Below are 55,473 nucleotides of genomic sequence, written 5' to 3'. Positions count from 1 at the left end.
CCGATACCAATCCCATGTCGTGTTCGACCATCAGTACGGTAATTCCCATTTGCCGCCGGATATCGTCGATCCACCAGCGCATATCGGTCGTCTCTTCCACCGACAGTCCCGAGGCTGGTTCATCCATCAACAGCAGCTTGGGATCGGTCGCCAGGGCACGTGCCACTTCGACCACTTTGCGTACGCCATAAGGCAGCCCTGAAATCATCTTGTCGCGATAGGCCTGCAGGTCGAGGAAATCGATGATCTGTTCGACTTTTTCCCGGCTCTCCAACTCTTGCCGTCGGACCGCAGGGGTGAACAAAAGTTCTGAAATCAAGTTCGTTGTCCGATGCCTGTGTCTTCCGACCAGTAGATTTTGCAGGACAGTTGCGTGTTCGAACAGCTCGATATTCTGGAAGGTTCGCGCCACCCCAAAGGCAGCCACGCCAGACGGTTTAACCTGAAGCAGATCGTGACCATCAAACCGGATCGACCCTGAAAACGGTTCGTAAAAGCGCGAGATCAGATTGAAGACCGTCGATTTGCCCGCGCCATTCGGCCCGACTATGGCAAAGACTTCGCCCTGCTGAACCTCGAAGGACAAGTTGTCCACGGCTGTCAGACCACCAAATTTCAGGGTAACGTTTTCAAATTCCAGCAAGCTCATCTCAGACGCTCCGTCTTGAGATAGGATTTCTGCCGTTTGAACATGTCCTTGCGATAGAAAGGAAACAGTTCGAACCAGGTGCGGATTTTCAGCCAACGGCCATAGATGCCCATGGGTTCGAAAAGGATGAATGCAATCAGGATCATGCCAAAGATGCCGAACTCCAGCCCCGGAATGGCAACGGTGTTTCCGCCGATGATCGCGCCGACATATTCCTTTGAAATCGATAGAAACTGCGGCAAAAATCCGATAACAATCGCGCCCAGAAACGCGCCATGAATCGAGCCCAGCCCGCCTATAACGATCATCATCAGCAATTGGATCGAGATCAGGACGCTGAAGGTTTCGTTGTTAAACGCACCAGCAAACAGCCCCATCAACGCGCCGGCCCAACCTGTAACCGCACAGGACAGGGCAAACGAAATCATCTTTGTTCGCGCGATATCGATACCCATTGCCTGTGCCGAAACCTCGGAGTCGCGCACGGCGATGAAGCTGCGACCCAATGGGGCCCGCAGCAGGTTTATATATCCCAACGTGACCAGAACGGTGACGAACAGAACCAGCCAGTAAAAAAGATCAGGCGTCCCCCAGCGGTCAACCGTAAGGCCAAAGATCTCGACCCCGCCGATATATTTACCAGCGACACCACCAGTGATCGGCTCGGACAGAACGATGATGTCATCCATCAGGATGGACAGCGCCATGGTAAAGATCGCCAGGTAGATACCGTGAAGCCGCAGCGCAGGGACTGCGACGGTCACACCCGCGATCCCGGTCAGAATTCCGGCCAGCGGAAACGCAACCAGAAAAGGAACGCCTGCCTCAATCAGGGCCACGTTGGCGTAACAGCCAAAGGCCAGAAAGGCCGCATGGCCCAGGCTGACTTGCCCTGTATGTCCGGTCAGGATCATCAGACCCAGACCGGCGATGGCCCAGATCAGAACGTTTGTCAGTTCACCCAGATAGAAATCGTCCAGTGCGAAAGGCGCGGCCGCGACGACAAACAGTAGAAGCAGATAAAGGCGCAGCTGGAACCCGTCTTTCCAGGGGCGGATATCCTGCATGTAGTCGGTTTTGAAAACGATCCGCATGGCTCAGACCTTCTTGACCCGGACCTGACTGAACAGCCCGTTTGGTCGGAAGATCAGGACGGCAAGCAGCAAAGCGTATGGCGCGACCTGGCTGTAACCTGCCGCAATGTACCGGCTGGCGAAGGGTTCGATAATGCCGACAATCAGCCCTCCGGCCAATGCACCCGGCAAACTGCCGAATCCGCCGATAACGGCGGCGGCAAACGCCTTGATGCCCAGCAGTCCGGTTGTCGGATCCACAGCGCCTTTTGCAGCAAAGAGAATTCCGGCAATTCCTGCAACGCCTCCGGCCAAAGCCCAGACCCATCCCTGAACACGCCTGACGGGAATGCCCATGTAATAAGCTGCCAGCTGGTTTTGCGAGGCACCCTGCATCGCCAGACCCAGCTTGGTGCGGCTGAAGAAAACATAGAGTGCCCATGTCAGCAGCACCGTAACAACGATTATCGCGACATCCTCCATCCCCAGTACAAGACCGCCCATTCGCACTTCTTTGCCCGCAAGCGGGTTTTGCAGCGTTTGCGGCTCGTGCCCCCAGATCAGACCGGCAACGAAACGGATCACAAAGCCCAAAGCAATGGTCAGTATGACAACGGCGGTCTGGCTTTCACCGAACAAGCGGCGAATGATCAGGCGATCCAGAAGAAAACCGAGCGCGCCCATTATTCCCAATGAAACAGGCAGAGCGAGCCAGAACGGCAACCCCATGTATTCGGTATTTGTCAGGCCGATGGTCACAAATGCGCCCAGCATCATGAAATCGCCCTGCGCAAAGTTCACCGCTTCGGTAGCCTTGTAGATCAGTACAAAGCCAAGCGCGATCAGGCCGTAGACACACCCGTTCGCCAGCCCGCTAATCAGCAGCTGCGCGTTATCCACACTGTCCTCCCTCCACCGGTTTTCCAGCGTCTTCGTCCGCCCGCGTGTATCCTCCGGTAACGCAGGTGAGTTCTACTATGGGGTGATAATCACCTTTCCGTCACTCTTTTTCAGCGCATCGGCAAGATTCGACACAAGATTTTCGAGAGTAAGGTGTTCGGAAACATCCGTTTTCCAGCGACCATCGGCAAAGCGGGCCTGAACTTCGGCCACAACCCGCATCTGGTCAGCGGGCGGTGTCGACATCATCCATTGCGTCAGCCAGAAACCTTCGATCCGTTTGCCCATGAAAATCAGCTGGCCGGTCTGGGAAAGCGTTGGCGCTTCGGTCGAAAGTTTGCCGTAGCTGACCCAGCGCGCCCGGTTGGGCATGGCGCAGAACAGTTTCTCGGACAGTTGATCCGTCACCGCATCAAGGAAGACCCGAGGCTTCAGCGTGGCGCTTATCGCGGCAAACTTCTCGCCGATTTCAGGATCGGACGTCACAAGCACTTCGGCTGCTCCAAGACTTTTCAGCATTTCGACTGTCTCGGCCCGGCGCACCAGCGCGATGGGTTTCAACCCCAGATCACGCCCGAGGCTGCACATCAGTTTTCCCAACTGGCTGGACGCAGCGGATATCACAAATGCATCGCCGTCTTCCCTTGCCATGTCCACCATCGCCATCGCGGTAAGCGGGTTGACGATTTGCGCGGCCCCGTCATCATCTGAAATATCCGGACGCAAGGGGATGCACATTTGCATCTGCGTCACGACGTATTCCGCCCAAGCACCGGATCCAGCGGCCACGAAAGCGACACGCAGCCCCTTCAGCGCCTCGGCACCTTTTCCGGTTGCAACGATGTCGCCACAGCCTTCGAATCCGGCCGCGGCACCTTTGACGCGCGGCTGGCCATATTCACCCTTGATAAAGTGGAGGTCGGACGGATTGACCGACGACGCGCGCAGGCGGATCAAAACCTGACCGGGGCCGGGATTGGGAGCGGGCAGTTCCGCTGCTTCAAGCCAATCAGCCGCATCCTCGATGACTGGTCCGGTCGAAGTGTCCGAGTACCCGCCGTGTTTCAGGATAGCAGCTTTCATTATTTTGGGCAGGTCAGTCATGGGATCATCCTCTAGATGGCGTGTTCAAAGCGCACACCTGTCTAAACAGGAAACTGCCGACTGGTGACATTGAGCGCGGATATCGTGTCGGAGCAGCCAATCAAATGCCGCACACTGGGTCAATTCAGAGAAACGATAACGTAAGGGCACGCCCGAAAAATAGGCGTGAGGGGTAGGGGCCGGGAACGGGCTACCGACCCCTTCTTTGTTATTGCTGCGTCAACAGCGCGGTCAGTTCCTGAATCTTCAAGGCGATGGTTTCAGGCGACTTTTTAATGTCATTTACGATCTTGATCGCCTGTTCTTTCAGATCCGTGGCCAATGTGCTGTCCTGAATCGAGGTCATGATGCCTTGATAGTCGAAATTGGTGGGATCCAGCTTGCCTTCCTGAATCCAGGAGTTCAGCAATTCCTGTCCCTGACCCGCCAGCGCCGCCACCTGATCACCGGCTTGCTGTGCTGCCTCGGATGCTTGTTCCGCGACAGAAGAAGCCGCCTCGCTGGCTTGATCGGCAACCGACGACGCGGCTTCCTGAGCCTGTTCGGTCAAGGATGAAGCTGCCTCGCTGGCCTGTTCTGTTGCGTCTTCAAGCGCGTCAGTCGCAGCTTCCTGAGGCGTTGCCGCGGCATCAGCCACTGCATCGCCCGCCTCCTGCGTTGCGGATTGCACTTGTTCAGCCGGGGTTTGTTCGGACTGGTTGAGATAGTAGTAACCACCAACACCGACAGCGGCGATGATGAGGAGGATGAGAATACGCGACATGTGTGTCTCCTTTGGAAAATGTGTCGCCGGGATGCGTTAAATGTAGCGGATATACAAAGGGGAATTCCTGTGAATTCTCAGCAGAATAGAGGTTTGAGCCGGGCTACGCTGATTGCACTCGAATTCACGGCAAGAACACGCCGGGTGACCTAAGCCACTACAGTTTCTGACAACGGACCACTTGCAATTTGTTGAGAACCCAAATCACACCGGAAGACGTTTTCTAACGGCTTTCGATATTGGAATTGTGGCGGAGAGACAGGGATTCGAACCCTGGGTGGGCTTGCACCCACAACGGTTTTCGAGACCGCCCCGTTCGACCACTCCGGCACCTCTCCGCGGGGGTCTGTGAGGGGGGGATTTAGTCAGGAACGAACGGGGGTGCAAGCAGAAAATTCCGGAAATCGTGAATGCCGGGATTTTCCGTTGCCTGCCAGCGTAAAACACCTACTCTGATTGCTATGACACAGTTTGCACACCGCATCGCCATTTGGTTTCTCGCCCCGTTTCTGGCACTTGTTCTGGTTCCTCTGGAGCTTTCCGCAGCGAACCGAGATCGGATCGAGGCCTTTCTGACCACAACCGGGTTTGACGTGGCTCTTGAAAGCATCGCCCTGAGCTCACGATCCGCGCCGCAGATGTTGGGTGTTGACCCAGAGGGGTTCGGCTCGGACTGGACCCGTTTGACGGACGAGGTTTTTGAAGTCGATGCAATGCACGACACCGCTGTTTCCATTCTGGAGCAGACCCTAAGCGACGAGGCCCTGGCACACGCTGTCGAGTTTTACGCGTCTGATCTGGGGCAACGTCTCGTCGAGGCCGAGAATGCCTCACACATGCAAGAAGACGATGACGTCAAGCAATTGGCAGGTCAAAGGATTATCTCTGACCTGATCAAGAGCGGATCGAAACGGGTCGAAAGTTTTAAACGCATGAACAACGCGATTGATTCCACAGGCACGGCACTGCGTGCCTTGCAGGAAATTCAGGTGCGTTTCCTTCTGGCGGCCAGCGCATCGGGGGTCATCGAGCTGCAGTTGGGCGGGGATGAACTGCGCGAATTGATGAAGCAAAATGAACCGGCAATGCGCCAGTCGCTGCAACTGTCTAATCTGGCCGGTGCGGCTTACACCTATCAAGGTTTTTCCGACGCTGATGTGGATACATATGTTGACGCGCTGGAACAGCCGCTGATGCAGGAAGTCTACGAGCTGTTGAACGCCATCCAATATGAGATCATGGCCATGAGGTTCGAGGTTCTTGCCGCACGGATGGCCGAATTGCACCCGGCACAGGACATTTGATGCAGCGCGTAGTTCTGGCATTTGTGGTCGCTCTGAGTTGGGCACTGCCGCTGTATGCCGATGGAAAAGTCGACCGACTGGCAAAAGCCATGCGTCTGACGCAGGTGATGGAAATCCTTGTTCAAGAGGGGCAGGGCCATCGCGAGACTCTTGATGATACCTTTTTGGACAACAAGGGCGGCGCTTATTTCGAGGCGCAGGTCAATCGTATCTACGATCCCCTTTGGATGCGGAAACATTTGACGGACGCCTTCGTGGCGGGCATGTCCGATGTTCAGCTTGATCAGGCCATCTTGTTTTTTGAAAGCGATCTTGGCCAGACCATCGTAACGCTGGAGAATTCGGCCCGGCGCGCCATGTCGGATCAGGCAATCGAAGACATGGCCCGAGAAGCCTATAAATCCGCAGAACGCAGCACCGCTCAGTTCGCTTTGGTCAAGGAATATATCGAGGCAAATAACCTGATTGAAAAGAATGTTCAGGGGGCATTGACGTCAGACTACAGCTTCTTTCGGGGTCTTGATGTTGATGCGCGGACCGACGATCAGGAACTGCTGGCCGAGCTTTTGTTGCAGAAGGACAGTCGGAGCGAGGACACCGAAGAGTGGCTTTTCTCGTTTCTTCTTATGGCCTACCGCCCGTTGGACGAGGCTCAGATGCGCGAAAATATCGCGTTTTCAAGAACCGAAACGGGACGGGCCCTGAATGACGCCGTGTTTGACGGCTTTGACCGCATGTTCAATGATATTTCCTATCGCCTGGGGCAGGCGGTTGCACAGGCGCTGAGGGCGTCCGATCTTTAACGCCGCTTTGGTGTTGACTTTTACCTGCATTCTATGGATAAGCGCGCATCCCGGCCGGTTTTCCGCGCCGGGTATCGTTATTATATGGCCTGCATGACATTGTCAGGGGTCATTCACACAGCCCGAAAAGGGCGCGCTGTTCGAGGTGGCTTTCAAGTTTCTTGGGGCCAAAACACCCGCAAAGGGGACCACAGAACGCGGGTTAGAAAAGGAAAGACGCATGTTTGCGGTCCTCAAGACTGGCGGCAAGCAGTACAAGGTTCAGGCGGGCGATATCCTCCGCGTTGAAAAGCTGGCTGCCGACGCAGGTGAAAAAGTTCAATTCAACGATGTTCTGATGCTGGGCGGTGACGCTCCGGTTGTTGGCGCACCTTTCGTTGCAGGCGCAGGCGTTCAGGCCGAAGTGATCGAACAGATCAAAGGTGACAAGGTCATCAAGTTCGTCAAGCGCCGTCGTAAGCACAGCTCGAAGCGTACCGTTGGCCACCGTCAGAAACTGACACTGGTCAAAATCACCGACATTCTGGCGTCGGGCGCTGACAAATCGGGCATCAAAGCTGCAACCGGTTCAGCTCCGGCTGGCGAAGCGGTAACTGCTGCAAAGCCTGCCAAGAAAGCAGTAGCCAAGGCTGAAGCACCCGCTGCTGCCGCTGCTGACGATCTGACCCAACTGAACGGTGTCGGCCCTGCCGCCGCCAAGAAGCTGGTTGAGGCCGGTATCGCGAGCTTTGCCGCTCTGGCCGTCTTGTCGGATGAGCAGATTGCTGCTATCGAAACGGTCAAAGTGAAACCCGAATGGGTTGAGCAAGCCAAAGAATTGGCTAAAGGCTAAGGAGAGAGAGAATGGCACATAAAAAAGCTGGCGGTTCCTCCCGTAACGGTCGCGACTCAGCTGGTCGTCGCCTTGGCGTAAAACTGTATGGTGGCCAGGCCGCTATCGCAGGCAACATCATCGTGCGTCAGCGCGGCACCAAGTTCTGGCCGGGCGAAGGCGTAGGCATTGGCAAAGATCACACCATCTTTGCAACTGTCGATGGCGCCGTGAAGTTCCACAAGGGACTTAAAAACCGCACCTTTATTTCGGTCCTGCCAGTGGCGGAGGCCGCAGAGTAAGCCGAGACCCAGAAGGTTTAAGAAAATTCATGGGGGACCGGCACAAAGTGCCGGTCCCCTTTCTCGTTTTAACGCAGTCGTGATCGAAAGAACCAATGACAGTCGCAACCACCAGTTTCCTGATATTTGCCGCCTCTCAGGTCGGCACGCCAGGGCCGGCCAACATGGTCCTGCTGGGAACTGGTGCGCGCTATGGGTTTCGCGCCGCATTGCCTTTTGTGGCCGGTGTCGTGCTTGGCAAGCAGCTGATTATCTGGCCCGTAGGCTTTGGCCTGCTGCAACTGGCGGAACAGGTTCCGACAGTCTTCGCGGCGCTGAAGTATGCTTCGGCTGCATATATTTGCTGGCTGGCGTGGAAGATCGCGAATTTGCGATTGTCGCGCGAAAATGCGGTCGGTGATGTTCCGGGATTCTGGGCGGGGTTGATCGTGCATCCGCTGAACCCAAAAGCCTGGGCCATGATTGTTGCGGGTTTTACCGGCTTTGTCGCGGCGGGGACGTCCAGCTTTGATGCAACGCTCACGATCGCTCTTAGTTTGTTGATCTGCCAGATCGTTTTGCACCCGATTTGGACTTTTGCCGGGGATAGAATCGCGCATGCGGTTGAAGGTCGCCCGGCGGAAAAATATCTGATGTGGACGTTGGCGGGTCTTACGGTCGCGTCCGTACTATTCGTGTTGTTCGGAGGAGGAACACACCAATGAAGCTTGAGACAATAATTAATCAGCCGGTCATTGAAACCGAGCGGTTCGATCTGCGCCCCCTGCGCCGGTCGGACATGGGCCTTATCGAGCATTATGCAGGTGATGAGCGCGTGGCGCGGATGACCACCAGTATTGCACATCCACTGGCCCCCGGATCGATCGAAGCCTTTGTAACCCGTTCGATGGCCGACAACCGGGATGAAGACGTCTGGGTCATGGATGCCACCAAGGACGGAGGTCCGGAACTGATCGGTGTGATTTCGCTGAAACGACTTGACCGGAATCAGTCCGAAGTCGGCTATTGGGTCGCGCCGATCTATTGGAACACGGGCATTGCCTCGATGGCTGTCGAAGCACTTGTTAACGCCAACCCGCTGGAGAACGCGACGATGTTCGCCAGTGTGTTTCAGGATAATCCGGCCTCGGCCCGGGTCCTGACCCATTGTGGGTTCCAGTATCTGGGCGATGCGGAAAGCTATTCGGTGGCACGCGATGCGAATGTGCCCACCTGGACATACAGTAAAAAACTCTGACTTGTGGCCGATGGGGCCTTTGCAGTAGGGGACACACATGAAATTTCTCGATCTCGCAAAGGTCTACATCCGGTCCGGGGCCGGCGGTAGCGGCTGCGTCAGCTTCAGACGCGAAAAGTTTATAGAATACGGCGGCCCCGATGGCGGGGACGGCGGCAAAGGCGGGTCTGTCTGGGCCGAAGTTGTGGATGGGCTAAACACCCTAATCGACTTCCGCTATCAGCAGCACTTCTTCGCCAAAAACGGGCAACCGGGCCGGGGGCAGCAACGCACCGGCAAGGATGGGGACGATATCGTTCTGCGTGTGCCGGTTGGCACTGAAATCCTGGACGAAGACGAAGAAACCGTCATCTGCGACCTGACCGAAGTCGGGCGACGTGTTCTGCTGGCCAAGGGCGGCAATGGCGGGTTTGGCAACCTGCATTTCAAATCTGCCACAAATCAGGCCCCGCGCCGCGCCAATTCGGGGCAGACGGGGATTGACCGCACAATCTGGCTGCGGCTCAAGCTGATCGCCGATGTGGGTCTTTTGGGTATGCCGAATGCGGGCAAGTCGACCTTTCTGGCGGCCACGTCGAATGCGCGGCCCAAGATTGCCGATTATCCGTTTACCACGCTGCATCCCAATTTGGGCGTTGTGGGCGTGGACAACGTCGAATTTGTTGTGGCCGATATCCCCGGCCTGATCGAAGGAGCTCATGAAGGCCGTGGCATTGGTGACCGTTTTCTGGGCCACGTGGAACGCTGTGCCGTGTTGTTGCATCTGGTCGATGGCACCTCAGAGACGGTCGCCGATGATTACCGCACGATCATTCACGAGCTGGAAGCCTATGGCGGCGAGCTGGCTGAAAAGCCCCGGATCACTGTTCTGAACAAGATCGACGCGCTGGATGACGAAGAACGTGCCCATGCTGTCGCAGAGCTTGAGGAGGCCGTGGGCGGCCCCGTCATGACGATGTCCGGTGTGGCGCATCTGGGTGTAACCGAAGTTCTGCGGGCGCTGCGCAGCCAGATCGACGACAACCGTGTGCGTCAGAAACCCGCTGAGGAGGTACAACCTTGGCAACCCTGACCTCGGCACGCCGTCTGGTGGTAAAAATCGGGTCGGCTTTGCTGGTTGATCGCGACACTGGCCTGCTGCGGTCTGACTGGCTGCTGTCGTTGGCGCAGGATGTTTCCTGGCTCAAGGGGCAGGGGAAAGATGTAATCCTTGTTTCGTCCGGTTCGATTGCACTGGGTCGCGGCGTTCTGGGCCTGCCGATGGCGGCACTGCCCTTGGAACAGTCACAGGCTGCTGCTGCGGTTGGGCAAATCCGGCTTGCACGCGCTTATGAAGAAGCGTTGGCACCCCATGGGATCACCACGGCGCAGGTTCTGGTGACGCTTGAAGACAGCGAAGATCGCCGCAGGTATCTGAACTCACGCGCAACCTTGGAAACTCTGCTTGGGTTGGGCGTCGTTCCGATCGTCAATGAAAACGACACGGTCGCAACGGACGAAATCCGGTATGGCGACAATGACCGCCTTGCCGCGCAAATCGCCGTAACAGTAGGCGCCGACCAACTGATTCTGCTGTCGGATGTGGATGGTTTCTATTCCGGTAATCCAAAAGAAGATTCTTCGGCGACGCGCTTTGAAACAATCGACAGGATCACACCCGAGATTGAAGCCATGGCTGGTGATGCGGGATCGGGCTTGTCCAAAGGCGGGATGAAGACAAAGCTGTTGGCGGCCAAGATGGCAACCGCTGGTGGTTGCGCCATGGCAATTACTGAAGGGTCGGTTCTGAACCCTCTGAAAACGCTCGAAAACGGTGCCAATTCCACATGGTTTACCGCGACATTGGATCCACACGCAGCCCGCAAACGCTGGATTTCGGCAATGAAACCTCGGGGTGAGATTACAATAGACGAGGGGGCGGCCAAGGCACTGGCCAATGGCAAAAGCCTGCTACCTGCCGGGATTGTGGAAGTGACCGGAGATTTCGGTCGTGGCGATCCTGTCGCCATCCTTGATCTGGAATCCCGCCGTCTGGCTCAGGGGATCAGCCGGTATACGGCGCAGGAAGCCGATGCGATCAAGGGGCGTAAGTCCTCGGAAATCGAGGCGACGCTGGGCTATCCCGGCCGCGCAGCCCTCATCCACCGGGACGACCTGGCCCTTTAACTTTCAATAAGATGATCTGAAAGGCACGCGATATGAAAGACTTCGACAGCATTCCTGCTCTGATGGAAGATCTTGGGAAACGTGCCAAAGCCGCTTCGCGTGAACTGGCTTTCGCAACAGCTGAACGAAAGCACGCATCGCTGATTGCAGCCGCAGATGCGGTTTGGGCCAATCGGGAACGGATCATCGAAGCCAATCAAAAAGATCTGGAATTCGGCCGCGACAAGGGTCTGAGCCCCGCAATGATGGATCGCCTGATGCTGGATGAGGCGCGTATTCAGGGCATGGTGGACGGGCTGAGAACCGTCGCGGATCAGGCCGACCCGGTGGGTGAGGTTCTGTCAGAATGGAATATGCCCACGGGCCTTAACATCCAACGCGTCCGGACACCGTTGGGGGTTATCGGCGTGATCTATGAAAGCCGACCCAACGTGACTGCGGATGCCGGGGCGCTGTGTTTGAAATCGGGCAATGCGGTAATTCTGCGCGGCGGATCCGAGAGCTTTCATTCCTCAGCCGCGATCCATGCCTGTCTGGTCGAAGGGCTGAAGGCCGCGAACCTGCCCGAAGACGCCATCCAACTGGTGCCCACACGCGACCGCGCTGCAGTGCACGAGTTGCTGACGCTGACCGACTATGTCGACGTCATCGTTCCACGCGGTGGCAAGGGACTGGTGGGCCTTGTACAACGAGAAGCCCGTGTGCCGGTCTTTGCTCATCTCGAAGGCATCGTGCACATTTATGTCGACAAGGCTGCTGATCCGCAGAAAACGCTGGAAGTGGTACTGAATGCCAAGACCCGCCGCACTGGTATTTGCGGAGCCGCTGAATGCTTGCTGGTTCATCAGGATATCGCCGACACACTGGGGCGTGACGTCGTTGCGGCACTGGTCCAGTCAGGCGTCGAGGTTCACGCCGACGGTGTTCTCGCTGGAGAGAGTACAGTTGCTGCTACGGCGGATGACTGGGGAAAAGAGTTCCTCGACAGCGTGATCGCTGCGAAGCCCGTTGCCGATATCGACGCTGCGATTGCCCATATTCAGCAATACGGCTCGAACCACACTGATTGCATCATGACCGAGGATGACGCAGCAGCAGCCCGTTTCTTTGAGCGTCTCGACAGCGCAATCCTGATGCATAATGCCTCGACCCAGTTTGCGGATGGCGGTGAATTTGGCATGGGGGCAGAAATCGGAATCGCGACGGGCAAGATGCACGCGCGCGGGCCGGTCGGGGCGGCGCAATTGACCAGTTTCAAATATCTCGTACGCGGGAACGGAACGATCCGGGCTTAAAACCGAAGTGACACGCGGGTTGCCGAGGTTTCAACGGCAATCCGCCGACCCATCGCAGCTGCCGTTTCAGGCAGCAACGCGAACTGAACGTGCGCGGGCGTGATCTTGGTGGGAAACCGACCTGTCACAACGTTCTTCCAAAGATCACTATCGACATTCAACCGGTCTGCAACCCCGGTCACAATCCAATTGTTGCCCTGATTGACGATTTCGACCGCGCCGCCCAGCGGCATGGCACTTTCGCAGCACATAAGCGCCAGAAAGGCCAGTTTGACCTGATTACGCGGCACTGGCCCGGTCAGGTTCCAGTTGACCCGTATCCGCCCGGCACGCTCGATATCTTTCAGCAGTTCGGTTACTTCGGTCCGACCAAGCGGCTGATCACTGGCCGAGCCAAAGGCAACGCGGAAAAAGCGAATACGTGCCCCGGCGCTTTCGACACTGCCCGAGATCAGTTCCATCTCGGGGCCCTGTACGGCGCCCACCATATCCAACAGCTCAAGCCCGTTGGTGATCGCGCCGATCGGGCTGATCAGATCATGGCAAATCCGCGAACCGATCAATTCGGCCAGGTTGACGTTGATCTCGCCCATGCGTACCTCCGACTGTATCTGCCGCACGTCCCGGAGGCCCCTATGACAGACATGAATGCTATACTTGCACCGGGCATGTTTGTCCGCCACCCGGATTTTCCCGAATGGGGCGTCGGACAGGTTCAGTCCAACATTGCAGGCAAGATCACCGTGAACTTTCGCGAGCAGGGAAAAGTGGTGATCGACGGAACGCGCATCGCCCTGATGCCGGTCTTTGATCTGTGAAAGTGGTTTAGGAAAGGTTAACAACGCTGACCGAAGCGGGGCTTGTTGCCTTTGGCTGAAAAACTGCGGTATCAGCAGCCAAAAGAACACGGATCACCCCATATGCCGGATACTGGCCCTTCTTTCACCGTAAAACTGGCCGAGACCGAAGCCGACCTGCAAGCAGCTCAACGCCTGCGCTATGATGTCTTCGTGCGTGAGTTGGGGGGCGGCGGAGAGATGGTCGATCACGATGCTGGCCTCGAGAAAGACCGTTTCGACCCGTATTTCGATCATATGTTGGCCTATGATGATCTCACCGGCGAAATTATTGGCGTCTACAGGATGTTACCGGACGAACGTGCCGCGGAACTGGGGCAATTCTATTCTGAAGACGAGTATGACCTGACCGTACTCAAGAACAGTGGGCGCAAACTGCTGGAGTTGGGACGGTCGTGCCTGCACCCCGACTACCGTGGGGGTACAGCAATGTACCACCTGTGGAACGGTTTGGCCGCTTATGTAGCGGAACGTGACATTGAGGTGCTGTTCGGCGTTGCGAGTTTTCACGGAACAGACGTGACCGCATTGGCGCAGCCCTTGTCGATGCTTCACCACAACCATCTGGCTCCGCCAGAGTTGCGCGTACGGGCGCAGCCCGATGTTTTTCAGTCGATGGACCTTGTGAAACCAGAAGCTTTGGACCGCCGCGCCGCCATGGTTCAGGTGCCAGCATTGATCAAAGCCTACCTGCGCTTGGGTGGTTTCGTGGGCGAGGGCGCCTTTATCGACCACACCTTCAACACAACGGATGTGTGCCTGATCCTCGACACAACGCGCATGAATGAACGGCAGCGTCGAATTTATGGCGGGGCGTGACGCTGTGAACGACCCGCTCTGGAATAGTGAAGACGCGCCCGATCCGATCGAGCTGGGCGTTACCGGATGGGTTCTGGTCATTCTGCGCGGAGTCCCGCTGGCGGCCCTTGTCTTTGGTGGCCTGATCATCCTTCTGGCCGTTCGTCTGATCGAGTATCCGATTTTCGGCGTCCGGCGACCTGTGACGCCGTTCATCACGCAGTTTGTCTGCCGCAACGCGTTTCGAATTCTTGGCATCGGGTTCCGCACATCAGGCGCGCTGATGAAAGAGAGGGGGGCGGTGGTGGCAAACCACACGTCCTGGCTGGATATCTTTGCTCTGAACGCGCGCAAGCGGGTCTATTTTGTCTCCAAGGCAGAAGTGGCCAAATGGCCCGGTATCGGCTGGCTGGCCCGTGCGACCGGGACGCTTTTCATCGAACGGGATCGCAAGAAAGCTAAGGAACAGACCAAGCTGTTTGAAACCCGCCTGAAAGTGGGTCACAAACTGTTGTTTTTCCCCGAAGGCACCTCAACCGACGGGCTTCGCATTTTACCTTTCAAAACAACGCTTTTCGCCGCGTTCTTTGCAGATGAGCTGCGTGAATTCATGTTTATCCAACCCGTTTCTGTGGTGTTTCACGCGCCCAAAGGCCAGCCAAAACGCTTTTATGGCTGGTGGGGGGATATGGAGTTCGGGCCGCATTTGCTGAAGACCCTTGGCGCACGTCGGCAAGGAACGGTTGAACTAATATATCATGCGCCAGCGCGGGTCAGCGACTTTGAAAACCGCAAGGCTCTGGCCGCCCATTGTGAAGACGCCGTCAGGCATGCGCACGCATTGGCGCAGCTTGAAAAATAAGGGCGATTGGCCCTTGCGTAGCGCGCAAACCTGCCTTATACGCGCGCCAATCAAACCCGCAGGCGGGGTTTGGCCTTTTTGAGGGAGACATCCTCATCAAGACCGCCGGTTGGAGCGTCCGCTTCTTTCACCCCCGCCCAGGCGTAAACCGGAAAAGGAAAATAGCATGGCTCTTCCCGAGTTCACCATGCGTCAGCTGCTGGAAGCTGGCGTTCACTTTGGTCACCAGACACAGCGTTGGAACCCCCGCATGGGCCCGTTCATCTACGGCTCGCGCAATGGTATCCACATCATGGACCTGACCCAGACCGTTCCGATGCTGGATCAGGCTTTGCAGGCTGTTCGTGACACCGTCGCAAAGGGTGGCCGCATTCTGTTTGTTGGTACCAAGCGTCAGGCCGCTGGCCCGATTGCTGAAGCGGCTGAAAAGTCGGCTCAGTACTACATGAACCACCGCTGGCTGGGCGGCACGCTGACCAACTGGAAAACCGTTTCCCAGTCGATCAACCGTCTGAACCAGATCGACGAAGCCATGGAATCGGGCGCAGAAGGCCTGACCAAGAAAGAGCGTCTGGGCATGGAACGTGACCAGGGCAAACTTCAGGCGTCGCTAGGTGGTATCCGCGAAATGGGCGGCGTTCCGGACCTGCTGTTCGTCATCGACGTCAAGAAAGAAGCATTGGCCATCGCAGAAGCCAACAAACTGGGTATTCCGGTTGTGGCTGTTGTCGACACCAACTGCTCGCCCGATGGCGTTGACTACATCATCCCCGGCAACGACGACGCAGCACGCGCAATCGCTCTGTACTGCGATCTGGTCGCACGCGCCGCTCTGGACGGCATGACCGCACAGATGGGCGCAGCAGGCGTAGACCTAGGCGCATTCGAAGAAGCTCCGGTTGAAGAAGCTCTTGCGGAAGAAGCCGCAGAAGCCCCTGCCGAAGCGTAAGCTGCCCGTCACGTAAATGACATATGGGGCAGGGTATGACCTGCCCCAATTCCGTTTGAATTGAGGAGAGCCAAAAGATGGCAATCACAGCAGCAATGGTTAAAGAACTGCGCGACTCGACCGGCGCAGGCATGATGGACGCAAAAAAAGCGCTGACCGAAACCGGCGGCAACATGGACGACGCCGTTGACTGGCTGCGTACCAAAGGCTTGGCCAAAGCAGCCAAAAAATCTGGTCGTACCGCGGCAGAGGGTCTGGTTGCTGTTCACGTTAGCGGTGGCAACGGCGTTGCTGTCGAAGTGAATTCGGAAACCGATTTCGTTGCTAAAAACGCTGAGTTCCAGGAAATGGTCGGCAAGATCGCAAACGCTGCTGAAGGTGTGGACAACATCGAAGCACTGCTGGCTGCTGATCTGGGCGGCAAAAGCGTTGCCGACACTCTGACCGACAAGATCGCCACCATCGGCGAAAACATGTCGGTGCGCCGCATGGCCAAGCTGTCGGGCGACACTGTTGTGTCTTATGTGCACAACGCTGCGACCAACGGCATGGGCAAAATCGGTGTGCTGGTTGCACTGTCGGGTGGTGATGAGGCTATCGGCAAGCAGGTTGCGATGCACATCGCCGCTGTGAACCCGGCTGCCCTATCTGAGGCCGACATGGACCCGGCAATTGTCGAGAAGGAAAAGCAGGTTCAGATGGACATCGCCCGCGAATCCGGCAAGCCGGAGCAGGTGATCGAAAAGATGATCGAAGGCCGCATGAAGAAATTCGTCGCCGAATCGACATTGCTGAGCCAGCAATTCGTTGTGAACCCTGATCTGACCGTTGAAGCCGCTGCAAAAGAAGTAGGCGCAACCATCACCGGCTTCGTTCGCTTGGAGGTTGGCGAAGGCATCGTTGTGGAAAAAGAAGACTTCGCTGCCGAAGTCGCAAAAGCCGCTCAGGGCTAAAGAACGGCTCCGACTGGGGCCTTGCTGAACAAAATGAAAGGGTTACGCATTGCGTAGCCCTTTTTTGTTAGTGGCACATCATAGAATTCGCAAAGAAGTGAAGGATTGGAGGGCCCCGCATGATGGGGATGGTCGAGGCCCCCCAAAATTCCGACACAGGTACGCGGACGAATAGGCGCCCCCTTGTCAGAGTGATTGGAGAGCTTTGAAATCGCAAAGATCCAATCGAATGTTCCCTGGCTAAAGCCACCACTCACGGAACACTCTCACTTTGCAACTTTTAGGTTAGATTTGAAAAGTAGTGATTTCCTTACCTAGGGTAAACTGACGCTGGATGGCGTCACAAAAACACTCCTAAACTTCCATAATGAACATCTGATTATGCAAAGATGCCTTTAAAACAGCCTGAGCAGTCGTTTCGACCGACAACGCCTCACGGGCGAGTCGAAGATGCTTTTCGACAGTTGCCGCTGTCAGGCCCATCAGCAGGGCTATGTCCTGCGTGGTTTTGCCGTCACCGACCCATTGCAAAGCCTCGCGCTGACGCTTTGTCAGGGCCCGGTTCGGAGGGTTGAAAGGCAAGGTCAGGATCTTCAGATGCGCAACGTTGTTCATCAAAAGAATGTCTTCGCCGTGCTCCTGCCAGATTGCGTCAATGTCTTCCTGGCTCATCCCTTCCTTGGCGGACAAGGAAATCGCCCCTTTGGAGCGCACCGAGACCGAGTTGAAGCTGATGGTGTAACCAGAAACAACACCCATGGACTTGTTGAACTCGAAAACCTCGCGCTCTTTATCGGTCATCGACCCGCGAGAGTGCATGTCCAGCAACATTCTCCAGCTGGCGGCGCCTTCATTGTCCAGCGCCCATTTCAACATGGGGGCGTGAAAATACAAACCGTCCTTGATGAAACCGTCCACATAGGCGCGGTTATGATTGGTCAGGATGACAAAATCCTCTGGATCGCCCAATGAGGTTGCCGTCCTGTATTGCGTATGGCCGTAGATTAAACGATCAAGCCCGTATTCCGCCATTTGTCGGCAATGCGCATCCCACAGGTCTTCCAGGGTTTTGGCATAGCTGACAAATCGCAGATATTCCCTGAGGGTCATGCCGTATCACCTGCTTTCAGATGGGCGGCCAGTGCGTCCAGTGCAAGAACATAACCTTGGGCGCCAAAGCCACAGATCTGCCCCAGAGCGACAGGCGCGATATAGGACTTGTGCCGGAATGCTTCCCTTGCATGGATGTTGGATAGGTGAACTTCGACAACCGGCAGTTCAACTGACGCGATGGCATCCATCAGCGCAACCGATGTGTGTGTGAACGCCCCCGCATTTATCACAAGGCCATCCTGCATACCGCGAGCGCCATGGATCGCATCAATTAACACACCCTCATGGTTGGATTGCAGATGCGAGACTTCAAGGCCAATGGACGTGCCATGGCGCTGGCACTCCTCCTCGATCATCTTCAGAGTGGTGCTGCCGTAAACCTCGGGCTGCCGTGTGCCAAGCAGGTTGAGGTTTGGGCCATTCAATACCAAAACGTTGTGCATGTCTTCACGATCCCCATGAATGGTACATAGACGCCTAAAGGTTGGGTTGTCTACCTGACTTTGCCGGATCGAGTACAGTCGAAAAACCGGTGTGGGAATCGGGCCGCCATTTTGTTCCCGGCCTCAATTTTCCTCCATGGTGACAACGATTTTTCCCAGAACGGATCGTTGCGACAATTGTTCAAGCGCCTCGTGCGCGCGGGCAAGCGGGAACCGGGCGCTAATCCGCGGTTTGATTTTCCCGGCTGTGTACAGATCGAACAGGTTCTTGATGTTGTCAGCATGGCCGATCGGGTCGCGGAATACTGACGCGCCCCAAAACACACCAACGATCTGACATCCTTTCAAAAGGGCCAGATTCAAGGGAATCCGCGGAATGCCCGCTGGAAAACCGACGACAAGGTAACGACCTTTCCAGGCCATGCTGCGCAGGGACGGTTCGGCCAGCGCACCCCCAACAGCGTCGTAGACGATGTCTACGCCGTCAGGCCCGGCAAGTTTCTTAACTTCGGCTGAGAAGGCTTTTTGCGCATCCCTGTCCATGTCGCGCGGGTAAATCACCACGTCATCGGCACCAATCTGGCTACAGAATTCGGCCTTTTCAGGTGATGAAACGGCTGCGATCACCCTGGCACCCATGGCTTTGCCCAGTTCAATGGCGGCTGACCCCACACCTCCGGCGGCACCCAGTACCAACAGGGTTTCACCGGGTTGAATCTCCGCCCGATCCTTCAACGCGTGGTAGGACGTGCCGTAGGTGAAAATGAAACAGGCGGCATCTTCATAGGGCATCGCATCAGGAATTAGGATTGCAGTGTCCGCCTTGAGTGTGACATGGGTCGAAAACCCACCATGCCCGGTTAGGGCCATAACACGGTCGCCTGGCTTAAATCCATTGACGCCTTCGCCCACAGCCAGAACTTCACCCGCAATTTCACCGCCCGGAGCAAAGGGCCGTGGCGGCTTCATCTGGTAGAGATCGCGGATAATCAACGTGTCCGGAAAATTCACGCCCGCTGCTTTCACACCGATCAAAAGCTGACCTTTGCCCGGTTTCGGGTCGGGAAGGGTCGTAAGCTCCAGGGTTTCGGGGCCGCCCGGTGCGACGCTGAGTAATGCTTGCATACCGCCTCTGATCTGCCTGTACTTTGTGTCGAGGAAGTTTTGGTGCAGCATGGTTTTTTGTCAACGCTACGGTCCAACGCCTGCCGCAACGGCAAGAGGAACGCAATATGTATCAGGATGAACTGGTGACAAAGAAACTGAGGAGCACAAAATGACCCCCGACACCCTCTTTTCGCTTCACGGCAAAACCGCTTTGGTAACAGGTGGGGCGACAGGTATTGGCCGCATGGCAGCCGAGGCGCTGGTTCGTGCGGGCGCGCGCGTGCTCATTGCCTCAAGAAAAGGAGACGCCTGTGCCACGGTCGCCGCAGAACTGAACGCGCTGGACGCGCCGGGCAGCGCCGAAGGCTTTGCCGGTGACATTGGCAGCGCAGCCGGTATAGGCAAGCTGGTCTCTGACATTCACGCGCGTACGGACAAACTGGACATCCTGATGAACAACTCGGGGGTGTCCTGGGGTGCCCCTTTGGGGCAGTTTCCCTACGATGCATGGGAGAAGGTCATGTCTGTCAACGTGACAGGGATATTCGAACTAACCCAGCGGCTTTTGCCAATGCTAATGAAATCAGGCACCGCCGAAGACCCGGCGCGCATTGTCAATGTCGGGTCGGTCATGGGTGAAGTCCCAATGGGCGATGGGGCCTACAGCTATTCGGCCTCAAAGGCTGCGGTTTTGCATCTGACCAGGGTCTTGGCCAAGGAACTTTCACCGTACCACATCACGGTGAACGCACTCGCTCCGGGACCGTTTGTGTCGCGCATGACTGCCTTTGCGACAGCCGATGAGGATACCAGAGAACGGGTTGGCAAGTCTGTACCTCTGGGTCGCGTCGGACGGGACGAGGATATCGCAGGCTGTATGTTGTTCCTGTGCGGTCGCGGCGGCAGTTATGTGACAGGTGCGGTGATCCCGGTTTCGGGTGGGATCAACGTTGTGACCGCCGGAAACATCTTTGCCGAGGCCCTGTGACGGGAAGAGAGCCAATGAAAACCGAAACCAATCTGGATCTGGCGGCAGTAGATACGTATCTGAGCGCTCATCTTTCCGGCTACAACGGGCCATTGGAGGCGAGGAAATTTGACGTAGGGCAATCCAACCCGACGTTTGAGTTACGCACGCCGGAGAAAGCCTATGTGCTGCGCCGAAAACCCGCCGGAATATTGCTGAAATCGGCACATGCCGTTGATCGCGAATTTCGGGTTCAAAGCGCCCTTGCCGGAAGCGAGGTTCCGGTGCCCAAGATGTATCTGCTGTGTGAAGACGACAGCGTCATCGGCTCGGCCTTTTATGTGATGGAGCGTTTGCAGGGCAGGGTGTTTCCAGACCCAACCCTGCCCAAAGAAAGCAACGAAACTCGCGCCGCCATCATTGACGAGATGAACAGGGTTCTTGCCCAGCTGCATATGATGGATATCGATGCCGTTGGCCTGTCTGACTATGGGCCGGTTGGCAACTATTACGAGCGTCAGATCGCTCGCTGGACCAGGCAATACCGCGCGTCCGAAACCTCGGCCATTGCGGAAATGGATGCACTGGCCACTGCGCTCGAAACCTCGGTACCGGCCGATGACGGGCAGCGCACGCTGGTGCACGGGGATTACCGCATCGACAACCTGATGTTTGCGCCGAACCGGGCGGAATGTATCGGGGTGCTGGATTGGGAACTGTCGACGATCGGTCACCCTTATGCGGATCTTGCCGCAGTAATCATGCAATGGCAGTTGCCGCCGGGAAAACAGGGCCGGGGGCTGGCGGGTGTGGATCGAAACAGCCTGGGCCTGCCCAGCGATGAGGCTTTCATCGCCCAATACTGCAGACGTCGAGGTCTGGATGGCATAGACAATTTCGGCTTTTATCTGGGCTTCAATTTCTTTCGCATGGCGGGCATCCTACAGGGTGTCTACAAACGCGCGCTGGATGGGAACGCGTCAGACCCCGACCGCGCAAAGGCTTTTGGCGCATATGTTCCTATATTCGCCCAACACGGCTTGAAAGCTCTTGACTCCAAATGAGAGTGACGACCTATCAACCTGTTTTTGTGTCACTATTTTGCCTTGAAAGTTCAACCTCAAGGTTTGGCAGACTGTTCTTTCCAAAAAACAGTTCAGCCCCGGTGAACATGCTGGGAACCCCAAACACACCACGCCGAACCGACGACTTGGTTTTCTCTTTCAGTTTCAGTTTAACGTCGGGGCTCGCCATGGCTTCGCGAATTTTGCGAACGGGCAAGTCATTTTCATGGAGGATATCCGAAAGGACACCGATCTCGTCCGCCTTCTGACCATGTACCCAGATTGCATCAAAAATCGCGTTTATATATTTGACTTCCCAAGGTTTTCCATTGGCAAAACACGCGCCGCGCATGGCAAGTTTTGTGTTGATCGGAAAATGCGGGCTCATATGAAAGCTCAACCCACGACGGCGGGCAAACCGGTGCAGATCATGCGTCAAATAGGCTGTCTTTTGGCGGTTTTCGGAATACGCCTGAAACGGGCTTTGGTTATGCGTCGCCTTGAACACCGCAGGCAGCAGGACAGGAACATAAGTAATGCTTGCGTCATAGCGCTCGGCAAGATCGGGGAGCATCTTATGGGCGAGAAACGCGTTCGGGCTGCAAAAATCGTAAATGAAGTCTATGGTCTGCGTCATGGGGTTCCTCCGTTTCGGTCCCTTGAAATCTTGTTCATTGAACTTCAGGCGAATCTGCGTCGAAATCAGTCTAACATTCCATTGTGAGGCACGCTGATGAAGCCCGTTCACGAATTTCTCTGCAACACGCAACTTTTTGCTGCTATTTCAGGTCACAAGCTCAAACAGTCGCAGTTTAGAACCTCACGGAAGTTCCCAAATGTCCCACAGGCAATCCATATTTGATCAAAACCGGCTAGATCGGCTTAGCCATTGGATGGAAAACTATGTTGAGCATCGCAAATATGCCGGATCATCCTTTTTGCTGCACCACAAAGGGAATGAGGCCTTTTTTCATGCCTGTGGTGTCAGCAGCCTCGAGACTGGCCGGCAATTCCAACGCGACACGCTGGTGCGCGTTTATTCCATGACCAAACCTGTCACATCGGTCGCGTTGATGACATTGGTCGAACGTGGGCTTGTTCACCTGAACGCGCCTGTGTCTGAGTTTCTACCTGAATTCAAAGATATGCAGGCGCTGGTCCCGGGGGCGGAGAAACTGGATCAGACCGAGGCCGCACCGCCTCCAACACTACATCAGTTACTGACGCATACCAGTGGGCTAAGCTACCCGTTCAACCCCGGGCTTTTACCCCATGCGATGGATGAACGAGACCTTATTTTCAAACCCAATCAGGGGCTTCTGGAACATCTTGTGCGCGATCTGGCAGGGCTGCCACTGGCGTTTCAACCCGGCACACGCTGGGAATACTCGGTCGGTATTGACGTGCTGGGTCGTGTGATCGAGGTGGTCTCGGGCCAGTCATTGGAGCAGTTCTTTCGAAGCGAGATCCTTGAGCCGCTGGACATGCGCGAAACAGGTTTTTCCGTACCCGCTGGGGTAGGGGATCGTTTCGCATCGCTCTACACCCCATTGGCTGGCGACGCGATGGCGCTGAATTCCGCGGATCACGGTAGCGAAAGCCTGCGGCTGTTCGATTCCCACATAGAATCCCCGTTCGAAAACACGACGACCTTTTCCGGCGGTGGCGGTCTGATTTCGACAATCGATGATTATGCCAAATTCGCGGACATGCTTCGAAATCGGGGGGCCGGGAACGGGTACCGCATACTTGGCCCGAAAACCGTCGATTTCATGATGCGCAATCACCTTCCCGGGGACATTGCGTCAATGGGTCCGCAGAGTTTCGCAGAGCAACCGATGGAAGGAATGGGCTTTGGGCTAGCCGGTGCGGTTGTTCTGAATCCCGGTCTGGTAAGGGTTCCCGGCTCTATCGGGGATTTCAGCTGGGGTGGAATGGCGTCGACCTATTTCTGGATTGACTGGCAGAATGACCTGACGGCGATTTTCTTTACCCAACTATCCCCCTCAAGTTCGTACCCATCCCGCGCCGAACTCAAGGCACTGGTTCATGCGGCCATGATTGAATGATTTCCTCTGTACTGATACCCGGTGCCGGACGACACAACTTGCGAGCAGACGATGACCGAAGCGGAACGTATCTTACTGGATCTTCTGGATATTGAACGGCTTGAGGTCGATCTGTTTCGCGGGACAGGGTCGGGCGGTGAAACGCCCACACGCATCTTTGGCGGACAGGTCATCGCGCAAGCGCTCGCTGCGGCGTATCGGACTGTTGAAGAACGGTTATGCCATTCGCTACACGCCTATTTCATTCGCCCGGGCGATCCGGAGAAACCCGTTATTTATCAAGTTGATCGAGCCCGAGACGGAGGTTCTTTCGCAACCCGCCGCGTGGTTGCGATTCAGCACGGAAAGCAAATCCTGAACATGTCTGCATCGTTTCATGTCCAAGATGAAGGCTGGGACCATCAGCATCCGATGCCCGTCGTGAACGCACCGGAAGCATACCCGTCCCGATCTGAATTGCGTAAAACATACGTTGAACGTGTTCCAGAAAGGTTGAGGGGCGAATTGCTGCGCGAACGCCCGATCGAGGTTCGGGAAGTCGATCATCTGGACCCATTCACACCGAAAGTCTCTGATGATCGAAACCAGACCTGGTTCCGTATGCCCGCTGCTGCTTCAGTCGACGCCAGAACGCAGCACTTACTTCTGGCTTATGCGTCTGACATGAACCTGATGTCCTCTGGATTGCGGCCTCATGGTTTGAGCTGGTTTAGTGGAGAGTTCAACGGCGCAAGTCTGGACCACGCGCTATGGTTTCACGCCCCGGTGAGTTTTCAGAATTGGCATCTTTACGTGATGGATTCGCCGTGGACGGGGCAGGGACGCAGCTTTAACCGTGGATCGATCTATTCCGAGGACGGTACCCTTGTTGCATCTGTCGCACAGGAAGGATTGATGCGCAGAGTTCGCGCGCAATCTTAACTGCTGTCGCTAAATCTCTGATTTAACTTCTGCATTCCAACAAGCCACCGGTCGTAGTCAGTCGCTTTGAACTGCAAATAATCAGCAACTTGTGGATGAGGTAGAACCAAAAACTGTTCATCTCGAATAGCTTGCACGCAGGATTCAGCCACGTCGCTGGGCTCAAGCATTCCATCAATCGAAGCTACTGAGATTTCATGTCCTTCGGTCATTCTTGAACGCACAGCCTGCGGACACAGGACCGAGACTTTCAATCCTTCAGCGCCATATGTCAGCGAAAGCCATTCGGCAAATCCTACAGCGGCGTGTTTAGTAACCCCATACGGGGCTGCACCAGGTTGGTTCAGCAAACCTGCCGCAGACGCAGTTATCATAATATATCCGCCGCCGCGACGAACCATGCGTGGAACCAGATGGCGGGCAGTCCAAACATGGGACATTACATTGATCTTCCAGATCCGATCCCAATCTTCGTCCGCAACATCGAGACCACCAAGCGTCAGAATTCCGGCATTTGCGCAAAACAGGTCAATTGGACCGACAGTTTCTTCTACAAAATCAATGAGATTCTTGATCTGCGCTTCGCTGGAAACGTCGCAGGGATACGCCTGACCACCGGTTTGTTCCGCAACCAATTTAGCACCAGCGATATCGACATCCGAGCAAACAACACGTGCTCCTTCATGGGAAAACCGTTCTGCAAGACCACGACCAATGCCTTGGGCAGCGCCGGTGATAACGATAGTTTTGTTCTCAAGCTCCATGCGTATTCCGGGCAGGTTCGTTACAGTGTTTTCAAAGTGTTGGCTTGCGTTCCGTATTACAAGTCCTACTATTTTACCATAATACCAATTATACGTTATATGACACGGCGGAGAATTACTCAGATACAACCGCAATCAGTGATCAAACAAATTCGACCAAAACAAGTCTGATGCGTGTTATCCCAATGCGTAACCAGCACCGCGGACTGTGCGAACAGGATCAACCCCGCCATGTTGCGTCAAGGCTTTGCGCAAGCGTCCAATATGAACATCAACCGTACGCGTATCGACATAGATGTCGCGTCCCCAGACCCGATCCAGCAATTGTTCACGGCTCCAGACCCTGCCCGGCTTTTCCATGAACGTGCTGAGAAGCCGGAACTCGGTTGGGCCCAGTTTCAAGGGCTTGCTGTCGCGGCTGACCTTGTGGGTTTCCGAATCCAGAATGATGTCGTCATATTGCAGTCGCAAGCCAACAGTTGCCGGTCGAACGCGGCGCAGTTGTGTTCGAACACGCGCCATCAGTTCGACGATCGAATATGGCTTGACCACGTAATCGTCGGCACCGGTTTCAAGCCCGCGAACCTTGTCTACCTCTTCTGATCTGGCCGACAGCATGATTATCGGGATAGAACGTGTGTCCGGACGGCTTTTGAGTCGGCGGCAAACCTCAATCCCGCTGAGATTGGGCATCATCCAGTCCAGAACGATGATATCCGGGCAGTCTTCGTCGACCAGCAACATAGCTTCGTCACCGTTGGCCGCTTTTGAGACGCGAAAACCCTCGGCTTCAAGGTTGTAGGCCAGCACCTCGCGTTGGGCCAACTCATCCTCGACCACCAATACTGTCGGTTGATCTGCGGACATCTGAAGCGTCTCCTACGCTGTTTGCGACGTTATGTCGGCCTTGGGCCGAGCCTCGGTCGGGCGATCGCCTGTGACCAGATACACCACCTGCTCGGCAATCGAGGTTACATGGTCGCCCATACGTTCGATGTTCTTGGCGATGAAATGCAGGTGCATACAGGCGGAAATATTGCGCGGATCCTCGGCCATGAAGGTCAGGAGTTCGCGGAACAGGCCGTTATACATCTGGTCGACCTCTTCATCGCGGTTGATGACGTCGGTGGCCAATTCCGCGTCGCGCTGAATATATGCGTCCAGCGCGTCGCGCAGCATACGTTCGACCTCGCGCGCCATGCGGCGCAAGGCAGCGGCGCTACCGCTGATCTCGCCCGCATTGGCAAGAACGGTCGTACGCTTGGCGATGTTCTTCGCATAATCACCAATCCGCTCGAGGTTGCCGGATACCTTCAGGACCGAAAGAACCAAACGCAGGTCACTGGCCGTGGGCGCGCGCAAGGCAATCAGACGCGCGGTTTCCTCATCAATCAGATCTTCCAAGGCGTCGATGGCCTTGTCACCTTGCCGCACATCCTGGGCCAGCTCAACGTCACGGCTTTCTAGAGAGCGCGCCGCGCTCATGATAGCGGCCTCAACTAGACCGCCCATCTTCATGATATGCGCCTGGATTGTTTCGAGGTCGCGGTCAAAAGCAGATGCAATATGTTGTTCGCTCATTGTTTGATACCTGTGTTTAGCCGATACGACCTGTAATGTAGCTTTCCGTGCGCGGATCGACCGGGTTGGTAAAAATCTGACCGGTTTCACCAAATTCCACCAGATTACCCAGGTGGAAGAAGGCCGTTTTCTGACTGACGCGCGCGGCCTGCTGCATCGAATGGGTGACGATCACAACCGAATATCGGGAACGCAATTCGTCGATCAACTCTTCGACCTGTGCGGTTGCAATCGGGTCCAGCGCCGAGCACGGCTCGTCCATCAACAGGACTTCCGGTTCGGTTGCCACGGCGCGCGCGATACACAGACGCTGCTGCTGCCCCCCTGAAAGGCCCGTGCCGGGCGCATCCAGACGGTCCTTGACCTCATCCCAAATCGCGCCTCGACGCAGGGATTTCTCAACGATCTCATCCAGTTCCGCCTTGTTCTTCGCCAAGCCGTGGATGCGCGGACCGTAGGCCACGTTTTCGTAGATCGACTTGGGGAACGGGTTCGGTTTTTGGAACACCATGCCCACTTTGGCACGCAACTGAACGGGGTCGACCCGCTTGTCATAAATGTCTTCACCGTCCAGCAGGATATCACCTTCGACACGGCAGATATCGATGGTGTCGTTCATCCGGTTCAGACACCGCAGGAAGGTCGATTTTCCACAACCCGAAGGGCCGATAAAAGCCGTGACGGTCTTGTCTTCGATCTCAACACTCACGTCCTTGATGGCGTGGGTGCTACCGTAGTAAACCTGAACCTTCTTCGCGTTGATCTTGATGTCTTTGGAGTCCACGGTTCTCTCCACTCGTGTCATGTCGTTCATTATTGCCCCCAATTACCAGCGGCGTTCAAAGCGGCGGCGCAGGATGATAGCGATGATATTCATGGTCAGCAGGAACATCAAAAGGATGATGATTCCGCCCCAGGCCTTTTCGTAGAACCCGACATCAGCGCGTGCGGCCCAAGTGTAAATCTGGGCGGGCATTGCCGAGTTTGGCTCGGTAAAGCCGGCAAGGAACCCGTCGGGATATCCCCGCGCCACAAAGCCTACCATGCCGATCAGCAACAACGGCGCGGTTTCACCCAAGGCTTGTGCCAGACCGATGATGGTGCCGGTCAGAATGCCCGGCGCGGCCAAAGGCAGCACGTGGTGGAATACAGCCTGCATCTTCGAGGCCCCTACCCCCAACGCTGCATCACGGATCGACGGTGGAACCGCTTTCAGCGAGGCGCGGGTCGAGATGATGATCGTCGGCAATGTCATGAGGGTCAGAACCAAACCGCCAACCAGCGGTGCCGATTGCGGCAGGTGCATGAACTGGATAAACACGGCCAGACCCAGAATACCGAACACAATCGACGGCACGGCGGCAAGGTTCGAGATGTTCACTTCAATTAGGTCGGTGAATCTGTTCTGCGGGGCGAATTCTTCAAGATAAATCGACGCTGCCACACCAATGGGCAAAGACAGGCCCAAAACCACCAGCATCATGAAGAACGACCCAATGACCGAGGCGCCGATGCCCGCACCGCCCGGGTTGTCAACGCCAGAATCCGCGCCGGTGATGAACGGCCAGTTAAAGGCCTGCTTGATGATGCCCGCCTGTTTCAGCGCATCAACCAGATCCAGATCGCTTAGCTGTAGAAACCGGCTGTCTTGCAAGGTGTCACGGGACACGCGGCCTTTGAAATACCCGTCAACCCGGCTGGATGCGGCCAGATCAAACTTGACCGGATCACCCAGCTTGCCGGGGTTATCGGCATAGTAAGTTCGGATGGTTCCACCGATTTTACCAAGAAGACGTTCGATGGCCGCTTCGTCGAAATCAACGCTGATCCCCTGGTCTTCCAGTTCCTTGCTCAACTGAGCGATGAACAGGTTGGAATAGGCCTTGGTCTTGAACAACGTACTTTCCGCCTCGTCTCGTTGCGCAGCGGACAAGGTGAAATCCACGCTGACTACAGTGCGCTGAAAAGCCGGAATACCCTGCGACAGGATCGAAGCGAACAGAACGATCAGGAAGAACAGGCCCGTTGCAATTGCGACAATCCCGTAGGCCCGAAATCGTTTCTCTGCATTTGCACGTTTTTTGGTATGTGCATCCGCTACAGTCAACGAGACAGAGCGATGACCTGTTTCAGGGCTTTGCATGCTGGCGTCGGTCATTCGTATTGCTCCCGATACTTACGCACGATGTAGAGGGCAAAGATGTTCAGCCCAAGCGTGAGAGTGAAAAGGGTCATACCCAGGGCAAAGGCCACAAGCGCTTCGGGCGATGCGAAATCCGCGTCTCCGGTTAGCTGGCTCACGATTTTTGCGGTGACCGTCGTCATGGCTTCAAACGGGTTTAGGCTCAGCCGCGCTGCCGCCCCTGCCCCGAGAACCACGATCATTGTCTCACCTATGGCGCGCGATGCGGCCAGCAGGATCGCCCCCACGATACCTGGAAGAGCCGCAGGTAAAACAACCTGACGGATGGTTTCGGATTGCGTTGCACCCAGTCCGTAAGAGCCGTCGCGCATGGCCTGCGGCACCGCGTTGATGATGTCATCCGACAACGAGGACACAAACGGGATCAGCATGATGCCCATGACCAACCCAGCGGTCATGACTGCCGTGCCAGCCTTCATCCAGCCAAGCCCGTCATCCCCGAACAGGCCAAGCAAAAGCGGACCAACAGTAAGCAGCGCAAAAAGGCCGTAAACGATGGTCGGGATACCGGCCAGAATCTCGAGCAGCGGTTTTGCGACGGCGCGGACACGGGGTGACGCGTATTCGCTGAGGTAAATCGCAGCAAACAACCCGATCGGGACAGCCACTAGCAGGGCAACGAGCGAGATATAGAATGTCCCCCACAACAAGGGAATAATACCAAGTTCAGACGACCCGCCGCGCCCCGAAAAGCTGGGGGCCCATGTCGTGCCGAAAAAGAAATCGGTAGCAGGGTAGAGCTTGAAGAATTCCCAAGTGTTGAAAACCAGGGACAGGACAATCCCGACAGTGGTCAGAATTGCGATGGATGCGGCCGCCAGCAACAGGATACGCACCCCCTGCTCGACCACATTGCGCGCGCGGTATTCTGCGTGAGTTTGAAACCAGCTGGCCGCAGCACCGGCGAGTGCCGTCAGTATGACGGCGACAGTCATGACCGAATAGCCGGTCGCATTCATGATCCGATAGCTTTGCGCCGCGCGCAGCACAGGTTGCGTGATATCCGACGTCACCACCTGCCCGGCATCCTTCAGACGCTGGGTCATGTCGATCACATCCGCGCGCTCGTTGCGCGCCAGTTCCTCGGGTATCTGCCCGGCGGCAACTGCGTTATCCAAGCCGTACGCGGTGCGACGGACCTCGGCCATGACCAGATTGAGGGACGCGCCGTCTTCGATGGCGGAACCCGAGATCATTTCGGATACCTGAGAGTTCACGTAAAGCGGTTGTACTAGCAACCAGAGGATCATAAGGCCAAATGCGGGAACGATCGTCTTGAGGGCGACATTTGCGCCATAATACGACGGAAGCGAGTGCAAAGCCCGGATATCTCCTGTGGCGCTTTGCAGGGCGCGTGTGCGCCCCAACAGGTAACCGACTGCAGCAATCGCTAGCACGATCAGAACAAGCCATACTATCGGCATGAAACCCCCATTTGGTCTTGGCCGGGAAAGCTAAAAAATGTGGGGGCGACAGGAATGCCGCCCCCCGGTATTTCGAACCAAAGGCGGGATTAGCTGCCCGAACCCATGGTAACTTCGTTGGCGATTGCATCCTGAGTCTTTGCCAGCTCAGGGTCCGCAACCAGACCATAATTTGCCAGAGGACCCGAAGCGCCTGCGATTTCGTCGTGGGTAAAGAACTGGGCGTATTCTTTAAGGCCGGGAATCACGCCGATATGGGCTTTCTTCACGTAGAAGAACAGCGGGCGCGAAACCGGATATTCACCGGTCGAGATGCTTTCGGTCGAAGGAGCGATACCCGACATGGTTGCCACTTTCAGCTTGTCGGTGTTGTTCTCGTAGAACGCCAGGCCGAAAATGCCGACGCCATTGGGGTTGGTGTCGATACGCGCCAGCGTTTCGGTGTAGTCACCATCGATGTCGACCGCCTTGCCGTCGGTACGAACAGCCAGACAAGCATCTTCTGCGTCGTCTTCGCTCATGCCGCCAGCAATCATGGCTTCCATCGCACCGGTCGCTTCACAACCGATCAGCAGAACTTTTTCTTCGAATACTTCACGGGTGCCGTGTTTGGTACCTGGAATGAAGCCAGCGATTTCTACATCAGGCAGTTCCGGGTTGAATTCGGCCCAGGTGGTGTAAGGGTTATCAACCACTTCACCGTCTTTCAGGACTTTTGCGCCCAGTGCGTTAAAGATGTCGGCAGGTTCAAAAGCGGTGAAGGCAGGACCGTTCTGCTGGCTTGCAAAGACGATGCCATCATAACCGATGCGGACTTCCATGATGTCAGTCACACCGTTTTCGGCGCAGGCCTTGATTTCTTTTTCACGGATCGCGCGCGATGCGTTTGCAATGTCGATGGTGTTTTCACCAACACCCTCACAGAAACGCTTCAGACCAGCTGACGAACCGCCCGATTCAACAACCGGGGTCGGGAAGTCGGTGTTCTCACCAAACAGTTCCGCGACGATCGACGCATATGGCAGAACGGTCGACGAACCGGCAACCTGAACGTTGTCACGGGCAGCAGCGGTGGTTGCCGAGACGGCGGTGATTGCCAGCGCAGAAGCCGACAGTTTTACAAAGGACATTTCAGTCTCCTTGAAAAGGTATGATTGATCACCCCCATGATGATCCTGCGTGCACCCCTAGGTGCCGTGCGTAAGCCTTTTGTGACAAGTGTGTAACGCTTTTATGACAACCCTCGTTTATCCGGAGATCTCGGGTCAAAAAAACGTAACGAGGCAGATTTTGAAGGGTGATAATGCGGGAAGGGCTACCGTGGTAAGATGACTGTAAAGACGGAACCTTTTCCCAACTCACTTTCCACGCGCAACCGTCCGCGGTGGCGATTGACGATGTGCTTGACGATGGCCAGCCCCAGCCCCGTTCCACCCAACTGCCGCGACCTGTGATTGTCGGCGCGATAGAAGCGCTCGGTCAGGCGTGGCAGGTGCACGGAATCAATTCCTGGCCCCTTGTCGATGATCTTCACCCGCACCCCAGGCCCACGCATCGCCGCGTCACGCTCTGATGACAAAACGCTGACTGTGACGCTGCCACCGCTGGCACCGTATTTTATTCCGTTTTCGATCAGGTTGGTGAATACCTGCCGTAACTGATCGCTGTCTCCGGTTACTGAAAGCGGGCCATCCTGTGCGTCAAGTGACAGCGTCACACCCGCCTCTTCCGCTAGGGGGCGCAACGAGTTAAGGGTGGATTGCAGCAGCCCTGTCAGCTCCAGCTGTTGTTTTGGGCGAACTCTTTCTTCGCTTTCCACGCGGTTCAGGGACAAAAGATCGCCAACCAGCCGGTTCATCCTGTTGGCTTCATCGGCCATGATTTGCAGGAACCGGTCACGCGCAGCCGGATCGTTGCGTGCAGGGCCGCGCAAGGTTTCAATGAAGCCCATCAGTGCCGTCAACGGTGTCCGCAATTCGTGACTGACATTGGCAACAAAGTCGCGGCGCATCTGACTTGCCTGTTCCAGGTGCGTGACATCTTGAAAAGTGGCCAGAATGGCGCCACCCGACACGGCTCCGACCCCGTTCATATATCGGCATTGCACATCAAATGTTGTGTCCTGAGCGCCATCATTGGAAAGATGACGCGCCGTCTTGGTTCCCTTCAACTGAAGGCTTTGCTCAATCGCTTCGAGAACCTGTGGCTGCCGCAGGATGGTCGCAAAATGCCGCCCTACAATATTCTGCCCCAGAAGGGTTTTTGCATCCGTATTGGCGGCAATGATCCGTTCGGTCTGATCCACCATCAGCGCGGGCATAGGAATGGCCTGAACAAATCCATCAAGAAGGTTATCTGACATGCTTCAAACCCCGATCAATCCACGCGCTTTATTGAACAGGTCTCAGGGTGTCGCGAAACCTGCGCATGTTTTCCTGATAATGCAGCGCGCTTAGGGTAATCCGTTTTGCTGCGGCCTCGTCCAGCTGGCGCACCACTTTGCCCGGAGCCCCCATCACAAGGGAGTTATCCGGAATCTCCTTGCCTTCCGTGATCAAGGCACCTGCCCCGATCAGGCAATTCCGTCCGATCCGGGCACCATTCAGAACAATCGCGCCCATTCCGATCAGAGTATTTTGTCCGATCGTACACCCGTGCAGCATCACTTTGTGTCCGATAGTGCAATTCGGACCGATCGACAAAGGGTACCCGGCATCGATATGCATGACGCAGTTTTCCTGAACGTTGCTGCCTGCACCAACGCGGATTTCCTCGTGATCTGCGCGTATCGTGCAGCCGAACCAAACCGAGGCACCCTTTTCCAGCACAACCTTGCCGATCAGGTTGGCATCGGGCGCAACCCATGTGTCCTCGTGAATATCCGGCATGTGCTCGCCTAACGCGAAGATCGTCATGACAGCCCCTCGAATTCGTTTTGAAGTTTGCGCACGTGTTGTTGCAGATTTGGCTGTTGAATACGGCGCATCCGTTCGGCGCTGACGATGGTCTTGAGCTTCTTTTCGGTCGCCTCAAGATCGTCATTGATCAGGACATAATCGTAATAGCCCCAGTGGCTGATCTCATCCCAGCTTTTGAGCATCCGCCTTGCGATAACTTCATCGCTATCTTGTCCACGCGATTCCAGACGGCGGCGCAGTTCAGGGATCGATGGCGGCAGGATGAAGATCGACAACGCATGCTTACCCAGATCCGAGTTGCGGATCTGAACCTCGCCTTGCCAGTCCACGTCGAACAGCACGTCCTTACCCGCGTGGATCGAACTACGCACCGGATCAGCGGGTGAGCCATAGAAATTACCGAAGACATGCGCATGTTCCAACATCTGGCCATCGGCGACCTTCTGCTTGAACTCGTCTTCAGAAAGAAAATAGTAATCCCGCCCATGTTCTTCCCCCGGACGCGGGGCACGGGTTGTGGCCGAGACCGAAAACTCAAGGTCCTTGTCCCAGTCCATCAGCCGCTTTGCCAGGGTGGATTTGCCTGCCCCGGACGGGGAAGACAGGATGATTAAAAGGCCTCGGCGATCCGCCATATCAGTCGTTCCCATCGTTATTCCACGTTTTGCACTTGTTCGCGCATCTGATCGATCACCGCCTTCAATTCCAGCCCGACAGCCGTCAGATCCGTACTCTGAGCCTTGGAACACAGCGTGTTGGTTTCGCGGTTGAACTCTTGCATCAGGAAATCAAGCTTGCGTCCGACAGCCCCTTCCTGCCCAAGCAACTCTCGCGCTGCGGCCAAATGTGCAAACAGGCGGTCGATCTCTTCGGTAATGTCGGCTTTGACCGCGATCAAAGCCAGTTCCTGCGCGACGCGATCCGGGTCCGCGCCCTGCGCATTGTCCAGTACGTGCGCCAGATTGTCCCGAAGTGCCGCGGCCATCTTGTCCTTGCGTTGCACGGCCAGATCGGCTGCCTGCGCTGTCAGCGCCGCAACTTGGTCCAGCTGAGTGTTCAGCACGGCCGCCAACGCTTCGCCTTCGGCCTGGCGCATTCCGACAAAAGCGGCCAACAGGTCGTTGAAATCTTCGGTCAGGCGCGCCACCAGCGGAGCGGGATCATCCGCATCTGCGGTTGCATCCAACATGCCTTTCAGTGCCAAAAGGTCCGAGGCGCGCGCCGGTTCCAGAGCGATGCCGCGCGCAGCTGCCATCTTGTGTGTTTGCTCCAACGCACTCAGAGCAGCGGCCATAGCGACCTCGTTCAATGCCAGTTCCGAGGCAGAGTCCTCACGATTCAGACGCATTGAAAGGGTCACATTCCCACGGCTCAGGGATTTTGACAGCGTGGCCCGAAGGGCCACCTCAAGCCCGGTCAGCCATTCAGGGACGCGCAGGCGCATATCAAGGCCTTTACCGTTGACACTGCGCAACTCCCACGTCCAGCTATGCGGTCCGTATTCACCCTTCCCCGAGGCAAACCCGGTCATGGATCTGATCATGACTGTCCTTTCCTGTGGCCTCACCCTTTTGGATGTTTGCCGCACCTAATGCGATTGACCGGTACAGAGCAAGAGTTGGCTGAGGCCGCCTTTGTTTGGGGTAAGTTAACCATTCGTTAAAGAATTGCTCCAAAATTGAATAAACCCGAGTCAAACTACCCCTGGTAATGGCTTGCAGGCCACAAATGCTCCGGTTGTGTTGCATTTTATGAAAATGGCGGCCAATTGACGTAAGGGTGAAAAAATGAAAACCTTTTTTGGGACTGGTTCCGGGTCAGATTTTGGAAAGATCGTCGCAATGGATCGCTTTGACAGTGGGCGCAGCCTTACGCCGATCCGCCAGGCCGAAGCGTATTGGACTGCATTGCTGAGAGGTGACGGTGTTCCGATGCGGTCCCAGGTTGACCCGCGCGGGCTGGAAAACATACTCGAATATACTTTCATTCTTGAACGGATCGCCCCTGGTCTGGCTCGGTTTCGCCTTGCCGGAAGTCACCTGAACGGGCTTGCGGGGATGGAGGTTCGTGGCATGCCTGTGACGTCCTTTTTTCAGCCCGATGACCGCGCCAGGATTAAGGATGTTCTGGAGCAGGTATTTGTAACACCCGCCGTTGCCGAACTGGGTCTGGATTCGAGCGGGATACTTGGGCGTACCCGGATGCAGGCCTGCATGATCCTTTTGCCGCTCAAAAGTGATCTGGGCGACGTCAGCCGGGTTCTGGGGGTCATGGTCGCGGATGGAGCGATTGGTAAAACCCCACGCAGATTTTCGATTACGGATACGCGGATCAAATCGTTTTCGGAAATTCAGGCACCGGTTCCTGCTGCGCCTAAAACCGTTGACGGTTTTGCCGAAGACCAAACGGATTTCAAACGCGCGGCCAAACACCTTCGTCTGGTCGTGTCGCGCGATGACTGAACCAGTCTGAACACCCGGAACAAAAAACAGCGGACCGATGGCCCGCTGTTTTTCTTTCTTTTCGAACGCTTAACTTGCGGCGCGTTTTGACCCGTTGCGGCGCAGGTTGGTCAGTTCTTCCGCCACAAGGAACGCCAGTTCCAGCGACTGAGACGCGTTCAGGCGCGGGTCGCAAGCGGTGTGGTAGCGATCCGACAGATCCTCTTCGGTTACAGCACGCACACCACCGGTGCATTCGGTAACGTCGAGACCGGTCATCTCGAAATGGACACCGCCGGGGATCGTGCCCTCAGACTGATGCACGCCAAAGAAATCGTGTACCTCACGCAGGACAGAATCGAACGGACGGGTTTTGTAGCCCGTGGCCGACTTGATGGTGTTGCCGTGCATCGGGTCGCAGACCCAAGTGACCTTGGCGCCTTCTTCCTTCACGGCCTTGACCAGACGCGGAAGGTGTTCACCCGCCTTGCCCGCGCCAAAGCGCGCGATCAGAGTCAGGCGGCCCTCTTCATTTTCAGGGTTCAGCTTCGACATGAGAACCTTGAGGTCTTCTGCCGTCGTCGTCGGACCACATTTCAACCCAATCGGGTTCAGAACGCCACGACAGAACTCGACATGTGCACCATCAGGCTGTCGCGTACGGTCGCCGATCCAGATCATGTGACCAGACCCGGCCAGCCAGTTGCCCGAGGTCGAATCCAGACGGGTCAGCGCCTCTTCGTACTCCAGCAACAGACCTTCGTGACTGGTGTAGAATTCAACAGTCGAGAATTCGTGTGTCGTGTCTGCCGTGATACCGGCCGCTTCCATGAAGTCGATGGTGTCCTGAATGCGATCTGCCACCTCAGAGTACTTCTGAACATCCTGTTCGTCGGTAAAGCCCAGAGTCCACGAATGGACGCGGCTCATGTCGGCGAAGCCACCAGTTGAGAAGGCACGCAGCAGGTTCAACGTGGCCGCCGCCTGCGTGTAGGCCTGCAACATCTTTTCGGGATTCGGAATCCGCGCTTCGGGCGTGAACGCCAGTTCGTTGATGATGTCACCGCGGTAGCTGGGCAGCTCGACACCTTCCACAACCTCGGTCGGGGCGCTGCGTGGCTTTGCAAATTGGCCGGCCATACGACCGACTTTAACCACCGGCACCTTGGCACCATAGGTAAGAACCATCGCCATTTGCAGCATCACCTTGAAGGTGTCACGGATCGCATCGGCGCTGAATTGTTCAAAGCTTTCAGCGCAATCCCCGCCTTGCAGAAGGAAGGCCTCGCCGCGACCGGCGGCACCAAGATGTTGCTTGAGGCGCCGCGCCTCACCGGCAAAGACTAGCGGGGGATACTGCGAAAGCTGGGCCTCGACCTTGGCCAATGCGGCCGCGTCGGTATAGTCTGGCATCTGAACCCGGGGCTTGTTGCGCCAGTTCGATTTTTGCCATTCGGTCATAGCTTTGATCTCCGCTGAAGTGTTCAGGTCGCCTCTATACAAAAAGCAATGAAGAGTGACCATATCCCATTTGCGCCTCTTGACGCCGCAAACAAGCTTTGATCATGGTGACTGCCAAATACGCTGCGGGATACCAGGTTTTCCTGCGCAGAATTAAGGACATTTTGTCATGCAAGTGCAACGCCAAGCAGTCACGGTCGAAAATGCTGGGGCCACGCCCCGCCATTTCGTTTTTGTCCTGTTGGACAATTTTTCGCTGCTGTCTTTTGCGTCAGCGCTCGACAGTCTGCGCATCGCAAATCGCATGGCGGACAAACAGCTTTATACATGGACACTTTCCGGTGAAGGCGGAAACTCGATTTCATGTTCGGCCGGGACCGAATTCAAGCTGGACCGTGATCTTGAGGAGTTGCAGCGCGACGATGTCGTTCTGATTTGCGGAGGCGTTGACGTACAGGCAGCCACCACCAAACGCATTCTGAACTGGTTACGACGCGAGGCACGGCGCGGATTGCGCATCGGCGGTCTGTGCACGGCTGCTTATACCCTGGCCAAGGCCGGGTTACTGGACAACAAGCGGGCGACGATACATTGGGAAAACTCAGACAGTTTCATCGAAGAATTCGATGAGGTCGAGTTGACGAAGGCTGTCTTTCAAATTGACGGCGGTCGTATGACAACGGCAGGGGGGACCTCGTCTATCGATCTGATGCTCAAGTTGATTGCAGACGATTTTGGCGAAGACCTGGCAAATGCGGTGGCGGACCAGATGATTTATTCGTCAATCCGGACAGATCAGGATACGCAACGTCTGTCGACACCGACGCGGATTGGGGTCCGGCACCCCAAGCTGAGTCAGGTCATTCTCATGATGGAAAAGAACATCGAAGAGCCGATCTCTCCTTCGATTCTGGCCAAGGAAGTCGGTATGTCGACTCGCCAGCTTGAGCGTCTGTTCCGGCGCTATCTCAGCCGCTCGCCCAAGCGGTACTATATGGAACTTCGCTTGCACAAGGCGCGGAACCTGCTGATGCAAACGGATATGAGCGTCATCAACGTAGCCCTGGCATGCGGCTTTGCCTCGCCCAGCCATTTCTCGAAATGCTACCGCGCACATTACAACACCACGCCCTATCGCGAACGCGGAGCGCAGAGCGGGCGGCTATCGGTGTAAGGTCACTCCGCCGGAGCCATTCTGTAAACTGCCCCCCGCCCAACCGAGATAAACCAGATCGACCCATCTGGCGCTTCGACGATATCGCGGACGCGCTCGGTTTCAGGGCTTCTGATCTGTTCGGCCTCGTGCATCGGCTGACCGTGAAGCCGTGCGATATAGTCAAATTTCAACGACCCTACGAAGATATCACCCTTCCATTGCGGCCATAGCTTGCCGGAATAAACCAGCAGACCGGACGGCGCTATGGAAGGATCCCAGTAGTAAACTGGCTGTTCCAGCCCTTCTTTAGCTGTACCGTCGCCGATTTTTTCACCCGAATAATGCGTGCCATATGAAATAACCGGCCAACCATAATTCCGCCCTGCACGGGGTTGGTTGATTTCATCGCCACCCCGCGCCCCGTGTTCCGAGATCCAAAGTCGGCCAAGCGCGTCCAAATCCGCGCCCTGCGGATTTCGATGGCCGTAAGACCATATTTCGGGTTCGATATTCGATTGCCCGACAAAGGGGTTATCCGCCGGAACTGTCCCATCGCGATTGATGCGAATGACCGAGCCCATGGGATTGGACCGATCCTGTGCATTCTCTGCCTGTCCCCGTTCGCCCAAGGTCACGAATAATGTCCCGTCCGGCTTTTCGACCACACGGCTGCCAAAATGGCGACCACCTTTACCACCTGGCGATGCCTCGAAAATTACTCGAAGGTTCTGAAGGTTTTTGCCAGTCTCGGAAAGGCGCGCAACCGCAACAGCAGTTCCTGCACCGTGGCCTTGCGGTTTTGCGAAGGTCAGAAAGACCTCTCGGCTTTGATTGAAATCGCGTGAGATCGTGACGTCCAACAATCCGCCTTGCCCCAAAGTCGCGACCTTTGGAACGCCTGAAACATCCTCCACTTGTCTATTTCGAACATACAGCAACCTTCCATCCCGTTCCGTGACGAGGAAGCTTTCATCGGGTAAAATGCCAATCGCCCATGGGGTCTCTAGCCCGCCAACCATTTCTTCCAGTTGGACAATCCCGGCTGAAACCGACAGCGTCTGGGCCGCGGCACTCAAGGCGCACAGTGAGAAAGAGAGAATCATCGCCGTTCTGAGCATTCTGGTCCCTTTCGGTGACAATCAGGGGTGAGTCCCAACAAAACAGATAGAATTTCAAACGAAAAAAACACGTTTGCGTTAGGACTTTTCTTTTCCGAACAGCTTGCCTAGGGTCGTCGCCAGAACGAATACGTTCACAACTGGGAGTAACCATATGAAAAAGCTGCTTACTGCAACTGCAGCAACTGCATTGCTGGCCGGCGCAGCCATGGCCGAAGATGTCAAACTGGGGATTTTGATCGGCTTTACCGGCCCGATTGAATCGCTTGCCCCCGCCATGGGATCGGGTGCCGAGCTGGCAATCGCCGAAGTCAACGAATCCGGCAAGTTCATGAACGGTGCCAGCGTGGCTGGTGTACGTGCTGATACCGGCTGTATAGACAATGGTCTGTCCACCTCGAACGGCGAGCGTATGATCGCTGACGGCGTTGCAGGCATCATCGGCGGCGACTGTTCGGGTGTAACCGGCGCGATCCTGCAGAACGTTGCCATTCCAAACGGCATGGTCATGATCTCGCCGTCGGCGACCTCGCCCGGCCTGTCGACCATGGAGGACAATGGCCTGTTCTTCCGCACCGCGCCGTCGGATGCGCGCGAAGGTCAAGTTATGGCTGATATCCTTAAGGATCGCGGCATCAACTCGATCGCGCTGACCTATACCAACAACGACTATGGCAAAGGCCTGGCCGATGCGATCCAGACGTCCTTCGAGGCAGTTGGCGGCGAAGTGACCATCGTTACGGCGCACGAAGACGGCAAGGCCGACTATTCGGCTGAAGTTGGCGCGCTGGCCTCGGCAGGTGGCGACATTCTGGTTGTCGCAGGTTATCTGGACCAGGGTGGTCTGGGCATCATCCAGTCGTCGCTGGACAGCGGTGCGTTTGACACCTTTGGTCTGCCCGGCGGCATGATCGGTGACTCGCTGCCCGCAAATGTCGGCCCCGACCTGAACGGCTCGTTCGGTCAGATCGCCGGGTCCGGTGGTGAAGGTGCAGAAAAGTACTTTGCACTGGCCGAAGCAGCCGGGTTTGACGGCTCGTCGCCCTATTCGCCCGAATCCTATGACGCGGCAGCGCTGTTCATGTTCGCCATGCAAGCCGCCGGTTCGACCAACCCGGCAGATTACGCGGGCAAAGTAATGGACGTCGCCAACGCACCGGGTGAAAAGATTTATCCGGGTGAACTGGCCAAAGGTCTGGAACTGCTGGCCGCCGGTCAGGACATCGATTATGTCGGCGCGTCCGGTGTCGAGTTGATCGGCCCCGGCGAAAGCGCAGGATCGTACCGCGAGATCGAAGTGACCGACGGCGAAAACAAGACCGTCAACTTCCGTTGATCCCGCATATCAAGCCATAAAATCAGACAGCCCGGGCCTTGTGTCCGGGCTGTTTCAATGACAAAAGGCTGCACCTCGTTTCACGGGGACAAGGCAAGGGGATACCATGATCGTCGTCGAGGACGTGCATAAGCATTTCGGCGGATTTCACGCGGTGGATGGGGCGTCGCTGGAAATCCAAAAAGGGTCGATCACCGGCCTGATCGGGCCCAACGGGGCCGGAAAAACCACTCTTTTCAACGTGATCGCCGGTGTTCTGCCTCCGACCAGCGGCAAGGTGGTCATGGATGGTGAAGATATCACCGGCCTTCCTCCGCATGAGCTGTTTCACAAGGGTTTGCTGCGCACGTTCCAGATCGCGCATGAATTCTCGTCGATGACCTGCCGCGAAAACCTGATGATGGTGCCCGGTGCGCAATCCGGTGAGGCGCTGTGGAATACCTGGTTCGGACGCAAGCGCATCGCTGATGAAGAGCGCGCGCTGAAAGCCAAGGCAGACGAGGTGCTGGAATTCCTGACCATCGAACATCTGGCCGATCACAAGGCCGGTCAGGTATCGGGCGGTCAAAAGAAACTTCTGGAACTTGGACGCACCATGATGGTGGACGCCAAGATCGTATTTCTGGACGAGGTCGGAGCTGGCGTGAACCGCACCCTGCTGATGACCATCGCTGATACGATCTTGCGCCTGAACAAAGAGCGTGGTTATACGTTCGTCGTTATCGAGCACGACATGGATTTCATCGGCAAGATCTGCGACCCGGTCATCTGCATGGCCGAAGGCAAGGTTTTGGCCGAGGGCACTCTAGATGAGATCAAGGCAAACGAGCACGTGATCGAAGCCTATCTTGGCACCGGCCTCAAAAACAAAGACAAGCTGGAGGCCCAGACATGACCGCTGGCATGAGCGACAACCCCTATCAGGACGACAAGGGCAACAAGGACGCATCAATTACCAACACGCAAGGTATCGGTACAATGACGCCTGCCCGTCGTAAAAGCGGTGCAACACACCGCGTTGAAGGCGGCCCGTTTCTGATCGGTGACACCATGACTGGCGGCTATGGCAAAGGCCCGGATATCCTGCACGACTGTACCATTGCCGTGGATAAGGGTGAGATCGCCGTTATCGTCGGCCCCAACGGTGCGGGCAAGTCAACGGCGATGAAAGCCGTGTTTGGGATGCTGGATGTGCGCGCGGGCTCAGTGCGTCTGGATGGCGAGGATATCACCAGCCTCACCCCACAAGACCGCGTGATCCGCGGTATGGGCTTTGTTCCTCAGACGTCGAACATTTTCACCTCGATGACTGTCGAGGAAAATCTGGAAATGGGTGCCTTCATTCGGCGCGACGATTTCTCGGACACGATGGAGCAGGTCTATGACCTGTTCCCGATCCTGCGCGACAAACGCAACCAGCCCGCCGGTGAGCTTTCTGGCGGTCAGCGCCAGCAGGTTGCCGTGGGTCGCGCGCTGATGACGCAACCCAAGGTCCTGATGCTGGACGAGCCCACCGCAGGTGTCTCACCCATCGTGATGGATGAGCTTTTTGACCGCATCATCGAGGTCGCACGCACTGGCCTGCCGATCCTGATGGTTGAACAAAACGCCCGCCAAGCACTTGAAATCGCTGACAAAGGATATGTTCTGGTTCAAGGTCGAAATGCCTATACCGGGACAGGTAAGGAATTGCTGGCTGATCCGGAAGTGCGGAAGAGTTTCTTGGGCGGGTGAGAATGAAGTACCTTGCCAAATTCCTTGCGGTTTCCACCTTCTTTTTTGTGCCCGGAAACGGGTTCGCAGAAATTCTGCGTTTGAAGGCGAACGGTGTCGAGATGCACTGTATCGCAAAACACGATTGCAACCCACCTCTTGATTGCGGTGGCGATGATTTCAATGACTGCAAACAACGCAAGGGGTATTGCAAAGACTCCTGAGCTTCGCATTTCAGCCTCTTAAGGCGGAAGATACTAACGATCAAAAACCGTATGGCATGTTCGCGTTTGCTGGTCATGAAAAGTTCGTTTTAACGGGCGCAAAGATTGCTCTGGAAAACCAACAGAACGTAGTTTTGGTTTTGCTGAAGGGTCAACCGCCTTTGGATGAATTTGAGAACTGGAACGTCATGTTGTCAGATAACGGACGAATTAGTGTTCACGTGAAACTTACGAGCGGCATACCGTCTGTGGCTTCTTATCGTGGCGCTTGTCAGGTGCCCAATTAATGGGCTTCCTCACTCTTCCCGTTGTTTTTTGAGCCAACGGGCTAAGACTGAGCATGTGTTTCGCCCACGCTCAAATTATTCCGCCATCCCAAGATTTCCACGCGTCGGCTGCAATCCGGTCACATTGTGCGTTTAGCGCCGGGCGCTGTGAAGGAAACGGTTTCCCGGACAAACAAATCTGATTCCGAGAAATCAAGCGAACCTTCTGAATGAAAAACTCTATTCAGGACCCAAAAATGAAAAAATGGATATGGGTGGCCGTCGCCACTTTGTGCACGACCGCTGCAATTGCGGAAGAACGCCACTTTGTCTGCGTCTCAGACCGCGACGGCAGTGAAGTGCGCCTCAAACGGGCGTCGGAAGGAGACAAGGGCATCATCGAAACCGCAAGTGTTTCTGGCGACGCGATGGTCTTCAAAGGCGTTGGCAACATGACGTTTGTCTATATCCAGGGCGATGAGGTCATGACCTTTGTTGTGAACTATGACGACATGACCTTTGATCTTTCGGTCAAAGGCCCCAACGCGGGGACTGATCGCGGCGCTTGTACTGAAACAAACGCCTGAGCCCCTTCCGACCATCTCGACCACGCACCGGAATTGACCGGTGCGTGACTGAGCCGGGCTTGATGTGGAAAGTCCGTCCTTCTTGAAAGCTTTTCTAGGGTTTTTTCGCTACCAGCAGGAAAATATGACGATAAACCGCGTGCAAAACATTGTGCCCGCGCAGACCGTTATGCCATAAGGTCGCACCCGGACAGTGAGAAGAAATAATGGACTTACTCAACGCGCTTGTTGCGCTTGCCAACTTTGTCATCGTGCCTGCGATTGCCTATGGCAGTCAGTTGGCATTGGGGGCGCTTGGCGTGACCCTGATCTACGGCATCCTGCGGTTTTCGAACTTTGCCCATGGTGACACCATGGCCTTTGGGGCGATGATCGCTGTGCTTGTCACCTGGGGCTTACAGGCCGCTGGTGTTAGCTTTGGGCCGTTGCCAACTGCCCTGCTCGCCCTGCCCTTTGCTATCCTTGGCTGCATCATGCTGGTGTTGGTTACAGACAGACTGGTCTACCGCTTTTACCGCGAACAAAAGGCCAAGCCGGTTATCCTTGTGATCGTTTCAATGGGTGTAATGTTCATCATGAACGGTCTGGTGCGCTTTATCATCGGGCCGGATGATCAAAAGTTCTCGGATGGTGCAAGATTCCTGATTTCCGCGCGTGACTTCAAGTCCATGACGGGCCTACAAGAGGGGCTGGCTATCAAGACCTCGCAAGGGATTACACTGATAGTGGCCGTTATTGCCGTGGCCTTGTTGTTCTGGTTCCTCAATAAAACACGAACCGGAAAATCGATGCGCGCCTATTCCGACAACGAGGATCTGGCGCTGTTGTCTGGTATCAACCCTGAACGTGTTGTGATGATCACCTGGATCATCGTAGCCGCCCTGGCGACCACAGCGGGTGTACTTTACGGGTTGGACAAGAGCTTTAAACCCTTCGTCTATTTCCAGCTTCTGCTGCCGATATTCGCTTCGGCCATCGTGGGTGGCCTTGGTAACCCACTGGGCGCAATTGCAGGCGGGTTCATCATCGCGTTTTCCGAGGTGACGATCACCTATGCCTGGAAAAAAGTACTGACCTATGTGGCCCCGGAAAACCTGGAGCCGTCCGGATTGGTTCAGCTCCTGTCCACCGATTACAAATTCGCTGTCAGCTTTGTCATCCTGCTGATTGTGCTTCTGTTTAAGCCCACGGGCCTGTTCAAGGGAAAAGCAGTATGACCGAATCTGTCAAAAACACTCTGCTTTTCATAGCGGTTGGCAGCCTCATTCTGCTGACCGGTTTCACGCAAAGCTGGAACACCGCCGTTCTGATTCTGAACATGGGGCTGATCTCGGCCATCATGGCGATCGGTGTGAACCTGCAATGGGGCTTTGCAGGCCTGTTTAACGTGGGGGTCATGGGCTTCGTCGCGCTGGGCGGTCTGGCCGTGGTGCTGGTTTCGACGGCGCCTACCCCGGGCGCCTGGGGCGCTGGCGGTTATGGTATCGTTCTGTCCTTACTACTGGGGGCTGCCACCGTGGTTGCAGCCGTACTGGTGGCAACAAAAATGCCCAAAGGCCGGGTGCAGACGCTCACAATAATCGCTGTCCTTATCGTCGGCTTTTTCCTCTACCGGGCCGTGTTCGACCCCAATGTTGCCGCGGTCGAGGCCATTGACCCGGCGATTGCCGGTAACATTGGTGGTCTGAACCTGCCCGTTCTGCTGGCCTGGCCTGCCGGAGGTCTGCTGGCAGCCGGGGCGGCATGGCTGATTGGCAAAACCGCGCTTGGGCTGCGGTCAGATTATCTGGCAATTGCCACGCTGGGTATCGCCGAGATTATCATCGCCGTCATGAAGAACGAGGATTGGCTGGCCCGCGGCGTGAAGAATGTCTATGGCATTCCGCGCCCCTCACCGGTTGTCGGGTACGAAGTTGAATTGCAGCAAGATCCGGCTTTTCTGGCCCGCGCCGAATGGCTGGGGCTGGATCCGGTCACTGCATCCACCCTCTCGGTGAAACTTGGGTATTCGCTGCTGTTCATGCTGGTTCTTCTGGCGTTACTCTGGATGGCGCAGATGGCGCTGAAAAGCCCGTGGGGTCGTATGATGCGCGCAATCCGCGACAATGAAGTCGCGGCCGAAGCCATGGGCAAGGACGTCACCCGTCGCCACTTGCAGATTTTCGTATTGGGGTCGGCCATTTGCGGAATCGCAGGCGCTATGATGACCACTCTGGACGGGCAGCTGACGCCAGGCACCTACAATCCGCTGCGTTTTACCTTTTTGGTTTGGGTCATGGTGATTGTTGGCGGTTCCGGCAACAACTTCGGAGCCGTACTTGGCGCGTTCCTGATCTGGTTCTTGTGGGTTCAGGTCGAGCCGATTGGCTTGTGGTTGATGAGTGTGATCACCGCTGGCTTGCCGGATGGCAGCACGCTGAAGTCACATCTTATTGATAGTGCCGCACATATGCGCCTGTTCACGATGGGCCTGATCCTGTTGATTGTTCTCAGATTCAGCCCAAGGGGTCTGATCCCCGAGAAATAGGTCAACGCCACGTTCCAATACGCAATACCGCGCCACTAATCTGGCGCGGTTTCTTGATTCTTAAGGTTTTTCTGAATAAACGGACCCACCACAGTGTTTTTGATTTGCAGCAGGTCCCTGGCACTCACACCCGCCTATACCGTTTTAATCAATCAACATGACGAGTAGACAAGAGTAGAAAATGAAAGCACCACATCTGAAATCACTCATTCTGTTTCCGGCTATTGCCGTTGCAGTATCCGCCTGCGTCCCCAGTCCCGAAGATCTTGAGACGACGCCGGTCAAAGTACAGACACCAAAAGGTGTCGTGACCTGTCAGCTATATCGTCAGGATCGCGTGACCTGGGACCGTGCAATCGACTTCCCGGCCACGAAGATGTCGGTTCCCGAGGCTGACGCCTATTGTCGTCAGGAAGGCCAACGCCGACTGAAGTAAACGCGACAGCGCCCTCAAAGGGCGCTGCGTTACTTACCTGTTGCGAAACAAACCGCCAAGGATACCGCGCACAATCCGGCGCCCGGTTGTACCTTTAAGCTCTTTGATCACCGCTTCGGTCATTGCCGTGGCGAAGGTGTCCTGCTTGCGCTCAACCCGGGATGAGGACCGACCGACCCGGCTGCCGGAGTATCTGCGGGCGGAAGAGTATTCGCGTTCGATCGGCGATTGCGCTTCGAGAACTTCGTCGGATTCCGCCCGTTCCGCTGCACTGGCCGCAGCTTGGGCTCGCGCCTGAAGAATCTCGAAGGCAGATTTTCGATCTACGCTCTTATCGTATTTCCCTGCCATCGCCGAGGCGGCAAGGATATCCCGGCGTTCGGCATCTGAAATTGGCCCCAGCTGAGATCCCGGTGGACGAATAAGCGTACGCTCGACCACGCCCGGAACGCCTTTCTTTTGCAGCATTGAGGTGACAGCTTCGCCAACGCCGACTTCGCGAATTGCCGTTTCCGTGTCGAAAGTCGGGTTTTCGCGATAGGTTTCAGCGGCCAGCCTCAGGTTCTTTCGGTCCCGCGCCGTGAATGCCCTTAGTGCGTGCTGTATACGGTTGCCCAGCTGTCCAAGAATATCTTCCGGGATGTCAGCAGGGCTCTGAGTGATAAAATATACCCCCACACCCTTTGAACGGATCAGGCGGGCGACCTGTTCAACCTTGTCCACCAGAACCTTAGGCGCATCGTCAAACAGCAGATGGGCCTCGTCAAAAAAGAACACCAGCTTTGGTTTTTCTGGGTCCCCAACCTCTGGCAACTCTTCGAACAGTTCGCTCAGCAGCCATAACAGGAACGTTGCATAAAGCCGTGGGGCAGCCATCAGCTGGTCGGACGCCAGTATGTTCACCATCCCCTGCCCGTTTTCGTCAGTTCGCATCAGATCGGCCAGATCCAGTGCAGGCTCGCCAAACAGCTTTGTACCACCCTGATTCTCGAGAACCAGCAGACGTCGCTGAATCGCCCCAATCGAGGACGTGGATACGTTGCCGTATCGCAATGACAGTTGCGCCCGATTCTCTCCGATCCAGACCAGCAGCGCCTGTAAGTCCTTGAGGTCCAGCAGCGGCATCCCTTCTTCGTCGGCCACGCGGAACGCGATATTCAGGATACCTTCCTGCGCCTCGCTCAACTCCAATAACCGCGACAGCAAAAGCGGACCCATTTCCGTCACTGTCGTACGCACCGGATGGCCCTGTTCACCGAACAGATCCCAGAATGTCACCGGGCAGGCAGAATAGGCAAAATCCTCGAACCCGATCCGACTGGCCCGGTCCTGAAAGGCCTGATTCAGTTTGTGGGTCTCGCTTCCGGGAAGGGCCACCCCAGACAGGTCCCCTTTCACATCCGAGAGGAATACCGGGACACCCGCCTGAGAAAAACCTTCTGCAAGAATCTGCAATGTCACGGTCTTGCCGGTACCAGTTGCCCCGGCAATCAATCCATGGCGGTTCGCATATTTCAACGTAAGTTCCTGCGGCTGAGCATAGTTTACACCGCCACCGCCCAAAAAGATATTCGTGCCCATTAACATTGCCTTATTGTTCACCGATCCGCCGCCAGCATACAAAGTTAACCTTTGACTGCGATAGTCTATTTGCCTTGCGTTGCGGGGCAAACTTCCTCCCTGTCGACTGGCCGTGCCTGCTGGCACGGCCCTTTTGGTTCGGCCCCTAGATTATTATTCTGGCGCATAGATTAAAAATTGAGGATAGCTGTTGACCCGTGTGCGCCCCTTCCGTAGGGTTTGCGCATAAATAAGTCGGCCAGTCCGACGGGGAGAAACTTATGGGGAAGGGAGCTGGTCGAACAGCTCCCTTTTTCTAATCTCCGAAGGTGCGGCTTCATCCCTCAGGCAAGAATCCGTTCACGTTCACAAAGGCTGCTCTGTTAGTGCCTGACACTGGTTCAGAAGAGTGTTAAACGAAGCAAAAAGATCAATCATCAACCCGAGGCATTCATGATCAAGAAAATCCTTTCGTTCAACACGGTCGCCGCCGTTCTGCTGTCCGGAGCAGCGTATGCACAAGACACAACCACAACCGCGCCAGACGCTGGTCTGGACCTAGGTCAGGAAGGACCCCGGGTCGGAGAACAGTTCGTAAAGGAAGAATTCGGCGATTGGGACGTATCCTGTATCAAGGCACAGGAAGGCGAGGATCCTTGTGCCATCGTTCAGGTTCTGGAAGGCAACAATGGTGATCCGATCGCAGAAGTATCGATCGGGAAACTGCCGGAAGGTGGTGCCGCCGTTGCTTGGGCAAACGTCATCGTACCCCTGGAAACACTGCTGCAAGCGCAACTGGCCCTGTCAATCGATGGCGCTCCGCGTAAATTGTACAACTATCACCAATGCGTTCCCGTGGGCTGCATCGCGCAATTAGGTCTTAGCCAAGGGGATATCGATGCGATGAAAGCTGGCACTAAAGCGACGTTTTCGCTGGTTCCAGCCCGTTTCCCGGATCAGGTTCTTGAAATGGACATGTCGCTCTCCGGCTTCACATCGGGCTTTGACGCTCTGAACGTCAACACAAACTAAGAAAAAAACATCCGTGGAAGCCGCCGTATTAGTAACGGCGGCTTTTTCACTAAACCCGCTTCAGGGCCAGTACGGCATTTAACCCACCAAAGGCGAATGCGTTGCTGAGAGCGACGTCGACCTTTGCCTCGCGCGCTTCGTTCGGTACGACGTCCAACGCGCATTCCGGGTCCGGTTCCTCATATCCGATCGTCGGTGCAATGACACCGTCCCGCAGCGCCATGATACAGGCCAGCAGCTCAACCGCGCCGGTCCCGCCAATCAGATGACCGTGCATGGATTTCGTGGACGAGATCATCAGATCGTCGGCGTGTGGGCCAAATACGTCGGCCACAGCTGCGCATTCGGTTTTGTCATTTGCAGCCGTTCCGGTGCCATGAGCGTTGATATAGCCCACATCTTTTGCGTTCAGCTTCGCATCGGCCAAAGCACCAGCCATGGCACGCGCGGCCCCTTGTTTGCTGGGCATCACAATGTCCGAGGCATCCGATGACATGGCAAAGCCGACAACTTCGCACAGAATTTCGGCACCTCGGGCCCGGGCGTGTTCGTATTCTTCAAAAACAAAGACACCTGCCCCTTCACCCTGCACCATTCCGTTGCGGTTGGCACTGAAAGGGCGACATGCGTCTTTCGACATCACGCGCAACCCTTCCCAGGCTTTGACACCGCCGAAACACAGCATGGATTCCGAGCCCCCCGTTACCATGACCGGAGCCGCGCCACTACGCACCATCTGAAAAGCCTGAGCCATCGCATGATTTGACGACGCACATGCTGTCGAGACCGTGAAACTTGGGCCCTTCAGGTTGTGTTCCATGGAAACGTGGCTTGCGGCAGCATTGTTCATGAGTTTTGGAACGACAAAGGGATGTACCCTGTTTTTGCCATCCTCATAAACCGAACGGTAATTGTCATCCCAAGTCGAAACACCACCGCCCGCAGTCCCCAGAACAACACCTGATCTGGCTGCAAGTTCGCCATGAAACTCGATACCCGACTGCTCAATCGCCTCTTTGGCTGCCGTCAGGGTGAATTGGGTGAAGCGGTCGTACAGCGACATCTGCTGTCGGTTGAACCGCCCTTCTGCCTCGAACCCCCGGACCTGTCCGCCGATCTTGATGGTCAACCGGTCGACATCCCGAAATTCCAGATCGGAAATACCACAACGACCTTCGCGCATGGCTTCCAGCGTGTCAGGGACCGAATGGCCCAGCGAATTGATCGTACCCGCTCCGGTTATGACAACGCGTTTCATGAGCGTTTGTCAGACCTTTTCCGACACAAGCTTTTCGATCCCAGAGATGATCGCAGCCACATTAGAGATATCAAAATCACTGGCCTCGGGTTCGTTGGCATTGAAAGGAATCGAAATGTCGAACTCTTCCTCGATGGCAAATATGCTTTCGACCAGTCCAAGGCTGTCGATACCCAGATCTTCCAGCGTGCTTTCGGGCATTACATCCGATGGCTCCAGAACGGCCTGCTCTGCAATGATCGCGATGACGCGGTCGCTGATGCTCATGTCGATCCCCTGATTATCAGTTTGAAGTTGATTTAATCGCTCGGGGTCTGTTTGAAAACAGCCTTTTTGAGTGCCTCGACGTCGCGGGCCATGCGGGGCAAGCGTCGTTGCGCCTTGTAGATATCCGTATGCGTTTCCATTTTGACGCCGGGATACCCCATGATCACGCGGCCGGCGGGAACATTGGACAGTATCTTGGTGCCGCCTCCGGCAATAACCCCGTCCCCGATGAATATGTTGTCGACAACGCCGGTCTGACCGCCCAGAACCACGTTGTTTCCAATCTCAACCGATCCCGACACACCAGTCTGACCGCACAGCAGGCAGTCCTGACCGACGCGAGTGTTGTGCCCGACATGGACCAGATTATCCAACTTGGATCCGTTGCCGATACAAGTGTTTCGGATCGTGCCATTATCGATTGTACAATTCGCGCCGACTTCGACGTCATCACCGATTTCCACCGCACCCAACGAATGAATGCGCAGCCAGCTCTGTGCTTTGGCCTCACCCTGATCGCCCATTGTCTTGCGTACATTTTCGACGCCCGAGACTTCGGGTGTTACGAAGCTAAACCCGTCCCCTCCGATCCGGGCACCGGGTTGCGCGATAAAGCGATCTCCGATCCGCGCCCGTGCGCCAATGCTGACCATTTCGCGCAACACCGCCTGGTCGCCCAATATGGCGTCCATTCCCACCACGCACTGTGCCCCTATGACAGAGCCTGCGCCGATCCGGGCGCGCGCGCCCACAACAACCAACGGACCAATCGCCACATCCCGACCGATTTCAGCGGTCGGGTCGATCACGGCCGAGGGGTGAATCCCGGGTTCAACTCCCTGCCCCCGATCCAGCATGGCCGTGATGCCAGCCATGGCCATTCGGGGACGTTTGACAAAGATCGCGGCACGCAGTCCCATCGCCTGCCAGTCGGCCCCTTCCCAAAGGACAGCCGCACGTGCGGCTCCGTTGGCAAGCGCCTCGGCATATTTCGGAGACATAGCCATCGCCAAATCTGTCGGACCTGCGTCGCCCGGTTCGGCGGCGCGCACGATCGTCAGGCCGCCATCGCCCTGACATTCTGCCCCCAGAGACTCGGCGATCTGTTGTATGGTAAACTGCATGGCGGGCTTCCTTTTGGCAGGATTTGCCCTGTGCTTACCCCTGAACGTCCGGCAGGGCCACCCCTGCCTTTTGCAAGGCTTCCCAAATCTTGCCGTCCCGCCCATAAACATCGCGGCGATACTGCACTTCGCCTTTGGGGCCGATATAGGCCGTGCGATAAATCAGATGCACCGGAACTTTCTGCTCCAGATTGACTTTGGTTTCTTTTCCGGTGTTCAGAACGCGATGGAAGAATGCCTTTGGATCTTCCTCCTGTTTGGCCAGCAAGGCGTAAGCAAATTCAAAGGGCTGGGCCAAGCGGATACACCCATGTGAAAAGGCCCGAACCTCACGCGAGAACAGGTTTTTCTGTGGAGTATCATGCAGATAGATGTTGTGCTTATTGGGGAACATGAACTTCACCAGACCCAGCGCATTGCTTTGGCTGGGCGGTTGGCGCATTGCGAAAGGAAAATTTCTGGTCGTAAACTGGGTAAAATCCACCGCACTCCGATCGACTTGCCTGCCGCTTCTGTCAGTTATCAGAATATGGCCCACGGCATTCGGGTTTGATTGCAGCTTCGGCAGGTATTCCTTGGTCACGATCGAGCGGGGAACATGCCAACTTGGGTTAATCACCATATGCTCCATCTCATCCGAAAACTCTGGACTTCTGCGATCATGAGCATTTTTACCGATGACTGCGCGGGTTTCAAAAGTGATTTGCCCGTCGTCCACGATCTTGGCTGAGAAATCGGCTTGGTTCACAAGGATATGACGCGTACCTCGTTCCCGAGGCAGCCAGCGTTCGCGTTCCAACGCAACGTAAACGGCTTTCAACCGGTCTGTGGCTGGACGGTTAATCTCGGCAATCGTCCCCTTGCCCGCCACGCCATCGGGTTCAAGCCCATGCGCTGTTTGAAAGGTGCGTACACCTTCCAACAACGCGTTGTCGAAAGACGGGCTGGCGGATGGTTTCATGTAACCCATCACCACCAGACGGTCGCGCAACTTGACGACATTCGGTCCGGTATCACCGTATTCCAGCTTGTTTTCGGGCACCGTTGGCCCCCATCCGCCCTGGAACACCAGTTTTTCCAGAACCAGCTTCTGCTTCATCAGCGCCCGGTATTGATGTGTTTGCGGTGACAGGGCTGCAAAGTAGGCCGCGCCCTGCGTGTTTATTCCCTGCAAATGCTCGGCCGCGCTGCGACGTTCTACGGATCGAACCAGCCCCTCATCGACACTGCCAGGCCTGATTACGCCTGCGTAAAGCGCGTCGGCATATTTGACAAAGATACGGCTCAGCTCTGCTTCAACAGCACCGAGATCGCGCACCGAACGGGCCTTTTCCATCTTCTCCATCACGGCGGCAACAGTTGGCTCGGCCTGTGGCAGGCCATGCAGATGCGCATTCGTAAGCGCATTGATCAGCGCCGCCCGGCGCCGTGTGTGTTCGGGCGTATCACCCACCCAAACTGGCGAAAACCCGTTCGCCCGGTAGAATTCGACCAATTGCGGCGCCTGCGGCGTATGTTCAGCAATCGCCATCTGAAACGCAGTCCCTGGCACCGCTTCAGGCGACGTATTGGCGACAGATGCAGTAGCCACGAAACACGCGGCAAACAGGATGCTGGTACTGGTGCGGAGAACGGAAAGCATAGGATGGCCTTGAAATTCAATAGCTTGAACTGGTGATTGATACGTCGCACGATTATGCAGTCGCGTCAGAACGCTTGTCCACTCACGAAATCCTTACCAATTCGCTTCTTCGTGGGCCTGATGCGCGTTTGCATCGGCAGGGTGACCCAAAGCCCACAACTGCGAAATTTTCGTGATTCGCTGTGACATATGCGCAAAAAACTGCCGAAAATTCCCCCTTGAAAAGGTGCAATTGAAACACTTCTTGGCCGTCGATTCCGATTGTGCCATACATTCCGCATCTGGGATGGGAATAATTAAGACAGTGCACGTAACATCGTGTGCAGGCAGGAACAGTACGGGACGAAACTAAAATGACAGAGAGCAGTTCCTCGGGCTTGACCCGGCGTGCCCTATTGGGAGCGTTTGCAGCAACGGCAGTCGTAGCAGCACCCACCTACTCCAACGCAGCAGGCTTTTTACGCGGTGGCGGCGATATTCGTCGCATTCGTATGTATTCCGGTCGCACTGGCGAACGGTTGGATATGATCTATTGGGTCGATGGTAAGTATATCAAGGACGCTGTCAAAGAAGTGAACAACTTCATGCGTGATTGGCGCACAGATCAGGTAAAATCCATCGATTTGCGCACGATTGATATCATGGCGGCATCACACAACCTGCTGGATGTCAACGAACCCTATATGCTTTTGTCAGGCTATCGCTCTCCTCAGACCAACGCAATGCTGCGCTCCCGGTCGCGCCGTGTGGCGCGCAATTCGCTTCATATGGAAGGGCAAGCAGCTGATCTGCGCCTTGCCTCCCGCTCGGTTTCACAGATGGCCAAGGCAGCGATGTCGTGCCGCGCAGGCGGAGTTGGTCAGTATTATGGATCGAACTTCGTACACATGGATTGTGGCGTGGTTCGCACCTGGCGCGGGTAACACCCGGACGCTTTTGGTCTGTTCAGAACTTATACTGACTGTATCTTCCGGTCGGTTTTCTAGTAGTCGTAGCGATTGGCGGCAGAGCCGCCAAGTCTGCTAATTTGCTATTCTCGGCACCTGACAGAATATCTCTCCCTCAAGCACTGCAACTCAGCTATGATTATTAGCTTGCGAGCCGTTGCAATGACTGCACAATCAATGCGCTAAGCAAGCCAAATGACAAGCCCACTGTTCAGGGCTTCCGAATTCAATCCGACGTTGAATACAGGGTGGCGCACCTTAGAGGATTACTCTTCTATTCTTGCAGTATTATTTCTAATATTTTTCAGTCACTTAAATCAATGCAAAAATATCTTGTGTCACTCTTTGTGTCACCTTCATTTGGTAAATAAACACACGACCCAACAATCTCTTGGTTTTCCAAACGACTTGCATTGCCCCGGTCATGTGTCTTTTGGCTTAACGAACTCAACAATTGTCACTGGTATCGGAACTGCTTCTCTCGGCCTCTGCCCTTCCGGCGTTTCTTTTCTGGTCAACTTGTCACACTCAGCGCTCGCTGCTTCGATAGCCTCGATCACATGAGCAGCCTCATCTGACTGGTCCGATTTGATTGTTAGTGCATCATCGGCCTGTGATCCATCGGGATGATGGTTTCGGGCGCTGGCGGGCGATAGCCCTGTGCACTGTGGGGGCGTTTTGTGTTGTAGTGTCTCCTCCATTGTTCGATCAGAATTTGAGCTTCGCGCAGGCTGTAGAAGACTTCACCGTTGAGTAGCTCATCCCTGAACCTGCCATTGAAACTTTCACAGTATCCGTTCTCCCACGGGCTCCCAGGTTCAATGTAAGCCGTCTGGGCGCCAACTGCGGCGATCCAGTCTCGGACGGCCTGGGCGATAAATTCTGGCCCATAACACCTTCGGAATGATGTTAATGCAGAGGCTATGATTTCCTGCGCAGCCCTCAAATAGCGCAGCAGGTGATCATAGCCGGTTCTCA

General features: G+C 55.8%; 58 protein-coding genes and 1 tRNA gene (1 of these 59 only partly in view). 29 read left to right on the top strand and 30 right to left on the bottom strand.

Annotated features, from left to right (window positions below; translation table 11 throughout):
• The 6 genes from ACR0AM_RS12155 to ACR0AM_RS12130 all read right to left on the bottom strand — a co-directional run.
• Positions 1–649 carry the 5' portion of an ABC transporter ATP-binding protein gene (locus tag ACR0AM_RS12155; RefSeq protein ID WP_480623042.1) on the bottom strand. 116 nt of this gene lie to the left of the window's left edge, so 649 of the gene's 765 nt are visible here — the first part of the coding sequence; it begins with the start codon at positions 647–649; its stop codon lies beyond the left edge, outside the window.
• Positions 646–1,743: a branched-chain amino acid ABC transporter permease gene (locus ACR0AM_RS12150; protein ID WP_480623041.1), complete on the bottom strand. Its 1,098-nt coding sequence runs from the start codon at positions 1,741–1,743 to the stop codon at positions 646–648. The genes ACR0AM_RS12155 and ACR0AM_RS12150 overlap by 4 nt, the downstream gene beginning before the upstream one ends.
• 3 nt (positions 1,744–1,746) lie before the next feature.
• Entirely contained in the window at positions 1,747–2,622 is an 876-nt protein-coding gene (locus tag ACR0AM_RS12145) for a branched-chain amino acid ABC transporter permease (protein WP_480485668.1), read from the bottom strand.
• Between the two features lie 75 nt (positions 2,623–2,697).
• Positions 2,698–3,726: an alcohol dehydrogenase catalytic domain-containing protein gene (locus ACR0AM_RS12140; protein ID WP_480623040.1), complete on the bottom strand. Its 1,029-nt coding sequence runs from the start codon at positions 3,724–3,726 to the stop codon at positions 2,698–2,700.
• 208 nt (positions 3,727–3,934) lie between these two features.
• The gene (locus ACR0AM_RS12135) at positions 3,935–4,489 is read right to left on the bottom strand and encodes a hypothetical protein (protein ID WP_480623039.1); all 555 of its coding nucleotides are present in this window, start codon (positions 4,487–4,489) and stop codon (positions 3,935–3,937) included.
• Positions 4,490–4,737: 248 nt separating this feature from the next.
• A tRNA-Ser gene (locus tag ACR0AM_RS12130) sits at positions 4,738–4,827 on the bottom strand.
• A 123-nt stretch (positions 4,828–4,950) separates the two neighbouring features.
• On the opposite strand from ACR0AM_RS12130, the gene ACR0AM_RS12125 reads away from it, so the two are divergent.
• From ACR0AM_RS12125 to ACR0AM_RS12085, 9 genes are all read left to right on the top strand, one after another.
• Positions 4,951–5,793: a DUF2059 domain-containing protein gene (locus ACR0AM_RS12125; RefSeq protein WP_480623119.1), complete on the top strand. Its 843-nt coding sequence runs from the start codon at positions 4,951–4,953 to the stop codon at positions 5,791–5,793.
• Positions 5,793–6,596 carry a DUF2059 domain-containing protein gene (locus ACR0AM_RS12120; protein WP_480623038.1) on the top strand — a complete coding sequence of 268 codons (804 nt, stop codon included), beginning with the start codon at positions 5,793–5,795 and terminating at the stop codon, positions 6,594–6,596. Before ACR0AM_RS12125 ends, ACR0AM_RS12120 begins: the two co-directional genes overlap by 1 nt.
• 220 nt (positions 6,597–6,816) lie before the next feature.
• Positions 6,817–7,428, top strand: coding sequence for a 50S ribosomal protein L21 (locus ACR0AM_RS12115; protein ID WP_480623037.1), 612 nt, complete (start codon positions 6,817–6,819; stop codon positions 7,426–7,428).
• 11 nt (positions 7,429–7,439) lie between these two features.
• Positions 7,440–7,709 carry a 50S ribosomal protein L27 gene (gene rpmA, locus ACR0AM_RS12110; protein WP_050602452.1) on the top strand — a complete coding sequence of 90 codons (270 nt, stop codon included), beginning with the start codon at positions 7,440–7,442 and terminating at the stop codon, positions 7,707–7,709.
• Between the two features lie 95 nt (positions 7,710–7,804).
• A complete protein-coding gene (locus tag ACR0AM_RS12105) occupies positions 7,805–8,413 on the top strand; it encodes a LysE family translocator (RefSeq protein WP_480472730.1) in 609 nt (202 codons plus the stop codon).
• Positions 8,410–8,946 (top strand): GNAT family N-acetyltransferase, encoded by a 537-nt coding sequence (locus ACR0AM_RS12100; RefSeq protein WP_480472732.1) that lies wholly within the window; start codon positions 8,410–8,412, stop codon positions 8,944–8,946. The genes ACR0AM_RS12105 and ACR0AM_RS12100 overlap by 4 nt, the downstream gene beginning before the upstream one ends.
• A 37-nt stretch (positions 8,947–8,983) precedes the next feature.
• Positions 8,984–10,018, top strand: a complete 1,035-nt coding sequence (obgE, locus tag ACR0AM_RS12095; protein ID WP_480623036.1) for a GTPase ObgE — start codon at positions 8,984–8,986, stop codon at positions 10,016–10,018.
• The gene (gene proB, locus ACR0AM_RS12090) at positions 10,006–11,112 is read left to right on the top strand and encodes a glutamate 5-kinase (RefSeq protein WP_480623035.1); all 1,107 of its coding nucleotides are present in this window, start codon (positions 10,006–10,008) and stop codon (positions 11,110–11,112) included. The genes obgE and proB overlap by 13 nt, the downstream gene beginning before the upstream one ends.
• A gap of 32 nt (positions 11,113–11,144) precedes the next feature.
• The gene (locus tag ACR0AM_RS12085) at positions 11,145–12,407 is read left to right on the top strand and encodes a glutamate-5-semialdehyde dehydrogenase (protein WP_480623034.1); all 1,263 of its coding nucleotides are present in this window, start codon (positions 11,145–11,147) and stop codon (positions 12,405–12,407) included.
• Here ACR0AM_RS12085 and ACR0AM_RS12080 read toward each other — a convergent pair.
• Positions 12,404–13,000: a histidine phosphotransferase family protein gene (locus ACR0AM_RS12080; protein ID WP_480623033.1), complete on the bottom strand. Its 597-nt coding sequence runs from the start codon at positions 12,998–13,000 to the stop codon at positions 12,404–12,406. The genes ACR0AM_RS12085 and ACR0AM_RS12080 overlap by 4 nt on opposite strands.
• Positions 13,001–13,042: 42 nt before the next feature.
• Here ACR0AM_RS12080 and ACR0AM_RS12075 point away from each other — a divergent pair, with 42 nt between their 5' ends.
• From ACR0AM_RS12075 to tsf, 5 genes are all read left to right on the top strand, one after another.
• On the top strand, positions 13,043–13,225 hold the full coding sequence (locus ACR0AM_RS12075) for a DUF3553 domain-containing protein (protein ID WP_267364751.1): 183 nt from the start codon (positions 13,043–13,045) through the stop codon (positions 13,223–13,225).
• 102 nt (positions 13,226–13,327) lie between these two features.
• A complete protein-coding gene (gene olsB, locus ACR0AM_RS12070; protein ID WP_480623032.1) occupies positions 13,328–14,083 on the top strand; it encodes an L-ornithine N(alpha)-acyltransferase in 756 nt (251 codons plus the stop codon).
• Entirely contained in the window at positions 14,049–14,924 is an 876-nt protein-coding gene (olsA, locus tag ACR0AM_RS12065) for a lyso-ornithine lipid O-acyltransferase (protein ID WP_480623031.1), read from the top strand. Before olsB ends, olsA begins: the two co-directional genes overlap by 35 nt.
• Positions 14,925–15,090: 166 nt before the next feature.
• Positions 15,091–15,873 carry a 30S ribosomal protein S2 gene (gene rpsB / locus ACR0AM_RS12060; protein WP_480472744.1) on the top strand — a complete coding sequence of 261 codons (783 nt, stop codon included), beginning with the start codon at positions 15,091–15,093 and terminating at the stop codon, positions 15,871–15,873.
• Positions 15,874–15,950: 77 nt separating this feature from the next.
• Entirely contained in the window at positions 15,951–16,826 is an 876-nt protein-coding gene (tsf, locus tag ACR0AM_RS12055) for a translation elongation factor Ts (RefSeq protein ID WP_480623030.1), read from the top strand.
• Between the two features lie 354 nt (positions 16,827–17,180).
• Here the strand turns inward: tsf and ACR0AM_RS12050 are convergent, their stop codons facing one another.
• The 3 genes from ACR0AM_RS12050 to ACR0AM_RS12040 form a co-directional block, all read right to left on the bottom strand.
• Positions 17,181–17,936, bottom strand: coding sequence for an autoinducer binding domain-containing protein (locus ACR0AM_RS12050; RefSeq protein ID WP_480493168.1), 756 nt, complete (start codon positions 17,934–17,936; stop codon positions 17,181–17,183).
• Positions 17,933–18,382, bottom strand: coding sequence for a type II 3-dehydroquinate dehydratase (gene aroQ, locus ACR0AM_RS12045; protein ID WP_480623029.1), 450 nt, complete (start codon positions 18,380–18,382; stop codon positions 17,933–17,935). The genes ACR0AM_RS12050 and aroQ overlap by 4 nt, the downstream gene beginning before the upstream one ends.
• A 123-nt stretch (positions 18,383–18,505) precedes the next feature.
• Positions 18,506–19,507, bottom strand: a complete 1,002-nt coding sequence (locus ACR0AM_RS12040) for an NADPH:quinone oxidoreductase family protein (RefSeq protein ID WP_480623028.1) — start codon at positions 19,505–19,507, stop codon at positions 18,506–18,508.
• A gap of 151 nt (positions 19,508–19,658) precedes the next feature.
• Here ACR0AM_RS12040 and ACR0AM_RS12035 point away from each other — a divergent pair, with 151 nt between their 5' ends.
• Both ACR0AM_RS12035 and ACR0AM_RS12030 read left to right on the top strand, forming a co-directional pair.
• Positions 19,659–20,477 (top strand): SDR family oxidoreductase, encoded by an 819-nt coding sequence (locus ACR0AM_RS12035; RefSeq protein ID WP_480623027.1) that lies wholly within the window; start codon positions 19,659–19,661, stop codon positions 20,475–20,477.
• A 14-nt stretch (positions 20,478–20,491) separates the two neighbouring features.
• The gene (locus tag ACR0AM_RS12030; protein ID WP_480623026.1) at positions 20,492–21,520 is read left to right on the top strand and encodes a phosphotransferase family protein; all 1,029 of its coding nucleotides are present in this window, start codon (positions 20,492–20,494) and stop codon (positions 21,518–21,520) included.
• A 13-nt stretch (positions 21,521–21,533) separates the two neighbouring features.
• Here the strand turns inward: ACR0AM_RS12030 and ACR0AM_RS12025 are convergent, their stop codons facing one another.
• Entirely contained in the window at positions 21,534–22,157 is a 624-nt protein-coding gene (locus ACR0AM_RS12025) for a DsbA family protein (RefSeq protein ID WP_480623025.1), read from the bottom strand.
• A 199-nt stretch (positions 22,158–22,356) separates the two neighbouring features.
• On the opposite strand from ACR0AM_RS12025, the gene ACR0AM_RS12020 reads away from it, so the two are divergent.
• Both ACR0AM_RS12020 and ACR0AM_RS12015 read left to right on the top strand, forming a co-directional pair.
• On the top strand, positions 22,357–23,589 hold the full coding sequence (locus ACR0AM_RS12020; RefSeq protein WP_480623024.1) for a serine hydrolase domain-containing protein: 1,233 nt from the start codon (positions 22,357–22,359) through the stop codon (positions 23,587–23,589).
• Positions 23,590–23,640: 51 nt separating this feature from the next.
• Positions 23,641–24,510: an acyl-CoA thioesterase gene (locus ACR0AM_RS12015; protein ID WP_480623023.1), complete on the top strand. Its 870-nt coding sequence runs from the start codon at positions 23,641–23,643 to the stop codon at positions 24,508–24,510.
• Here the strand turns inward: ACR0AM_RS12015 and ACR0AM_RS12010 are convergent.
• From ACR0AM_RS12010 to ACR0AM_RS11960, 11 genes are all read right to left on the bottom strand, one after another.
• A complete protein-coding gene (locus ACR0AM_RS12010) occupies positions 24,507–25,274 on the bottom strand; it encodes an SDR family oxidoreductase (RefSeq protein WP_480623022.1) in 768 nt (255 codons plus the stop codon). The two genes, ACR0AM_RS12015 and ACR0AM_RS12010, sit on opposite strands and share 4 nt — an antisense overlap.
• A 177-nt stretch (positions 25,275–25,451) precedes the next feature.
• Positions 25,452–26,141: a phosphate regulon transcriptional regulator PhoB gene (phoB, locus tag ACR0AM_RS12005; RefSeq protein ID WP_480472764.1), complete on the bottom strand. Its 690-nt coding sequence runs from the start codon at positions 26,139–26,141 to the stop codon at positions 25,452–25,454.
• Between the two features lie 12 nt (positions 26,142–26,153).
• Positions 26,154–26,855, bottom strand: coding sequence for a phosphate signaling complex protein PhoU (gene phoU, locus ACR0AM_RS12000; RefSeq protein WP_480472766.1), 702 nt, complete (start codon positions 26,853–26,855; stop codon positions 26,154–26,156).
• A gap of 16 nt (positions 26,856–26,871) precedes the next feature.
• The gene (gene pstB / locus ACR0AM_RS11995) at positions 26,872–27,669 is read right to left on the bottom strand and encodes a phosphate ABC transporter ATP-binding protein PstB (protein ID WP_480623021.1); all 798 of its coding nucleotides are present in this window, start codon (positions 27,667–27,669) and stop codon (positions 26,872–26,874) included.
• A 12-nt stretch (positions 27,670–27,681) separates the two neighbouring features.
• Complete coding sequence (pstA, locus tag ACR0AM_RS11990) at positions 27,682–29,013, bottom strand: phosphate ABC transporter permease PstA (RefSeq protein ID WP_209503927.1); 1,332 nt, start codon at positions 29,011–29,013, stop codon at positions 27,682–27,684.
• Positions 29,010–30,482, bottom strand: coding sequence for a phosphate ABC transporter permease subunit PstC (gene pstC, locus ACR0AM_RS11985; protein ID WP_480623020.1), 1,473 nt, complete (start codon positions 30,480–30,482; stop codon positions 29,010–29,012). The genes pstA and pstC overlap by 4 nt, the downstream gene beginning before the upstream one ends.
• 89 nt (positions 30,483–30,571) lie before the next feature.
• Positions 30,572–31,612 (bottom strand): substrate-binding domain-containing protein, encoded by a 1,041-nt coding sequence (locus tag ACR0AM_RS11980; protein WP_480623019.1) that lies wholly within the window; start codon positions 31,610–31,612, stop codon positions 30,572–30,574.
• Between the two features lie 185 nt (positions 31,613–31,797).
• Entirely contained in the window at positions 31,798–32,844 is a 1,047-nt protein-coding gene (locus tag ACR0AM_RS11975) for a sensor histidine kinase (protein ID WP_480603610.1), read from the bottom strand.
• Between the two features lie 28 nt (positions 32,845–32,872).
• Positions 32,873–33,397, bottom strand: coding sequence for a gamma carbonic anhydrase family protein (locus ACR0AM_RS11970; protein ID WP_480472778.1), 525 nt, complete (start codon positions 33,395–33,397; stop codon positions 32,873–32,875).
• The gene (gene gmk / locus ACR0AM_RS11965; protein ID WP_480493148.1) at positions 33,394–34,035 is read right to left on the bottom strand and encodes a guanylate kinase; all 642 of its coding nucleotides are present in this window, start codon (positions 34,033–34,035) and stop codon (positions 33,394–33,396) included. The genes ACR0AM_RS11970 and gmk overlap by 4 nt, the downstream gene beginning before the upstream one ends.
• A 17-nt stretch (positions 34,036–34,052) precedes the next feature.
• Positions 34,053–34,943 (bottom strand): YicC/YloC family endoribonuclease, encoded by an 891-nt coding sequence (locus ACR0AM_RS11960; RefSeq protein WP_480623018.1) that lies wholly within the window; start codon positions 34,941–34,943, stop codon positions 34,053–34,055.
• Between the two features lie 244 nt (positions 34,944–35,187).
• Between ACR0AM_RS11960 and ACR0AM_RS11955 the strand changes: the two genes are divergently transcribed.
• On the top strand, positions 35,188–35,862 hold the full coding sequence (locus ACR0AM_RS11955) for a PAS domain-containing protein (protein ID WP_480623017.1): 675 nt from the start codon (positions 35,188–35,190) through the stop codon (positions 35,860–35,862).
• Positions 35,863–35,931: 69 nt separating this feature from the next.
• Here the strand turns inward: ACR0AM_RS11955 and ACR0AM_RS11950 are convergent, their stop codons facing one another.
• A complete protein-coding gene (locus tag ACR0AM_RS11950; RefSeq protein WP_480623016.1) occupies positions 35,932–37,302 on the bottom strand; it encodes a class II 3-deoxy-7-phosphoheptulonate synthase in 1,371 nt (456 codons plus the stop codon).
• Between the two features lie 169 nt (positions 37,303–37,471).
• On the opposite strand from ACR0AM_RS11950, the gene ACR0AM_RS11945 reads away from it, so the two are divergent.
• Positions 37,472–38,476 carry a GlxA family transcriptional regulator gene (locus tag ACR0AM_RS11945; protein WP_480472786.1) on the top strand — a complete coding sequence of 335 codons (1,005 nt, stop codon included), beginning with the start codon at positions 37,472–37,474 and terminating at the stop codon, positions 38,474–38,476.
• A 2-nt stretch (positions 38,477–38,478) separates the two neighbouring features.
• Here ACR0AM_RS11945 and ACR0AM_RS11940 read toward each other — a convergent pair whose 3' ends face one another.
• Positions 38,479–39,576 (bottom strand): PQQ-dependent sugar dehydrogenase, encoded by a 1,098-nt coding sequence (locus ACR0AM_RS11940; RefSeq protein ID WP_480623015.1) that lies wholly within the window; start codon positions 39,574–39,576, stop codon positions 38,479–38,481.
• Positions 39,577–39,730: 154 nt separating this feature from the next.
• Between ACR0AM_RS11940 and ACR0AM_RS11935 the strand changes: the two genes are divergently transcribed.
• The 7 genes from ACR0AM_RS11935 to ACR0AM_RS11905 all read left to right on the top strand — a co-directional run bounded on the left by ACR0AM_RS11935 (position 39,731) and on the right by ACR0AM_RS11905 (position 46,665).
• Positions 39,731–40,912 (top strand): ABC transporter substrate-binding protein, encoded by a 1,182-nt coding sequence (locus ACR0AM_RS11935; protein WP_209503916.1) that lies wholly within the window; start codon positions 39,731–39,733, stop codon positions 40,910–40,912.
• A 106-nt stretch (positions 40,913–41,018) separates the two neighbouring features.
• Positions 41,019–41,807 carry an ABC transporter ATP-binding protein gene (locus ACR0AM_RS11930; protein ID WP_209596275.1) on the top strand — a complete coding sequence of 263 codons (789 nt, stop codon included), beginning with the start codon at positions 41,019–41,021 and terminating at the stop codon, positions 41,805–41,807.
• A gap of 8 nt (positions 41,808–41,815) precedes the next feature.
• A complete protein-coding gene (locus ACR0AM_RS11925) occupies positions 41,816–42,646 on the top strand; it encodes an ABC transporter ATP-binding protein (RefSeq protein WP_480476739.1) in 831 nt (276 codons plus the stop codon).
• 726 nt (positions 42,647–43,372) lie between these two features.
• Complete coding sequence (locus ACR0AM_RS11920; RefSeq protein WP_480623014.1) at positions 43,373–43,702, top strand: hypothetical protein; 330 nt, start codon at positions 43,373–43,375, stop codon at positions 43,700–43,702.
• Positions 43,703–43,908: 206 nt separating this feature from the next.
• Positions 43,909–44,919, top strand: a complete 1,011-nt coding sequence (locus ACR0AM_RS11915; protein WP_480517044.1) for a branched-chain amino acid ABC transporter permease — start codon at positions 43,909–43,911, stop codon at positions 44,917–44,919.
• Positions 44,916–46,229, top strand: a complete 1,314-nt coding sequence (locus tag ACR0AM_RS11910; RefSeq protein WP_480623013.1) for a branched-chain amino acid ABC transporter permease — start codon at positions 44,916–44,918, stop codon at positions 46,227–46,229. Before ACR0AM_RS11915 ends, ACR0AM_RS11910 begins: the two co-directional genes overlap by 4 nt.
• 181 nt (positions 46,230–46,410) lie before the next feature.
• A complete protein-coding gene (locus tag ACR0AM_RS11905; protein WP_209503910.1) occupies positions 46,411–46,665 on the top strand; it encodes a hypothetical protein in 255 nt (84 codons plus the stop codon).
• Positions 46,666–46,698: 33 nt separating this feature from the next.
• On the opposite strand, the gene ACR0AM_RS11900 is transcribed toward ACR0AM_RS11905, so the two are convergent.
• On the bottom strand, positions 46,699–48,246 hold the full coding sequence (locus ACR0AM_RS11900; RefSeq protein WP_480623012.1) for a helicase HerA-like domain-containing protein: 1,548 nt from the start codon (positions 48,244–48,246) through the stop codon (positions 46,699–46,701).
• Positions 48,247–48,678: 432 nt separating this feature from the next.
• Here ACR0AM_RS11900 and ACR0AM_RS11895 point away from each other — a divergent pair, with 432 nt between their 5' ends.
• A complete protein-coding gene (locus ACR0AM_RS11895; protein WP_480623011.1) occupies positions 48,679–49,257 on the top strand; it encodes an invasion associated locus B family protein in 579 nt (192 codons plus the stop codon).
• A 49-nt stretch (positions 49,258–49,306) separates the two neighbouring features.
• Here the strand turns inward: ACR0AM_RS11895 and ACR0AM_RS11890 are convergent, their stop codons facing one another.
• From ACR0AM_RS11890 to ACR0AM_RS11875, 4 genes are read right to left on the bottom strand one after another with little or no spacing between them, the layout of a single operon-like run.
• Positions 49,307–50,515 (bottom strand): beta-ketoacyl-[acyl-carrier-protein] synthase family protein, encoded by a 1,209-nt coding sequence (locus ACR0AM_RS11890; RefSeq protein ID WP_480623010.1) that lies wholly within the window; start codon positions 50,513–50,515, stop codon positions 49,307–49,309.
• A 9-nt stretch (positions 50,516–50,524) separates the two neighbouring features.
• On the bottom strand, positions 50,525–50,782 hold the full coding sequence (locus ACR0AM_RS11885) for an acyl carrier protein (RefSeq protein ID WP_480623009.1): 258 nt from the start codon (positions 50,780–50,782) through the stop codon (positions 50,525–50,527).
• Positions 50,783–50,814: 32 nt separating this feature from the next.
• Positions 50,815–51,906, bottom strand: coding sequence for a UDP-3-O-(3-hydroxymyristoyl)glucosamine N-acyltransferase (locus ACR0AM_RS11880; RefSeq protein ID WP_480472809.1), 1,092 nt, complete (start codon positions 51,904–51,906; stop codon positions 50,815–50,817).
• Between the two features lie 34 nt (positions 51,907–51,940).
• Positions 51,941–53,548: a L,D-transpeptidase family protein gene (locus ACR0AM_RS11875; protein ID WP_480623008.1), complete on the bottom strand. Its 1,608-nt coding sequence runs from the start codon at positions 53,546–53,548 to the stop codon at positions 51,941–51,943.
• Positions 53,549–53,901: 353 nt separating this feature from the next.
• Here ACR0AM_RS11875 and mepK point away from each other — a divergent pair, with 353 nt between their 5' ends.
• On the top strand, positions 53,902–54,471 hold the full coding sequence (mepK, locus tag ACR0AM_RS11870) for a peptidoglycan L,D-endopeptidase MepK (RefSeq protein ID WP_480472813.1): 570 nt from the start codon (positions 53,902–53,904) through the stop codon (positions 54,469–54,471).
• A 619-nt stretch (positions 54,472–55,090) separates the two neighbouring features.
• On the opposite strand, the gene ACR0AM_RS11865 is transcribed toward mepK, so the two are convergent.
• Positions 55,091–55,473: integrase core domain-containing protein (locus tag ACR0AM_RS11865; RefSeq protein ID WP_480623007.1), on the bottom strand; the 383-nt coding region annotated here is incomplete at its 5' end.

This window comes from Ruegeria sp. AD9, assembly GCF_056542305.1.
The sequence above is the reverse complement of the archived record's forward strand: the minus strand, read 5'-3'. Positions and strand labels throughout refer to the sequence as shown.

What these genes read in the sequence shown, in the direction of transcription:
- ACR0AM_RS12150 (WP_480623041.1), bottom strand. Translation starts at nt 1,743, where the DNA reads ATGCGGATCGTTTTCAAAACCGACTACATGCAGGATATCCGCCCCTGG.
- ACR0AM_RS12140 (WP_480623040.1), bottom strand. Translation starts at nt 3,726, where the DNA reads ATGACTGACCTGCCCAAAATAATGAAAGCTGCTATCCTGAAACACGGC.
- ACR0AM_RS12135 (WP_480623039.1), bottom strand. Translation starts at nt 4,489, where the DNA reads ATGTCGCGTATTCTCATCCTCCTCATCATCGCCGCTGTCGGTGTTGGT.
- ACR0AM_RS12125 (WP_480623119.1), top strand. Translation starts at nt 4,951, where the DNA reads ATGACACAGTTTGCACACCGCATCGCCATTTGGTTTCTCGCCCCGTTT.
- ACR0AM_RS12120 (WP_480623038.1), top strand. Translation starts at nt 5,793, where the DNA reads ATGCAGCGCGTAGTTCTGGCATTTGTGGTCGCTCTGAGTTGGGCACTG.
- ACR0AM_RS12115 (WP_480623037.1), top strand. Translation starts at nt 6,817, where the DNA reads ATGTTTGCGGTCCTCAAGACTGGCGGCAAGCAGTACAAGGTTCAGGCG.
- rpmA (WP_050602452.1), top strand. Translation starts at nt 7,440, where the DNA reads ATGGCACATAAAAAAGCTGGCGGTTCCTCCCGTAACGGTCGCGACTCA.
- ACR0AM_RS12105 (WP_480472730.1), top strand. Translation starts at nt 7,805, where the DNA reads ATGACAGTCGCAACCACCAGTTTCCTGATATTTGCCGCCTCTCAGGTC.
- ACR0AM_RS12100 (WP_480472732.1), top strand. Translation starts at nt 8,410, where the DNA reads ATGAAGCTTGAGACAATAATTAATCAGCCGGTCATTGAAACCGAGCGG.
- obgE (WP_480623036.1), top strand. Translation starts at nt 8,984, where the DNA reads ATGAAATTTCTCGATCTCGCAAAGGTCTACATCCGGTCCGGGGCCGGC.
- ACR0AM_RS12085 (WP_480623034.1), top strand. Translation starts at nt 11,145, where the DNA reads ATGAAAGACTTCGACAGCATTCCTGCTCTGATGGAAGATCTTGGGAAA.
- ACR0AM_RS12080 (WP_480623033.1), bottom strand. Translation starts at nt 13,000, where the DNA reads ATGGGCGAGATCAACGTCAACCTGGCCGAATTGATCGGTTCGCGGATT.
- ACR0AM_RS12075 (WP_267364751.1), top strand. Translation starts at nt 13,043, where the DNA reads ATGACAGACATGAATGCTATACTTGCACCGGGCATGTTTGTCCGCCAC.
- olsB (WP_480623032.1), top strand. Translation starts at nt 13,328, where the DNA reads ATGCCGGATACTGGCCCTTCTTTCACCGTAAAACTGGCCGAGACCGAA.
- olsA (WP_480623031.1), top strand. Translation starts at nt 14,049, where the DNA reads ATGAACGGCAGCGTCGAATTTATGGCGGGGCGTGACGCTGTGAACGAC.
- rpsB (WP_480472744.1), top strand. Translation starts at nt 15,091, where the DNA reads ATGGCTCTTCCCGAGTTCACCATGCGTCAGCTGCTGGAAGCTGGCGTT.
- tsf (WP_480623030.1), top strand. Translation starts at nt 15,951, where the DNA reads ATGGCAATCACAGCAGCAATGGTTAAAGAACTGCGCGACTCGACCGGC.
- ACR0AM_RS12050 (WP_480493168.1), bottom strand. Translation starts at nt 17,936, where the DNA reads ATGACCCTCAGGGAATATCTGCGATTTGTCAGCTATGCCAAAACCCTG.
- aroQ (WP_480623029.1), bottom strand. Translation starts at nt 18,382, where the DNA reads ATGCACAACGTTTTGGTATTGAATGGCCCAAACCTCAACCTGCTTGGC.
- ACR0AM_RS12040 (WP_480623028.1), bottom strand. Translation starts at nt 19,507, where the DNA reads ATGCAAGCATTACTCAGCGTCGCACCGGGCGGCCCCGAAACCCTGGAG.
- ACR0AM_RS12035 (WP_480623027.1), top strand. Translation starts at nt 19,659, where the DNA reads ATGACCCCCGACACCCTCTTTTCGCTTCACGGCAAAACCGCTTTGGTA.
- ACR0AM_RS12030 (WP_480623026.1), top strand. Translation starts at nt 20,492, where the DNA reads ATGAAAACCGAAACCAATCTGGATCTGGCGGCAGTAGATACGTATCTG.
- ACR0AM_RS12025 (WP_480623025.1), bottom strand. Translation starts at nt 22,157, where the DNA reads ATGACGCAGACCATAGACTTCATTTACGATTTTTGCAGCCCGAACGCG.
- ACR0AM_RS12020 (WP_480623024.1), top strand. Translation starts at nt 22,357, where the DNA reads ATGTCCCACAGGCAATCCATATTTGATCAAAACCGGCTAGATCGGCTT.
- ACR0AM_RS12015 (WP_480623023.1), top strand. Translation starts at nt 23,641, where the DNA reads ATGACCGAAGCGGAACGTATCTTACTGGATCTTCTGGATATTGAACGG.
- ACR0AM_RS12010 (WP_480623022.1), bottom strand. Translation starts at nt 25,274, where the DNA reads ATGGAGCTTGAGAACAAAACTATCGTTATCACCGGCGCTGCCCAAGGC.
- phoB (WP_480472764.1), bottom strand. Translation starts at nt 26,141, where the DNA reads ATGTCCGCAGATCAACCGACAGTATTGGTGGTCGAGGATGAGTTGGCC.
- phoU (WP_480472766.1), bottom strand. Translation starts at nt 26,855, where the DNA reads ATGAGCGAACAACATATTGCATCTGCTTTTGACCGCGACCTCGAAACA.
- pstB (WP_480623021.1), bottom strand. Translation starts at nt 27,669, where the DNA reads ATGAACGACATGACACGAGTGGAGAGAACCGTGGACTCCAAAGACATC.
- pstA (WP_209503927.1), bottom strand. Translation starts at nt 29,013, where the DNA reads ATGACCGACGCCAGCATGCAAAGCCCTGAAACAGGTCATCGCTCTGTC.
- pstC (WP_480623020.1), bottom strand. Translation starts at nt 30,482, where the DNA reads ATGCCGATAGTATGGCTTGTTCTGATCGTGCTAGCGATTGCTGCAGTC.
- ACR0AM_RS11980 (WP_480623019.1), bottom strand. Translation starts at nt 31,612, where the DNA reads ATGTCCTTTGTAAAACTGTCGGCTTCTGCGCTGGCAATCACCGCCGTC.
- ACR0AM_RS11975 (WP_480603610.1), bottom strand. Translation starts at nt 32,844, where the DNA reads ATGTCAGATAACCTTCTTGATGGATTTGTTCAGGCCATTCCTATGCCC.
- ACR0AM_RS11970 (WP_480472778.1), bottom strand. Translation starts at nt 33,397, where the DNA reads ATGACGATCTTCGCGTTAGGCGAGCACATGCCGGATATTCACGAGGAC.
- gmk (WP_480493148.1), bottom strand. Translation starts at nt 34,035, where the DNA reads ATGGCGGATCGCCGAGGCCTTTTAATCATCCTGTCTTCCCCGTCCGGG.
- ACR0AM_RS11960 (WP_480623018.1), bottom strand. Translation starts at nt 34,943, where the DNA reads ATGATCAGATCCATGACCGGGTTTGCCTCGGGGAAGGGTGAATACGGA.
- ACR0AM_RS11955 (WP_480623017.1), top strand. Translation starts at nt 35,188, where the DNA reads ATGAAAACCTTTTTTGGGACTGGTTCCGGGTCAGATTTTGGAAAGATC.
- ACR0AM_RS11950 (WP_480623016.1), bottom strand. Translation starts at nt 37,302, where the DNA reads ATGACCGAATGGCAAAAATCGAACTGGCGCAACAAGCCCCGGGTTCAG.
- ACR0AM_RS11945 (WP_480472786.1), top strand. Translation starts at nt 37,472, where the DNA reads ATGCAAGTGCAACGCCAAGCAGTCACGGTCGAAAATGCTGGGGCCACG.
- ACR0AM_RS11940 (WP_480623015.1), bottom strand. Translation starts at nt 39,576, where the DNA reads ATGCTCAGAACGGCGATGATTCTCTCTTTCTCACTGTGCGCCTTGAGT.
- ACR0AM_RS11935 (WP_209503916.1), top strand. Translation starts at nt 39,731, where the DNA reads ATGAAAAAGCTGCTTACTGCAACTGCAGCAACTGCATTGCTGGCCGGC.
- ACR0AM_RS11930 (WP_209596275.1), top strand. Translation starts at nt 41,019, where the DNA reads ATGATCGTCGTCGAGGACGTGCATAAGCATTTCGGCGGATTTCACGCG.
- ACR0AM_RS11925 (WP_480476739.1), top strand. Translation starts at nt 41,816, where the DNA reads ATGAGCGACAACCCCTATCAGGACGACAAGGGCAACAAGGACGCATCA.
- ACR0AM_RS11920 (WP_480623014.1), top strand. Translation starts at nt 43,373, where the DNA reads ATGAAAAAATGGATATGGGTGGCCGTCGCCACTTTGTGCACGACCGCT.
- ACR0AM_RS11915 (WP_480517044.1), top strand. Translation starts at nt 43,909, where the DNA reads ATGGACTTACTCAACGCGCTTGTTGCGCTTGCCAACTTTGTCATCGTG.
- ACR0AM_RS11910 (WP_480623013.1), top strand. Translation starts at nt 44,916, where the DNA reads ATGACCGAATCTGTCAAAAACACTCTGCTTTTCATAGCGGTTGGCAGC.
- ACR0AM_RS11905 (WP_209503910.1), top strand. Translation starts at nt 46,411, where the DNA reads ATGAAAGCACCACATCTGAAATCACTCATTCTGTTTCCGGCTATTGCC.
- ACR0AM_RS11900 (WP_480623012.1), bottom strand. Translation starts at nt 48,246, where the DNA reads ATGGGCACGAATATCTTTTTGGGCGGTGGCGGTGTAAACTATGCTCAG.
- ACR0AM_RS11895 (WP_480623011.1), top strand. Translation starts at nt 48,679, where the DNA reads ATGATCAAGAAAATCCTTTCGTTCAACACGGTCGCCGCCGTTCTGCTG.
- ACR0AM_RS11890 (WP_480623010.1), bottom strand. Translation starts at nt 50,515, where the DNA reads ATGAAACGCGTTGTCATAACCGGAGCGGGTACGATCAATTCGCTGGGC.
- ACR0AM_RS11885 (WP_480623009.1), bottom strand. Translation starts at nt 50,782, where the DNA reads ATGAGCATCAGCGACCGCGTCATCGCGATCATTGCAGAGCAGGCCGTT.
- ACR0AM_RS11880 (WP_480472809.1), bottom strand. Translation starts at nt 51,906, where the DNA reads ATGCAGTTTACCATACAACAGATCGCCGAGTCTCTGGGGGCAGAATGT.
- ACR0AM_RS11875 (WP_480623008.1), bottom strand. Translation starts at nt 53,548, where the DNA reads ATGCTTTCCGTTCTCCGCACCAGTACCAGCATCCTGTTTGCCGCGTGT.
- mepK (WP_480472813.1), top strand. Translation starts at nt 53,902, where the DNA reads ATGACAGAGAGCAGTTCCTCGGGCTTGACCCGGCGTGCCCTATTGGGA.